The sequence below is a fragment of the Streptomyces sp. NPDC050422 genome (genome assembly GCF_044458665.1).
Classification (GTDB): domain Bacteria; phylum Actinomycetota; class Actinomycetes; order Streptomycetales; family Streptomycetaceae; genus Streptomyces.
On sequence record NZ_JBITIE010000005.1, the window covers coordinates 230,160 to 275,115 of the forward strand.

The window sequence follows — 44,956 nt, forward strand, 5'->3', positions numbered from 1 at the left end:
CAAGCACGACGTCGACCCGAACGAGGTCGTCAAGGTCGGCGACGAGATCGAGGCCCTGGTTCTCCAGAAGGAGGACAAGGAAGGCCGCCTGATCCTCTCGAAGAAGCGCGCTCAGTACGAGCGTGCCTGGGGCACCATCGAGAAGATCAAGGAAGAAGACGGCATCGTCACCGGTACCGTCATCGAGGTCGTCAAGGGTGGTCTCATCCTCGACATCGGCCTCCGTGGCTTCCTGCCGGCGTCGCTCGTCGAGATGCGCCGCGTCCGCGACCTCCAGCCGTACGTGGGCAAGGAGCTCGAGGCCAAGATCATCGAGCTGGACAAGAACCGCAACAACGTGGTCCTGTCCCGCCGTGCCTGGCTCGAGCAGACCCAGTCCGAGGTTCGCCAGACGTTCCTCACGACCCTCCAGAAGGGTCAGGTCCGCTCCGGCGTCGTCTCCTCGATCGTCAACTTCGGTGCCTTCGTGGACCTGGGTGGCGTCGACGGTCTCGTGCACGTCTCCGAGCTGTCCTGGAAGCACATCGACCACCCCTCCGAGGTTGTCGAGGTCGGCCAGGAAGTCACCGTCGAGGTTCTCGACGTGGACATGGACCGCGAGCGCGTGTCCCTGTCGCTCAAGGCGACGCAGGAAGACCCGTGGCAGCAGTTCGCCCGTACGCACCAGATCGGGCAGGTTGTTCCCGGTAAGGTCACCAAGCTCGTTCCGTTCGGTGCGTTCGTGCGCGTCGACGAGGGCATCGAGGGTCTGGTCCACATCTCCGAGCTGGCCGAGCGCCACGTGGAGATCCCGGAGCAGGTCGTCCAGGTCAACGACGAGATCTTCGTCAAGGTCATCGACATCGACCTCGAGCGTCGTCGCATCAGCCTCTCGCTGAAGCAGGCCAACGAGTCCTTCGGTGGCGACCCGGCCTCGGTCGAGTTCGACCCGACGCTGTACGGCATGGCCGCGTCGTACGACGACCAGGGCAACTACATCTACCCCGAGGGCTTCGACCCCGAGACCAACGACTGGCTCGAGGGATTCGAGGCTCAGCGCGAGGTCTGGGAGACCCAGTACGCCGAGGCGCAGACGCGCTTCGAGCAGCACCAGGCCCAGGTCATCAAGTCCCGCGAGGCCGACGAGGCCGCTGCTGCCGAGGGCGCTGCTGCCCCGGCCGGCAGCGCTCCGGCTGCCTCGGGCGGCAGCGGTGGTGGCGGCGGCGGCTCGTACTCCTCGGAGTCCGCGGACAACTCCGGCGCCCTGGCGTCGGACGAGGCCCTGGCTGCCCTGCGCGAGAAGCTGGCGGGCGGCCAGAGCTGACGCTCTGACCCTCCGGCCGGTCATCGGCTGCAGTAGATGAAAGTGAGGCCCGCTCCCTTCGGGGAGCGGGCCTCACTCGTTTCCGAGGCGAGCCGTTACGGGGTGACGGTGATGTTGGTCAGCCCGTTGCCGCCGGTCACCGTGTTGCTCGCGTAGACCGTGGTGGGGCAGCCCGCGCTGTAGTTCGTGACGTTGACCGCGATCCGCTTGTCGCCCGTCGAGCCGGACAGGTCGGAGGCGTTGTCCTTGAAGACGGTTCCGCATCCCCAGCCGCTCTGCTGGGTGTGTGTTTCGTAGCCGTTGTTGGTCGTACGGGAACCACGGTTGCCCTGGACCAGGATGCCGTTGCCCTTCACGTCGACCCAGGAGTCGTCGTAGTTGGCGCCCGTCAGCCCGCTGCCGTCGAACGTGTTGCCGATGATCCGCGCGCCGGTGGTGCCTTCCTTGATGTCGACGTTCTCGCCGCCGACGTCCGGCCCGATGGTGTTGTCCAGGATCTGTACCCGGTCGCTCCGGTCGGACAGATCGCCCGCCGTGCCGACGTAGACGCCCTCGCCCATCCCGCGTCCGTCGTGCCCGGTGTCGTAGATCCGCGAGTTACGGATGACACCGTCGCTGCTGGACTTGCGGAAGTGGACGCCCTCCATGTCCAGGTCGTGCACGGTCACCGAGTCGATGATCACGCCGTCGGCGCTGTCGGCCATGATGCCCTTCTGGCCGCCGGTGACCGTGAGGCCCTTCACCGTCCAGTACGAGGCGCCGTTGAGGTGCAGTCCGTAGCCGCCGCCTGCCGTGAGCACCGCCGCCGCCGAGCCGGTCAGGGTGATGCGCGCGGCGGCGGTTGCGGGGACGAGCGCCTTGAAGTTGCCGGTGTACGTGCCGTCCGCGAGGTGGATCGTGTCGCCCGGGGAGGCGGCGGTGAGCGCCGACTTGAGCTGCGCGGCGGTGCTCACCTCGACGACTGTCGCGGCGCCGGCCGTGGCGGCGGTGGCGAGGGACAGGCCGCCGGAGGCGAGGGCGGTGGCCAGCAGGGCGGGGAACAGCGTGCGGGTGCGCATGGGGTGCCTTCCCGTGAAGGGTTCAGGACGTTCTCGTACATGAATGTGGGGCGAGTGTCTGAACTTGATGCCCAGTGACCGTAGGGACGGGGCCGGGACATGTCAAGGTCTGGACCATTGTTCGTGGGTGTGGTGAGAGGGGTGAACACAGGGAAACGTGTGGGATACACGAGTAGTTGATGGCCTGTAACACACCCTTGCCAGGATCCCGGCAACCTCAAGAACCGAAGGGGAGCCGGGACGTGACTCACGCTTCGCACCACTCGCCCGCGACGCCGGGCGCGAGCCGCCGCACCTTTCTCCGTGACGTCGGGCTCTCCGGCGGGGCGGGCGCGATGTTCGCCACCATGGGGGCGCTCGGCCTCGCCCCCACCGCCCGGGCCGCAAGCCGCGAACCAGCCTTCCGCGCCCCCAGCGAGGGTGATTTCAACCTGAAGGGCAAGGCCGCCGCCAAGGTGGTCGTCGTGGGCGGCGGCATCGCCGGTCTCGCCACCGCCTACGAGCTCGGCAAGGCGGGCTACGACTGCACGGTCCTGGAGGCACGCAGTCGCACGGGCGGCCGCAACTTCACCGTGCGCGGCGGGGATTCCACCACCGACATCCACGGCGTCAAGCAGACGGCTCGGTTCTCCGACGGGCAGTACATGAACGCCGGACCTGGCCGGATTCCGCAGTGGATGGTCACCCTCGACTACTGTCGCGAACTCGGCGTACCCATAGAGGTGTTCACCAATGTGAATGCCAACGCCTATATCTACAACGAGAAGTCGGGCATGAAGGCCCCGACGCGCTACCGCACCGCCAAGGCGGATGTGTACGGCTACGTGGCCGAGCTCCTCTCCAAGGCCACGGACAAGGGCGCCCTCGACCGGCAGATCACCGCCGACGACCAGGAACGGCTGCTCGACTTCCTCAAGGACTTCGGCGACATCGGTGACACCCTCGACTACACCGGCAGCCCACGGCGCGGCTACCGCGTCGACCCCGCGGCCGCCGGCACCCCGGGCGAGGAACTGGGCTCCGTCCCCTCCGCCTCCGAGGTCTTCGCCAGCGGCGTCGGGCGCTACTTCGCCTTCGAGTTCGAGTACGACCAGGCGATGTTGATGTTCCAGCCCGTCGGCGGCATGGACCGGATACCCGCCGCGCTCACCCGGGCGATAGGTGAGCGCAGGATCCGTACCGGCGCAGCCGTCACGGAGATCACCGACACCGCCCACGGCGTCACCGTCACCTACACGCAGTCCGGGCACACCCGCAGCATCGAGGCGGACTACTGCGTCGCCGCCCTGCCGCCCAACATCCTCGCCAAAACCGCCCACAACCTCGGCCCGGCCGTCCAGACCGCACTGGAGGCCTGCAAGCCGTCCTCGGCCGGAAAGATCGGGCTGGAGTACAGGAGTCGCTGGTGGGAGAGCGACCACCGGATCTACGGCGGCATCACGGAGACGGACATGGATCTGGCCCACATCTGGTATCCGTCGTACGGCCACCAAAGCCGGCGCGGCACTCTCATCGGGTACTACAACACCGGCTCCAACGCCGACGCGTACGCCGCCCTCACCCCGCGCGAGCGGGAGACGCGGGCCGTCGCGCAGGGCGTGAAGATCCACGGGGAGAAGTACCGTACGGAACTCGCCACGTCGTTCTCCCACCACTGGCGGCAGACCCCGTACCTGGAGGCCTCCTGGCACTCCCTGTCGGGCGGCCCCGACGCCCCGGTCTTCGCACCGCTCAACCAGGCAGCGGGGCGGGTCTACTTCGCCGGTGACCACCTGAGCTACGCGGACGCCTGGCAGCACGGAGCGTTCACCTCCGCACGGAAGGCGGTCACGGCACTGCATACGCGGGTACTTGGGTAAACACCATGTGAAGGGGCACGGGGCGGGAATGCCCGTGCCCTTCGGGACGTTCTTCTTCAGGAACACAAGGAGGAGCGGTAACCGTGCCTGATCCGCAGAGTTTGTACGAATGGGACCCGAAGGGCCTGGCTGTCGTCGACATGGCGCTTGCCCAGGAGTCGGCCGGCCTGGTCATGCTCTACCACTTCGAGGGATACATCGACGCGGGTGAGACCGGTGAGCAGATCGTCGACGGGCTGCTCGAATCGCTGCCCCATCAGGTCGTGGCCCGATTCGACCACGACCGCCTCGTCGACTACCGCGCACGGCGCCCGCTGCTGACGTTCAAGCGTGACCGCTGGGCGGCGTACGAGACCCCGACGCTGGACGTCCGCGTGGTCCAGGACGCCACCGGCGCCCCCTTCCTGCTGCTGTCCGGCCCCGAGCCCGACGTGGAGTGGGAGCGGTTCGCCGCCGCCGTCGAGCAGATCGTCGAGCGGCTCGGTGTCCGCCTGGCCGTCACCTTCCACGGCATCCCGATGGGTGTTCCGCACACCCGCCCGGTCGGCGTCACCCCGCACGGCAACCGCACCGACCTCATGCCCGGCCACCGCAGCCCGTTCGACGAGGCGCAGGTGCCCGGCTCCGCCGCGGCCCTCGTCGAGTACCGGCTGATGGAGGCCGGACACGACGTCCTCGGTGTCGCCGCACACGTGCCGCACTACGTCGCACGCTCCGCCTACCCCGACGCCGCGCTCACCGCGCTCGAGTCGATCACGGCCGCGACCGGACTCGTCCTGCCGACGGTCGCCCACGCCCTGCGAACCGAGGCGCACCGCACGCAGACGGAGATCGACCGCCAGATCGACCAGGGCGACGAGGAGCTCGTCTCGCTGGTCGAGGGCCTCGAGCACCAGTACGACGCGATCGCGGGCTCCGAGACCCGCGGCAATCTGGTCGCCGAGCCGGTGGACCTCCCGTCCGCCGACGAGATCGGCCTCGAATTCGAGAAGTTCCTGGCGGAGCGCGAGGGCGACAGCTGAGTCGGGTCAGGGGTCTCTCAGCAGCACCGGGCGGTGGGCACTAGGCTGCCGCCCATGCTGAAAGTGGGCCTGACCGGTGGAATCGGCGCCGGCAAGAGCGAAGTGTCCCGGACGCTCGCGGGCTACGGCGCCGTCCTCATCGACGCCGACCTGATCGCCCGCGAGGTCGTCGAGCCCGGCACCCCCGGGCTCGCCGCCGTCGTCGAGGAGTTCGGCACCGGCATCCTCACCGCCGAGGGGACACTGGACCGGCCCGCGCTCGGCTCGATCGTCTTCGCCGACAGTGAGCGCCTCGCTGCCCTCAACGCGATCGTCCACCCACTGGTCGGTGCCCGCTCCGCCGAGCTGGAACGCGCCGCGGGCCCCGGTTCCGTCGTCGTCCACGACGTGCCCCTCCTCACCGAGAACGGCCTCGCCCCGCTCTACGACCTGGTCGTCGTGGTCGACGCGGCGCCGGAGACCCAGCTCGACCGCCTCGTACACCTGCGCGGGATGACGGAGCAGGAGGCGCGCGCCAGGATGGCCGCGCAGGCCACCCGGGAGCAGCGGCGTGCGGTGGCCGATCTGGTCATCGACAACGACGGGCCGATCGCGGCCCTGGAACCGCAGGTCCGCTCGGTCTGGGCGGAGCTGGAACGGCGGGCCGCGGCCGGCTGACCCCGGGCCGGAACACCGGCGGCCGGGCCGACGTTCACCGGGCGGTGGACGAGGGAAGGATGGGACCGTGCCCGAGAGGAACCCCGAAACACACGTCATCGACTTCCGCGCGGCCGAGCAACTGCTGGCGGCGCGCGACCCGCGTGGCGCGGTCCAGCTGCTCGACTCGGTGATCGCCTCCCACCCGGAGAACACCGCGGCCCGGCTGCTGCGCGCCCGCGCCTTCTTCGCCGCGGCCCAACTGCGCCCTGCCGAGCTCGAGTTCGAACTGGTACTGGAGCGGGAGCCGGACAACGCCTTCGCGCACTTCGCCCTCGCGCGAACCTTCGAGCGCTCCGGGCATCCTGAGCGGGCCACACGCCACTTCCGGCTGGCGGCGGCGCTCGACCCGAACCCGGAGTACCTGAAGGCGGCCCGTTTCGACGGGGAGGACTGAGCGACTCCCGCGCTCAGTGCCCGTAGCGTCTGCGTCCCCTGTGATCGGGTTCGTAGGGCGGGACGGTGCGGCCCGGCTGGTAGTGCGGCCCCTGATGCATGCGGTGGACGATCACGGTCAGGTCGATCAGGACCAGCACGAGGAGCACCCCGCAGGCCGCCGCCCACCCGGCTCTGTCGGTGAGGGTGAATGCCGTCAGGCCGAAGACGGCCCAGGCCAGGCCCCATAGACTCAGCCAGAGCCGCATCCGCAGGGGACTGCGGGCAGTCGTCGGTTCATTACCGGTACGCATGGCGATCGCCTCTCCTACCAGCATGGACCCGCGACGGCGTGCGTGCGGTGATCCGACGGAAGAGGTGGGGGCGGGCCATGAACGACGCACCTCGCCGGTCGGGGTGCGGGGGAGCGGCCGCCGCCGTCGGCACGTACCCCTCGACCCACTTGTCCGACGGGGCCCGGCAGGAGTCGTGGCCCTTGCTCGGGGTGGCGAGGTCGATGTACTCGGCGCCGCGTGCGGCGCTCTGCTCGGCGATCACGTGTTCATCCGGTCGACGCTGCCCTGGAGGAAGTCGGCGTCCACCGGGAGTACGGGCTGCAGCGGCCAGCAGCCGCCCGGCTTGATGGAGAGGCCGTAGCCCGTGACGATCACCCGGGCCTGCGGCGAACGCTGGTGGATGCCGTCCAGCACGGCTGCCGGCCGGGGAGAGAACTCCGCGATGCGCTGTGCCACCTGGTCCACCCCGCCCTCGGTCAGCTTGTCCTTGCACGGGGTCGCGGTCGGGTCGAGCGTCATGCAGTCCTGCGCGATGCCGACGGGACCGGCGTCGTTCCCGCCTATCGTCAGGGTCACCAGGTCGGTGTCCGGACGCAGCGCGTCGAACTGCGGCGCCGCCGAGCCCCGGTCGTCGCGGCCGCGGAGACCACGGAACCGGCGGCGGTTTTGGCGGCCGTGGCCCGTAACGCCGAGATCGTCGCCCTCGTGGTCCGTACCGGACGGCCCGCCGGTCTGTACCGGCTCGCAGACGTCCTGTTGGAGTACCAGCTGAGCAGACCGAGCGAGGCCCTGAACGGGCTCGCACGTCTCCTGAACCCGCTGGAGGCGAAACCGGAGCCGCTGCACACGCTGGAGACGTACCTCGCACACGGACTGGACCGCAGGGCCGCGGCGGCCGCGCTGCACGTCCGCCCGAACACCGTCGACTACCGCATCCGTCGCATCGGCCGGCTGACCGGCCGCTCCCCGGCCCGGCCCACGGACCTCCAGCACCTCAGCGCGGCACTGGTGGCCCGCCGTTCGGTGTGAGACGAGGGAACGGCGGGAGCCGACCGCTCGTTCGGCCGGGTATGAGCGAACGAGTGGTACGTGAGGGATATTCAGGGACGGGGCCCGGCGCGATCACCCCGGACGGCTGCGCGGTCGAGCTGTACACCCGCCTGGCCGTCGCTGACGAGCCGGACGTGATCGCCGCCGCAGTGCCCGCCGGATCGAGCATTCTGGAACTGGGGAGCGGGGCGGGCAGGGTGACGCATCCCCTGGTCGAGCGTGGCTTCGACGTCACGGCGGTGGACGAGTCGGCGCAGATGCTGGAGCGGGTGCGCGGCGCGCGCACGGTGTGCAGCCCCATTGAGTCCCTGGACCTCGGTGACGAGACCTTCGACGTGGTCATGCTGGCGTCTTTCCTGGTGCACACGGGCGACCACCGGGTGCGGGACGGGCTGCTGCGGACCTGTCGGAGACACGTGCGCGACGGCGGAGCGGTGCTCATCCAGCGCCAGGGCGAGGACTATCACACGGACCTGCCTCGCGAGCGTGTCCACCCGGCCGGGTACACGGTCCGGATCGTCTCCTCGGAGCCGGTCGGGGACGGCGTGCATTCTGTGCGCGCCGAGTACGACTTCGAGGACGCGCAGTGGTCGCAGACGTTTCGTGCGCGTCCGCTTTCGAAGGACCAGTTCGAGGGCTGCCTGGAGGCGGCAGGGCTGAGAGTGGACCGCTATCTCACGGACGACGGTGTCTGGGTGCGGGCCGTTCCCAAGTAGCGGGGATACCCGGCGAATTGGTGGGCGGTGGGGCGATGAGTCCGGGGCGGGGAACCGGTCTGACCTTGTGTGAGCGCCACCGCCCACCGCTTCCCCGAGGAGACCGCCATGTCCGAGACCACGACCGCCGCGTCCACATCCGCCGCGTCCACGTCCGCCGCCCCCGCATCCCGCTCCGCTGCCGTCGGCCGCCGTGGCCGGGGCACCGTCGCGCTGAACGTGGCGCGGTACGCCCTCGCCCTCTTCCTCGGCTTCAGCGGGATCGCCAAGCTGATCGCCCATGAGTCAGCCGTCGAGTCCTTCGGCCGGATGGGCTGGAGCCACGGTGCGATGTACGCCATCGGCGCACTGGAGACGGCCGGGGCGATCGCGCTGCTGGTCCCGGTCCTCGCCGGGGTGGCGGCCATCGCCTTCTGCGGGCTGCTGGCAGGGGCGTCGATCGTCCAGCTGACGCTGCTCGACCCGCCGAACGCGGTGATGCCCGCGGTGCTCATCGTGGTGATGGTGCTGATCGCCCGGGACCGCCGGGACGGGACGGCGGCACTGATCGCGCTGGTCCGCCGCCGTGCGTGAGAGCGGAACGCGGGTGCGGACATGCGCCGGGTGGGCGACCCGCGGGGGCCGCGACCCGGCGCATTTCCGCACCCGCGAATCAGCGGCTCAGTGGATCAGCGGCTCAGTGGGTCAGTGGATCAGCGGCTCAGCGGATCAGTGGACGGTGGTGAAGCTGCGCCACGGCAGCGCGCTCGGCGCGTTGACGTCGGAGAGCGTCGTCGCCACGTACGTCGTGCCCGGTCCGGTGCAGTCCCGCGTGGTGTACAGGATGATGTCGATCAGCGTCTTGTTGGACACTTCCTTGGCTCCCGCGGGGGCGAGCCGGTGGCACCCCTTCACGGAGGGGCTGTTCACCATGATCACGGCGTCCCGCTCGGTCGTGTAGACGACCGGGCCGACAGCGGTCCGCCCGAGGCCCGAACAGCCTGCGACGGTGAGGGTCAGGAGCGCGGCCTGGGCGGCGATGCCGAGACGGCGGCGTCGGTGGTCGATCACGGGCATGGGCGGGTCCTCGTCTGTCTCGTCCGGCTCATCCGTACGCACTCCGTCACGCCACCCCGTGCGCCACGGAGGGACGTGCTGACGCTGGTCACCCTGCCCGGTCCCGGTGCCCCCGGCATCCGGGAGGCGGCCGGGCGGGGGACAGGTGGACGGGCGGAGGTTCGCCCACTGTCCGAAGGGGGCATAACGTGGTAATAGCGCATGATTCGGCGTGAAACAGATGTTCCGGTATTTCCGTCCGGATGGCAGGGGGCCGTCATGGTCCAGGAGCTCTTGATCGCAGTGGTGGCCGTGATAGCGGCGGCAGCCCTGTACACGGCGGCCGCAGCACGGGTCGTCAAGCAGTACGAGCGGGGCGTGGTGCTCCGGCTCGGCCGGCTCCGCAACGATGTGCGCGGGCCGGGATTCACGATGGTGCTGCCCGGCGTCGAGCGGCTGCGCAAGGTCAACATGCAGATCGTGACCATGCCTGTGCCGGCGCAGGACGGGATCACGCGGGACAACGTCACGGTGCGCGTGGACGCGGTCATCTACTTCAAGGTGGTCGACGCGGCGAGCGCGGTCGTCGAGGTGGAGGACTACCGGTTCGCCGTCTCGCAGATGGCGCAGACGTCGTTGCGTTCGATCATCGGCAAGAGCGATCTGGATGATCTGCTCTCCAACCGGGAGAAGCTCAACCAGGGCCTGGAGCTGATGATCGACAGCCCTGCGGTCGGGTGGGGCGTGCAGATCGACCGGGTCGAGATCAAGGACGTCTCGCTGCCGGAGACGATGAAACGCTCCATGGCCCGCCAGGCGGAGGCCGACCGTGAGCGGCGTGCCCGGGTCATCAACGCGGACGCGGAACTCCAGGCGTCCAAGAAGCTGGCCGAGGCGGCATCGCAGATGTCCGCCCAGCCCGCCGCGTTGCAGCTGAGGCTGTTGCAGACCGTGGTGGCGGTGGCGGCGGAGAAGAACTCCACCCTGGTGCTGCCGTTCCCGGTGGAGCTCCTCCGCTTCCTCGAGCGGGCCCAGCAGCCGGCCCAGCAGCAGCCGGCCCAGCAGCCGGCCCAGCAGCAGCCGGCGCCGCCGCAGCCCGTGGAGCGGGCGCCGGAGGCCTCCGCGCCGCCTCCGCCTCCGCCGGCGGAGCAGCCCGCACCCACCCCCTCCGCACCCGCCCCCTCTGATCCGGCGGCGTCGGGTTCCGGACGGCTGCGTCCTGCCACACCGAGGACCGCAGCCCCGGCTTCCGGGCGGCCCCGCCCCACCGGATCGAAGCCGCTGGCCAGGCACTGACCCGGCAGCCCGCCAGGCACACCCCCGGTCACGCTCCGGCCGCTGCCGGACCCCGTACGAGTTGCGGGAACGGCGGCGGCCGGTCCGTTGTCAGACCGCCCGCCTAGACTCGCGAGTCGAAGGGTTCCCGTGCCGGCCAGGCTGACCAGGCACGGAGAGCCGAGGACACAGAGGCCCGCGAGCGGGCCCTGACGTGACGGGAAGGGGGAGAGGCCGGTGGGTATCGCACCGTCACCGCAGGACGCGGCCGTCGGCCGCCTGCTGCGCTGCGCCGCGGTCTTCCTGCCCGCCGCCCTCCCCCGCGAGGGACGGATCGCGTTCTGGCACCCGGAAGGGCACCCGCTGCCCGACCCGGTCGACCTGTGGGGGCCCGGCACCGGGGCCCTGGAGGGCCCCGGTGGACCCGCCGAGGCGGACGGCTCGGGCGCGCGGGCCTCCGAGATCACGGTCGTCCGCCGCGACGACGAGCAGGGGGACGTCCGCCGGAGCACCGTGCCCGCCCTGCTGGTCCCGGTCGCCGAAGCCGTGCCCCTGCTGGCCCGTGCCCGACACCTGCGGTCCGCCCACCCCGCCACCCGCTGCTGGGGCGCCGCCACCCTGCACGCGCTCCACCTCGTCTCCCGCGGCCGGATGCTCCCCGGACTGACTGCCGACGACCACGACGCCTGGCGGGCCGGACCGCGCGACGCCGAGGACATCGCCCACCTGCGTGCGGTCGCCGCGGCCATGCCCGCCGAGGGGTATGCGATCCCTGTCCCGGACCGCACGCCCCTGCGGGTCCCCGACCCCGAGCCGCTCATCGGCTCCTTCCTCGACGCGGTGGCCGACACCCTGCCCCGGACCCCCGCGGCCGCCTTCGCCATGGGCGCGCCCTTCGCGGCCCGGGAGGGCCGGCACCTGCCCGGCGTCCGGGAGTGGGCGGTCGAGGTCGCGGCAGGACTGGACGCGGGCGTACGGGTGTCGCTGCGCCTGGACCTCTCGGCGTACGAGCTCTTCGACGCGACCGGCACCACCGGCGCCACGGCGGGCGAGGAGACGGCCGACGGCTACGCACCGGCCGCTGCACGGCATGCCGGCGCCGCCATCACCCAGGTGCACAGCCTCGCCGACCCCACCTACGTCGTCGACGCGGCCGCCCTGTGGAACGGCACGGCGGGCGAACCCTTCGGCCCGCGCTCCCGGATCGACGCCGTGCTCGCCCTGCGCCGCGCCGCCCGCGTCTGGGCCCCGCTGGAACGACTGCTGGACCAGCCCGTCCCCGACGTGCTGGCCCTCACCGAGGACGAGTTGCAGGAGCTGCTGGGCGCCGGCGGGGCACGGCTGTCGGCCGCCGGGGTGAGCGTGCACTGGCCCAGGGAGCTCGCCCGCTCCCTCACCGCGGCGGCCGTCGTGCGACCCGCGCCCGGCTCGGCCACCGACGGCACCTCCTTCTTCGACGCCGAACAGCTCTTCAGTTTCAACTGGCAGCTCTCACTGGGGGACCAGAAGCTGACCGAGGCCGAGATGGACGTGCTCGCCGAGGCACACCGGCCCGTCGTGCGGCTGCGCGACCAGTGGGTCGTCGTCGACCCCGCTCTCGTACGCAAGGCACGCAAGCGGGAGCTGGGCCTGCTCGACCCGGTGGACGCCCTGGCCGTCGCCCTGACCGGCAGCGCGGAAGTGGACGGCGAGCAGGTCGAGGCCGTGCCGGTCGGCGCGCTGGCCGCGCTGCGCGCCCGCATCGTCGAGGACGACACCCTCATCGCACCGCCGCCCGGTCTCGACGCCACCCTCCGCGACTACCAGCTGCGCGGTCTGGCCTGGCTGGACCGGATGACGTCGCTGGGCCTCGGGGGCTGCCTGGCCGACGACATGGGTCTCGGCAAGACCATCACCCTCATCGCCCTCCATCTGCACCGCGCCCACCCCGCTCCCACACTGGTGATCTGCCCCGCCTCGCTGCTGGGCAACTGGCACCGGGAGATCAACCGCTTCGCGCCCGGCGTCCCCGTGCGGCGGTTCCACGGCCCCGACCGCACCCTGGCCGAGCCCGACGGCGGCTTCGTCCTCACCACGTACGGCACGATGCGCTCCAGCGCGGTCGAACTGGCCGCCCACAGCTGGGGACTGGTCGTCGCCGACGAGGCCCAGCACGTGAAGAACCCGCACTCCTCCACGGCGAAGGCGCTGCGCACCATCCCGTCCCCGGCCCGGGTCGCCCTGACCGGCACCCCCGTCGAGAACAACCTCTCCGAGCTCTGGGCGCTGCTCGACTGGACCACTCCCGGACTGCTCGGCCCCCTCAAGGCGTTCCGGGCCCGCCACGCCCGCATCGTGGAGAACACCGGAACTGCCGCGGGCATCGCCAACGACGAAGCGGTGGAGCGGCTCTCCCGGCTGGTCAGGCCCTTCCTGCTGCGCCGCAAGAAGTCCGACCCGGGCATCGCCCCCGAGCTGCCGCCCAAGACGGAGACCGACCACGCCGTCTTCCTCACGCGCGAACAGGCCACGCTCTACGAGGCCACGGTGCGCGAGACCATGGCGTTCATCGAGGCCTCCGAGGGCATCGCCCGGCGCGGCCTGATCATGAAGCTGCTGGCCTCGCTCAAGCAGATCTGCAACCACCCCGCGCAGTATCTGAAGGAGGAACCGACCCGGCTCACAGGCCGGTCGGGGAAGCTCGCGCTGCTCGACGAACTCCTCGACACGATCCTCGCCGAGGACGGCTCGGTGCTCGTCTTCACCCAGTACGTGACGATGGCCCGGCTGCTCTCCGCGCACCTCACCTCGCGCGCGATCCCCTCCCAGCTCCTGCACGGCGGTACGCCGGTGCCCGAGCGGGAGCGGATGGTGGACCGCTTCCAGTCCGGCGAGGTACCGGTCTTCCTGCTCTCCCTCAAGGCCGCCGGCACCGGACTGAACCTCACCCGGGCCGCCCATGTCATCCACTACGACCGCTGGTGGAACCCGGCGGTCGAGGAGCAGGCCACGGACCGTGCGTACCGCATCGGGCAGACCCAGCCGGTCCAGGTGCACCGGCTGATCGCCGAAGGCACCGTCGAGGACCGGATCGGCGAGATGCTGCTGGCCAAGCGGGCCCTGGCCGACGCCGTGCTCGGCAGCGGAGAGACCGCGCTGACCGAGCTCAGCGACCGCGACCTGGCCGATCTCGTCTCGCTCCGGAGGCCGTCGTGAGCCCCCGTCCCGCCTCCGGTGCCCGCCCCCACGCCTCCACCGGCCCCCGGCCCGCCACCCGGTCCCGGCCCGGCCCCGACGACCTGCGGCGGACCTTCGAGGCCGTGCCCGCACGCACCTCCGGCGACGACGAGCCGTTCGCGGACAGCTGGTGGGGCAGGGCCTGGGTGGCGGCGCTGGAGGACCTCTCGATGGACGGGCCCAGGCTCGCCCGCGGACGCGCGTACGCGGACAGCGGGAACGTCGCCGCGATCACCGTCACCCCGGGGCGTGTCGTCGCCTACGTGCACGGCAGCCGCCCCCGCCCCTACCGCGCCGAGCTCCGGCTGCGCGCCCTCACCGACCCCGACTGGGACACCTTCCTCGACGCGGTCGCCGCCCGCCCCGGTCATCTCGCCGCACTGCTCGCCAAGGAGATGCCGCACTCCCTCGCCGACACGGCGGCGGCCGCCGGAGTCGCCCTGCTCCCCGCGGCCGACGACCTCGACCCCGGCTGCTCCTGCCCCGACCACGGCTGGCCGTGCAAGCACGTGGCGGCGCTCTGCTACCAGATGGCCCGCCTCCTGGACGCCGACCCGTTCGTCCTCCTGCTGCTGCGCGGCCGGGGCGAGCGCGAACTCCTGGAGGACCTGGGCCGGCGCAACGCCGCACACTCCGCGCGCGAGCGGCCCGCGGCGCCCGCCGCCCCGTCCGTACCGGCACAGGAGGCGTTCGCCGACCGCTTCCTGCCGCCGCTGCCCGCCCCCTTCCCGGTGGAGCCGCATCCGGGCCGGCCGCCCTCGTACCCGGAGTTCCCCGGCGCCCGGGACCCCCTCGCCCTCGACCAGCTCGCCACCGACGCCGCCGCCCGCGCCCACGCACTGCTGGCCACCGGTGCCGACCCGCTGGCCGGGCTCACCGCCTGGCAGGACGCGGTCCGGCTGGCAGCCGCCCGCCCCACGGCCGGACTCACCGCCACCACCCGCGCCCTCTACCGTGAACTGGCATCCGCCACCGGCCGCAACACCACCGACCTGGCCCGGGCCGTAGCAGCCTGGCGCCAGGGCGGCGCCGAGGGGCTCGCCGTCCTGGAGACGCCGTGGGATCCCCCGGCCGGCCCGTTCGACCGAGCCCGGCCGGCGCTCGCGGCGGCCGGCTTCCCACGCTTCCAGCCGTGGCGCAACCACCTCACCCACCCCGGCGGCACACTCCAGCTCCGCTTCGGCCACGACGGCCGGTGGTACGGCTACGAGTCGGACGCCGGCGAGGACGAGTGGTGGCCCAGGGCCGCACCGGACTCCGACCCGGTGGGCGCGCTGCTGGAACTCAGCGGCGGCTGACGGCCGGCTCGGGAACCGCTCCGGGCGGGCAGCACGGCGTCTACGGCGGCAGCGGCGAAACCGGGCGGAACCGGCTCGTTCCGCAGCAGCGCCCGCATCCATACGGCCCCGGCGATCAGGTCGAGCAGCAGCATCGGGTCGACGCCCGGGGGAAGTTCGCCGCGTGCGGCGGCCCGTGCGAACACCGGCTGCTCGCGGGAGAACCGGTCGGCGAAGAAGTCGCGGGTCAGTGCGGCGAGTTCGTCGTCCGGCAGCCCCGACCCCGAGGTCACGGCCCGCACGACCGGCTGGGTGCGTACGCCGGTGACCAGGCCGATGACCTGCTCCGTCAGCGCGACCAGGTCCACCGCGCAGTGTGCCGGTGTCGGGAACATCGATACTCAGGAAGCGAATGCCGTGGGTGCCGGAACGGGTGTGGCAGCGGACGGCTCTCTCGCAGCGCGAAGTGAACACGGCCATCGGCCTCATGGGAGGGATCGTCGCGGCCGCCGCTGCGGACGGCGCGCGCACCGGAGGCCGCAGCCCGTTCTTCGGCACCGTCCTGGTCGGCTTCGGGCTGCACGGCGTGGTGCACCTGGCGCAGTCGGCGGCGTACGGCGGCTACACCCCGGGGGTGGCCACGTCGCCGACCGTCGTCATTCCGTACTCGCTCTGGGCGCTGCGTCGGCTGCGGGAGGCGGGCGTCCCGCTGGGCGGGGGCCGCACGGCGGCCACCGGGCTCGCGTTCCTGCCGGTGGCCGTGGTGGGGGTGCACGCGGCGGCACGCCTTCTGTCCCGGCGGCGTACGGCCGGCGCGTGACCGGGCGCCGCCGGCGCCCGGCATCAGAAGTCAGCCGTCGTCCGCTCCTCCAGCCGCGCCACCGAGTCCTGGGCATACGCCTTCTCGTACGCGTTGCGGATCCGCTCGATCTGCGGATCGCGCACCCTGGCCTCGGACGCCGGGTAGAGCAGAGTCAGTTCGTAGCTGCGCTCCCGCTCGATGACTCCGTGGGAGTCCCGCCACTGCCCCCGGCCGTCCTGGATGGTCAGCCCGTTCGGGAAGCGCGGGGTGACTTCGTCATCGATGAAGTCCAGGAACTGCCGATCGCTCACATCCGGTCCACCGTCCGGGCGTTCGGTGCCGAAGAACAGCCGCGTCTCGACGTAGTCCTTGCCCCGCGCGGCCAACGTCGCCGGCCCTGAGTCCGTGGGGGAGCCCGTTCCCAGCGTGGCGTACGCGACGGGTGTGCCCACGGCCAGGACCGCGAGGCCCGTCGCGGCGATGGCGAGTGCGGCGCGACGGCGCGGGCGGAGGCGGGGGTCCGCACATCCGGGGGTGGCCGGGTTCTGTGCGCCGGCGAAGCGAGGGAGACGAGGCATGGGGAGGCCCTTCGTACCAGGTGCGGGGCAGGTGCGCGGGGCTCACTGTGGCAAGCTGCCCCCGCCGGACAGCGGTGGCACAGGGGCGCCGCACGGAATCCACTCGAACGGGCGGGCGCGCACGGGCGCATCGGATGTTCCGGGCGCTTCCCGTGCGACAAAAACCTCTGGTGCGGCGTGTGTTGCTGTTGCTGGTTTCCTGGACGTGGCGAAACTCAATCAGATCATCGCAGTGGAGAAGGGCGTCAAGTCCAAGGCTCACCAGGACCTGACGGCGGCGCATCACGGCCTCCAGAAGGCCGGGCTGCTGGCCGGGATCTCCCGGACGTACCAGCCGAAGGACGAGGAGGGCGAGCAGTTGCCGCCCGAGTCCACCCTGGTGCAGATCAAGGCCGAGGACGTGCTGCGGGAGACCGCGGCGACCCTCACCCGCCTCTTCGACGTGACCGCCACGAAGGACTGGGCGAACTGCGCGGCCCGCGCCGACGTCTCGGTCGACGGACGCGTGCTCGTGAGCGACGTGCCGGTGTCGTACCTGCTCTTCCTGGAGAAGCAGCTCACGGACATCAACACCTTCGTTCGCAAGCTACCGGTGCTCGACGCCTCCGAGGCCTGGAGCCAGGACCCGTCGACGGACTCGTGGAAGACCGAGCCGGTGCGGACCCTGCGCACGAAGAAGGTGCCCCGTAACCACGTGAAGGCGGAGGCCACCGAGAAGCACCCGGCGCAGGTCGAGGTGTACTACGAGGACGTCCCGATCGGCTACTGGAGGACCGTGAAGTTCTCCGGGGCGCTGCCCGCGCGGCGGATCAACGAACTGCTCGACCGGGTGGAGAAGCTCCAGCAGGCCGTCAAGTTCGCCCGCGAGGAGGCCAACGGCGTGGACGTCACGGACCAGCGGGTGGGTGATGCGGTCTTCGGTTACCTCTTCGGATGAGGTGACCGACCATGGAATCCCCGGCGGCGGTCGACGCGGCCGGGGTGCGCGAGGAGCGCAAAGCTGACACTGAAGTTTGTCGTGACGACGCGGTTCAAGTGGAGGTTCGAGTCCTCCCCCGGCACTTCCGTACCTCCCGTACGGATGTCCGTACCTCCCGTACGGATGCGGGCCGGGGTAGCCCAACTGGCAGAGGCAGGCCGCGATCAATCTCAGACTCTTGCTCCAGATTCAGCATGCGCCGCCTATCGCCGAATCGACCGGGCCCGTGCCCGTGCGCGTCGAGATGCCGGTTCGACTCCGGCCCGCGGAGCTTCGATCCGCGGTCGTCTAAAGGCAGGACGCGGCGACATCAGACTGACACGGGACCTTTAAAAGTGTCGGCGTGCCGTACAGGCGGCAATCACAGGGCCCGGGGGCCGGCTACGCCCTCGGGCCCGCTCCCTTTCCCGGGGCTCCGCGTCACACCGCCGCGCGCAGTGACACCCCGCGCCCGGCGAAGAAGCGCTCGAACTCGGTCAGGGGAAGCTCCGCCGCCCGGGTCGCGGCCGACGTGCCGGACGGGTTGTGGAAGTGGACGCCCGTCCCGTCGGAGGTGCGGGACGTCAGGAGCACCAGGTGGCCACCGCGTCCCGGTGCGGGCCGCCGCGGATGGCGGATCGCGTAGTGCACCGACGCCATGACGGACCGGCCCCCGTCCAGCAGGTCCAGCATCTCCGCCGGTGCGAGATGCCGGTGGACCGTCGCCTCCAGGCCGTGCTTCTCACGTACGTACGTGGCGAACGGGGCGTAGACCAGTCCCCGGATCGCGCCGTCGGTGTCCTCCGTGTACGCGCCGTACTCCAGCGCTCCGTCCCGCAGTACGAAGAGTGACGGGGCATCGGCGCCGAGCGCCATGCGCAGGCAGGTCATACCGCACAGATGGCCCGCCCACCGTGCGTACTCCGCCGGTGAGCTCGCGCCCGACTCCGCCCAGGCGGGGTCGGACGCCGGGTCGAGCCCGCCCTCGACGATCGGCCCGACGAGCTCGAACGAGGCGAACTGGGTGTGCACCGGGACCTGGCAGGTGGGGCAGCTCACGATCGGTATCCGTTCATCGCCGGCGGGTACTCACTGCCGGTACCCCGCCAGGAAGCGGCCGATGCGGCTGATCGCCGCGTCAAGATCGTCAGCGTACGGGAGGGTCAGGATCCGGAAGTGGTCGGGCCGCGGCCAGTTGAAACCCGTGCCCTGGACGACCTGGATCTTCTCGCGCAGCAGCAGGTCCAGGACGAACTTCTCGTCGTCGACGATCGGGTGCACCTTCGGGTCGATGCGCGGGAAGGCGTACAGCGCGCCCTTCGGCTTCACGCACGACACCCCGGGGATCTCGTTCAGCTTCTCCCAGGCGCGGTTGCGCTGCTCGTACAGCCTGCCCCCGGGAACGACCAGTTCCCGGATGGACTGGCAGCCCCCGAGCGCGGCCTGGATCGCGTACTGCGCAGGGGCGTTGGGGCACAGCCGCATGGAGGCGAGCATGATGAGCCCCTCCAGGTAGCTGCGGGCGTGCTGCTTCGGACCCGACACCACCATCCAGCCCGAACGGAAGCCGGCCACGCGGTACGTCTTGGAGAGCCCGCTGAAGGTGAGGCAGACCAGGTCGGGAGCGAGGACCGCCACGCTGTGGTGCTCGGCGTCGTCGTACAGGATCTGGTCGTAGATCTCGTCGGCGAACACCATCAGGCCGTGCCGGCGCGCCAGGTCGAGGATGCCTTCGAGGATCTCGCGCGGGTAGACGGCGCCGGTCGGGTTGTTGGGGTTGATGATCACGACGGCCCTGGTGCGGTCGGTGATCTTCGAGGCCATGTCGGCGAGGTCGGGGTTCCAGTCCGATGCCTCGTCGCACACGTAGTGCACGGCCTTGCCGCCGGCCAGCGTCGTCACCGCGGTCCACAGCGGATAGTCCGGGGACGGGATGAGCACCTCGTCGCCGTCCTCCAGCAGCCCCTGCACCGCCATCGAGATCAGCTCGGAGACGCCGTTGCCGAGGAAGATGTCATCGACGCCGACCTCCGCAAGCCCCATCGCCTGGTAGCGCTGCGCCACGGCCCGGCGGGCGGACAGGATGCCGCGCGAGTCGGTGTAGCCATGGGCCTGCGGGAGCATCCGGATCATGTCCTGGACGATCTCCTCCGGCGCCTCGAAACCGAACAGCGCCGGATTGCCCGTGTTGAGCCGCAGCACGCTGTGGCCCGCCTCCTCCAGGGCGTTGGCGTGCTCGATGACCGGGCCCCGGATCTCGTAACAGACCTCGTTGAGCTTGCTGGACTGGCGAAATTCCATGCGGTGCTGCCTCCCCGACCCGATTGCGATACTTGGTTTTACCAAGCTTGGGCTTGGAAAGTCCAACAACATGTCTAGACTGCGTCGCATGCCACGTCAGCAACAGCCCGCAACCCGCCCGGTCCGCCGCCGGAGTTACGACCAGTTCTGTGCCGGCGCCCGGGCGCTGGACGCGGTCGGCGACCGGTGGACCCTGCTGATCGTCCGTGAACTGCTGGCCGGGCCGCGCCGCTACACCGATCTGCACGCCGACCTCCCCGGTGTCAGCACGGACGTCCTGGCCTCCCGGCTCAAGGACATGGAGCAGGGCGGGCTGGTCACCCGCCGCAGACTGCCGCCCCCCGCGGCGGCCGCGGTCTACGAACTCACCGAACGGGGACACGGACTGCTCCCCGTCCTCGCGGCGCTCGCCGAGTGGGGGGCGCCCGCGCTGGTGGAGCGAAGGCCCACGGACGCGGTCCGGGCGCACTGGTTCGCCCTTCCGCTGCTGCGCGCGCTGGACGGGTTCGGGGCAGCGGCTGCCGGCGGGGTGGTCGATGTGCACCTGGACGAGGGCGAGTTCCATGTGCGTACGGGGGAGCCGGCGTCGGGGGAACCGGTCTACGGGGACGGGCCCGCCACTCGCGCCGATGCGCGCATCACCCTCGACGCCGAGCTCTGTCTCGCGCTGGGGCGGGGCGAGCTGACGTTCGCCGAGGCCGTGAAGGACGGGCGGATCGAGGTGGCCGGTGACGGGCCGCTGGCGGCGGAGCTGCGCGGCGCCTGACGGGACGGTGGTGGTGGCGTGACATGACGCGTGCGACGGCGTGATTCGCGCGGTCAACCTCTGGGTAGTGTCGGGGCATTTGGGATGTCCGGGACAACGATATGGAGGAGTCACGCGTGAGAACGAGCAGACAGCAGGGGCGGCAGGGATCCCAGGGGCGACCGGGTTTCCAGGGGCGACCGGGTAGAGCGCTCGTCATCGGGGGCTGTGTGGCCGCGCTCGGCTTCGTACCGGCGGCGGCCGTCGCCACCCCCGGCAGCGGGGTGAGCGGCACCGTGGTCGCGGAGGGCACGTCAGCGGGCAAGCTGAAGGTGAAGGCACCGAAGGGGCGCACCGACGTCACCTTCCGGACGATCACGGTCGAGCCGGGCGGTTCCACCGGCTGGCACACCCACCGCGGCCAGCTGATCGCCGTCGTCAAGTCCGGGACGCTGACCCGCACCCTGGACGACTGCACGGTCGAGGCGACGCCTGCGGGCACGTCGTTCATCGAGCCGTCCGGCACGAAGCACCGCCACATCGGACGCAATCTGGGCACCGAACCCGTCGTCCTCTGGGTGACCTATCTGCTGCCCGAGGGCAGCCCGCTCTCCGACGACGCCGATGCGGTGGACTGCGGCAAGAAGTAGCGCGAGGCACCCGCCCTCTGGCGCCCCGGCCGGCCGCCGGGCGCCGACCGTCAGCGGGCGAGTGTCTCCCCGTACGCGCCGAGACCGGCGCTCACCAGGCCGTCCGAGAAGGTCAGCACCTCGTACACCCGGCCCCCGATCTGATTGCGGTAGTCGATCACCACCGTGTCGACGCCCACCCGCACGTCCATCACCTCGAACGCGAGGTCGGGGATCAGCTCCAGCCCGCGTGCCCAGTACGCGCGCAGCTCACTCTTCCCGCGGACCGTGCCGGAGATGTCCCCGGTGAACCGCGCGATCATGGGGGAGCTGAACGTCACGTCCTCGTGGTAGTGCGCCAGGATGCGGTCCAGGTCGTGGGAGTTCCAGTCGTCCTGCCACGTCGAGGCGAACCTGCGGGCGAATTCGAGATCCATGGGCAGGACCGTAGCGCGCTCGAACGGGTGGGCGCCGAAGCTTTTCGGCGAGGGGTGCACGATGGACACGTGCGATTCGAAGCGATCACCTGGGAACGGCTGGCGGACGCGCTGGCCGCGCACGCCGACGCGCTGAAGCCTGCCGACGGAGGGCCCTGGCTCAAGATCGCCGTCGACGGCGCCCCGGCCGCCCGCACGGGCGAACCGGCCGAGGCGGTGGCCCAGGCGCTGCGGCTGCGTGGCCGGGCCGTGCTCCCGGTGTCCACCGCGGGGTTCCTGCGGCCGGCCAGTCTGCGGTACGAGTACGGCAGGCGGGACCCCGACTCGTACTACGGCAGCTGGTTCGACACCGGAGCGCTGTGGCGCGAGGTGTTCGGCCCGCTGGAGCCGGGTGGCAGCGGGCGGGTGCTGCCCGATCTGTGGGATCCGGTGACGGACCGGGCCACGCGGAGCCCGTACCGGACCCTGCCGGAGGGCGGAGTGCTGGTCCTGCACGGGCCGTTGCTGCTGGGGCACTGGTTCCCGTTCGACCTGAGCGTCCATCTGCGGCTGTCGGCGGGCGCGCTGCGGCGGCGCACGGGGGAGGGCGAGCAGTGGACCCTGCCCGCCTTCGCCCGGTACGAGGACGAGGTGGCGCCCACCGTCGGCGCGGACGTGGTCGTCAGGGCCGATGACCCGCACCATCCGGCCTGGACCGGGCTGCGGCAGGACGGGTAGCGCGTAAGGCGCCCGGCTCCGGCCGGGTGGACAGGGCCGGGCGGTCCTACCCCGCGGGCAACGGGGGCCGGCCGCCCACGGTCGTGACGGCCTCCGCCCCCGCCCGGCACCCCGCCGCCACCGCCGCCGCATCGTCGGCACCCGCCAGCCGGGCCGCCAGAAAGCCCCCGGTGAACGCGTCACCGGCCCCCGTGGAGTCCACGGCCGCGGGCACAGGTGCGGCCGGCACGCGGACGGTGACCGTTCCCGCGGTGGCCAGCAGGGCGCCACCCTCGCCCAGGGTGACCACGACCTGACGGACCAACAGGCTCAACTTGGCGGCGGCGTCCGCCGGTTCGGGGAGCCCGGTGAGCAGCCGGGCCTCGTCCGCGTTGGGCAGCAGGAGATCCGCACCCTCGACCAGCGCCAGGAACCGGTCGACGCCGAGTTCAGCCAGGAATCCGGCCGACGCCGGGTCGATGCTCACCGGGATGTGCCGCCGTCCCGCCTCCCGCAGGGCGAGCAGGGCGGTTGCGCGGCTGGTCGCGGCGAAGAGGAGGTAACCGGACAGATGGAGGTGGGCGATGCCGTCGAGCATCGACGGCGAGAAGTCGTCGGGGGAGAGCCGCAGCACTGCCCCGCTGTCGGTGAGGAAGGTGCGCTCGGCGGAGGGGTCGACCAGCGCGACGACGGTGCCGGTGGGCGCCCCGTCGTCCACGGCCAGCAGCCCGCGCACCCCCGCGCGCCGCAGCAGGTCCCCGTGCCAGTCCGCGGAGTCGGCGCCGACACGGGCCACCAGTCGGGCGTCGCCGCAGCCCGAACGCACCGCCCAGCAGGCCACGTTGGCTCCCGCGCCACCGGCCCGCGTCCGGATCCTGGCCATCGTGTCCGTGCCGTGGACCAGCGCCGAACCGTGCCGTGCCACCACATCCGTGACCACGTCCCCGACGACGAGAAGGCCGCCGGTCACCGGGCGGCCCAGGCGGTGGCGATCCGCGCGGCGAGCGCCACGTTGCCGCGGACGGCCGCCAGGTTGGCCTCCAGCGAGGCGCCCTCGGTGCCCCGCATCAGATGATCGAGCAGAAACGGTGTGACGGCCTGTCCGGCGATGCCGCGCTCCCGGCACGCGTCCAGCGCCTCGGCCAGCACCCGGTCGTGCAGGACGGGATCCAGCTGTTCGTCCTCCGGCACGGGGTTGGCCACGATCAGCGCGGCCTCCGGACCGCCGAGCGCGTCCTGGGCGCCCATCACCTCGGCCACCTCCTCCGGCGACCGCACGGTCCAGTCGACCGGCTCGCCCGAACTGCTCAGGTAGAAGCCGGGGAACCGGTCGGTGCCGTATCCGAGAACCCCGACCCCGAGCGTTTCCAGACGCTGCAGCGTGGCGGGCACGTCCAGGATCGACTTCACCCCCGCGCAGACCACGGTGATGCCCGTCCGCGCCAGCAGCCGCAGATCCGCGGACTCGTCCTGCGTCTCGGTCCAGCCCCGGTGCACGCCCCCGAGCCCGCCGGTCGCGAAGACGCGCAGGCCCGCCCGTGCGGCGAGGAAAGCGGTCGCCGAGACCGTCGTGGCCCCGCTCGCACCCGTCGCCAGTGCCGGTGCGAGGTCCCGGTGCCCCAGCTTGCGCATGGCCGGGTCCTCGGCGACCCGCTCCAACTGGGCCTTGTCCAGGCCGACCCGGGCGCTGCCGTCCAGCACGGCGACCGTGGCGGGCACGGCCCCGGCCGACCGCACGATCCCCTCCAGCTCCTCGGCTACCCGCAGGTTGCGGGGGCGGGGCAGGCCGTGGGCGATGATCGTCGACTCCAGGGCGACGACGGGCTGTTGGGCGGCGAGGGCGGCCCGCACCTCCGCGGAGAGAACGGGCGCACCGGGGGCGGCGTCGAACGGCTCAGTCAGTGACATGTCCACATCTTTGTCGCGCCTGGGCCGCACTCAAACGTAGACCGCCCGGGCAGCGGGAGATCGCTGCGGGCCGAGCCGCCACAGGGCAGGGGCGGAGGAGACGGCAGGCTGGCCGCCGTTCGGTTGCCGTTCGGTCGCGGCACCGGAGCCTGACGAGCCGGACTTCTTTCGGTCCGTCCCTGGTGGCGAGGCGTCCCGTGGTGGTCGCTAAGGTGACCGGCCATGACCACACTTGATCAAGCTCCTGCCTCTTTCGCCGTGCACATTCCCGATGCCGTGCTCGAACCGGAACCGCTTGAACCCGGGCAGATCGTCTCGGGTGCACCCGAGGTCACCGGCAAGGTGCTGTGGGAGTCGGCCGACGGCAGGCAGGTGCGCGGGATCTGGCAGATCACGCCGGGCGTGGTCACGGACACCGAGGCCAACGAGCTGTTCGTCGTCGTCAGCGGACGTGCGACCGTGGCGGTCGAGGGCGGTGCCACGCTGGAGATCGGCCCCGGCGACGCCTGCGTACTGCGCGAGGGCGACCGTACGACGTGGACCGTGCACGAGACGCTGCGCAAGGCGTACCACATCAGCCTCTGACCTCTGAGCGTCCGCCGGGCAGCCCGTGAGCCAGGTCCCGCCCCCGGCGGGACGGGCTCAGGCCGTCGCGCGGCGGGCGAGGGTCCGGCGCAGGGCCAGCGCCGCCATCGGCAGCAGCAGGCATGCGCCTGCCGCGTTGAGCCAGCCGTAGCCGGCCTGGGAGACGATCACTCCGGCCACCGCCCCGCCGATGCCGGCCGACGCGTTCATGGTGAGGTCCGACAGCCCTTGCACGGCGGCGCGTGCGGCCTGGGGCACGGAGTCGGTGAGCAGCGCCGAACCCGCGACCAGGCCCGCGGACCAGCCGAGCCCGAGCACGAACAGTCCGGCCGCGGTCCTGCCGTGCGCGGCGCCCGAGGTGCCTGCCAGGAGTGCGGCGAGGGCGAGCAGCCCGGCCGCGAGCCCGATGACGGTGAGGCGGCCGAAGCGGTCCGACAGCCAGCCCATCACCGGCGAGAACGCGTACATCCCGGCGATGTGGCCACTGATCACCAGGCCGATCAACTGGAGGTCCGCGCCGTGGTGGCCGAGGTCGACCGGCGTCATCACCATGATCGAGACCATCGCGGTGTGCGAGACGGTCACGGTCACCAGGGCGAGCCGGGCCATGGGCGACGCCCGCACGGCCGCGACGCCCGCGCGCAGTGAACGGCCCCCGGCCGACCGGTTCTCCCGCGGGGCCAGGGCACGCGCGGTGAGGAGGGGGTCGGGCCGCAGCAGTACCGCGACCACGGCGGCGGCGAGCAGGAAGATGCCGGCCGCCCAGACGAACGGGCCGGCCGTCTCCGAGACGCCGGTGCCGCGGAAGACCCGGCCTGCCGGGGCCGCGATGTTGGGCCCGAGTACCGAACCGATGGTGGTGGCCCAGATGACGGTCGAGATCGCCCGGCCCCGCCGGTCGGGTTCGGCCAGATCGGCGGCGGCGAACCGGGCCTGGAGGTTGGCCGAGGAACCCGCGCCGAACCCGGCCATGCCGAGCAGCAGCAGCGGGAAACTCCCCACTACGGTCGCCAGCACCACGAGACCCGCGCCGAGCGCCCCGATCAGATACGCCAGCACGAGCCCGGGACGACGGCCCCGCGAGGTCATCAGCGCGGCCAGCGGCAGGGACAGCAGGGCCGTGCCGGTGACCGAGGCGGTGGGGGCGAGGCCCGACAGCGCCTCGGAGCCGCTGACGCGTGTCGCGAGCACGGGGGCCAGGGCGATGCCGATGGGCACGCCGAGGCCGCCGAGTATCTGACTGACGATGAGCACCGCGGACGTCCTGCGCCGGAGCCGGGGTAGATCGGCCGCGGTGACCTGCCCGGCAGGACTCGGCCCCGCGGGGGCGTCGGGAGCGTCGAGGGTGTCGGTCACCGACGCAGTGTGCCAGGCGGTGCGCCGGTTCCGAACCCCGCGGACCGTGCCGGCTCAGAACAACGGCTGGGGAAGCACACCCTCCAGGGCCAGCAGCTGCCGCTTGGTCTCCAGGCCGCCGCCGAAGCCGCCGAGCCCGCCGTCGCTCTCCACCACCCGGTGACAGGGCACCACCACGGGCAGCGGGTTGGAGCCCATGGCGGCACCGACCGCCTGGGCCGCCCCGGGCTGCCCCACCCGGCCGGCGAGATCCCCGTACCCGGCGACCGCGCCGTACGGTACGCCCGCCGCCAGCTCGCGCAGCACCTGGCGGTTGAAGCCGCTCGTCAGCGACCAGTCCAGGTCGAGCGAGAACTCCCGCAGGGTGCCCGCGAAGTACGCCGCGAGCTGGCGTATGGGCTCGGCGAGCCGGGCGGAGCCGGGTGCCTCCACGGGTTCGGCGCCCAGCCGGGTACGCAGCCGGTCCAGCACCTTGTCGCGGACCGCCGGCCCGGCGTGGAAGACCACGGTCACCAGCCCGGCGTCGGTCGCGGCCAGCAGGAGCGGGCCGATGTCACTGTCGACCACGGCCCACTCGACAACCCCGTCGCTGTTCATGTGCACCACGCTACGGCCGCCCACTGACAATCGGCGGTGGGCGGCCTCCTGGCCGTGGGCGAGCGGTCAGCCGGTGGCCTCACGCACCACGTCGGGGGTGTTGGTGATGATGCCGTCCACGCCGTAGCCGGCCACCTGGAGCGCGTGCTCCGCGTCGTTGACCGTCCAGGCGTTGACCCGGAGCCGCTTGTCGTGAGGTCCCTTCAGCGCGTGCACCGCCGCCACGTACTCGCCCGACAGCGAGGTGTGCGCCGGATTGATCTGGTCGGTGAACTTCGCGTACGAGGGCAGGTCGGCGACGGCCGGGGTACCGAGGAAGCCCGTGATGACGTCCGGACGCTGCTCGTGCACCTTGCGCACACTGTCGGCTCCGAAGCTCTGGATCACCAGACGGCTGCTGACGTGCCCGCGGTCGAGCCACCCTTCCTGACGCAGGACCCGCAGGGTCGCCTGCTCGATCCCGGGGTAGGTCTCGGGACTCTTGATCTCCAGCAGCAGGTTCTGCCGGTTGCGCCCGATCCGTTGCAGATACTGCCGGAGCGTGGGCACCCGGGCCCCGGCGTACTGCGGACCGAACCAGCTGCCCGCGTCCAGCCGGGCGATCTCGGCGGCCGTGAAGTCCTTGACCGCCCACGGCGCACGGTCGGGGAAGACCTCCTCGGCATCCGTGGTCCGCTTCAGGCTGGTGTCGTGGATGACGACCAGCACGCCGTCCCGGGTGAGCTGGACGTCGTTCTCGACCCAGTCGAAGCCCAGGACGTCGGCCTTGTCCACGGCCACCAGGGTGTTCTCCGGCGCGTACGCCGACGCACCCCGGTGGGCGATGACGAGCGGGTCGCCCGTCCGGCCCCGGGCCGCGTCGCCCGCCGTCCGGACTCCGGGGCCCACGACCGTCGCGGAGCGGGCGGCGACGGTGTGGGCCACCGCCGCGGGCCGGCCGGTCGGGGCGGCGTCCGTGCCCGGTGCGGCGGCGGTCGTACTCGACATCAGCAGTGCGCCGGCACCCAGCAGGGCGGCGGCAGCGACGGAGGCGGTTGCGGTGCCTGCGTACACGTGGACTCCTTGCGTCAGAGTTGCGGACGGCCCGAGGTTCCCAGCCGTCCCCGAACGGGGAACAGGCGAAGGGTGACGGTGACGTGAACGTGTCCCGGGGACCGGGTCACGGGCCGCTGCCCCTGTCGGTAAAATGCAGCTCTTCTGTTTGTTTGCCGGGCCTTGCGCCTTAGGGTCATCCGAACCCGGGCTTCTGCGAAGGGCGTACGAGCATGCAGGGAACGATCGACGGTTTCGGCTATGGGGCGGTCACTCCCGCGGCCGCTTTTCTCATGGCCTGTCTCGGCGCGGCCCTGGGCCTGCGCTGCACCACCCGGTCATTGCGTACCGAGCGCTCCTTCAAGGCCGGCTGGCTGGCTCTGGGTGCGACCTCCATAGGCTCCGGCATCTGGACGATGCACTTCATCGCGATGGTGGGATTCACCGTCGAAGAGGTGCCGATCGGCTACGACAAGCCGATCACCTTCGCCAGCCTCGCCGTCGCGATCGTCATGGTCGGCATCGGGATCTTCCTGGTCGGGTACCGCGGCGCCACCCGCATGGCGCTGGTGACGGGAGGGACGATCACCGGACTCGGCGTGGCCTCCATGCACTACCTCGGCATGGCCGGTATGCGACTTGATGGGCAGTTCGAGTACGACACGATCACCGTGTCGCTCTCGGTCGTCATCGCCGTGGTGGCCTCCACCGCCGCCCTCTGGGCCGCGGTCTCCATCCACGGCTTCCTGCCCAGCCTCGGTGCCAGCGTCGTGATGGGTGTCGCGGTGAGCGGCATGCACTACACCGGCATGGCCGCCCTCAGGGTTCATCTCCATCCCGCCGCCCTCACCGGCACCCCCTCCGGCCCGGGCGACAGCGCGACCGCTCTGCTCGTCCCCATGCTGATCGGCCCGGCCTGTTTCCTGGTGCTGGCCGCCGTCGTCGTGATGTTCGACCCCCTGGTGGTCATGGGCACCCCCGACTGGAACGACCCCGCGGCCGTCCGCGGAGCCCGGATGCCCGGGATCCCGGCCCAGCGTCAGGTACCCCGGTTCGGTACGCACGCCGACCCGGCGTCGTTCCACTCGCAGCACCGGGAGTCCGCGCAGCCCCAGGACTGGTGACCGGGGGCCGCCGCGGGCGCTGATCCGGCCCCGTTGTCAGTGGGGGGTCGTACGGTGGTTGCATGCGGCCCGTTTCGAAGATCGAACGTTCGGTGGCGCCTTTCGAGGTCGTCAGTCCCTACCAGCCCAGCGGCGACCAGCCGGCGGCCATCGCCGAGCTGGAGCGGCGCGTCCGGGCAGGTGAGAAGGACGTCGTGCTCCTCGGCGCGACCGGCACCGGCAAGTCGGCGACCACCGCCTGGATGATCGAGAAGCTTCAGCGCCCCACCCTGGTGATGGCACCGAACAAGACCCTCGCAGCCCAGCTGGCCAACGAGTTCCGCGAACTCCTGCCGAACAACGCCGTCGAGTACTTCGTCTCGTACTACGACTACTACCAGCCCGAGGCGTACGTCCCGCAGTCGGACACCTACATCGAGAAGGACTCCTCGATCAACGAGGAGGTCGAGCGGCTGCGCCACTCCGCCACGAATTCGCTGCTCACCCGGCGGGACGTCGTCGTGGTCGCCTCGGTGTCCTGCATCTACGGCCTCGGTACCCCGCAGGAGTACGTGGACCGGATGGTCCAGCTCAAGGTGGGCGACGAGATGGACCGCGACCAGCTGCTGCGCCGCTTCGTCGAGATGCAGTACACGCGCAACGACCTGGCGTTCACCCGGGGCACCTTCAGGGTGCGCGGCGACACCATCGAGATCTTCCCGGTCTACGAGGAGCTCGCCGTCCGCATCGAGATGTTCGGTGACGAGATCGAGGCCCTCTCCACGCTCCACCCGCTCACCGGCGAGATCATCAGCGAGGACCGGTCGCTCCACGTCTTCCCCGCCAGCCACTACGTCGCGGGCCCCGAGCGCATGGAGAAGGCGGTCGGCCGCATCGAGCGGGAGCTGGAGCAGCGCCTCGCCGAGCTGGAGAAGCAGGGCAAGATGCTGGAGGCCCAGCGGCTCCGCATGCGCACGACGTACGACATCGAGATGCTCCGCCAGATCGGCACCTGCTCCGGCGTCGAGAACTACTCGATGCACTTCGACGACCGCGACCCCGGCACCGCCCCCCACACCCTCCTCGACTACTTCCCCGAGGACTTCCTCCTCGTCCTGGACGAGTCGCACGTCACCGTGCCGCAGATCGGCGCGATGTACGAGGGCGACGCCTCCCGCAAGCGGACCCTCGTCGACCACGGTTTCCGGCTGCCCTCCGCCCTGGACAACCGCCCGCTGAAGTGGGAGGAGTTCCTCGGACGGATCAACCAGACGGTCTACCTCTCCGCCACCCCGGGAAAGTACGAGCTCTCCCGGGGCGACGGCTTCGTGGAGCAGATCATCCGGCCCACCGGCCTCGTCGACCCGGAGATCGTCGTCAAGCCCACCGAGGGCCAGATCGACGACCTGGTCCACGAGATCCGCAAGCGCACCGAGAAGGACGAGCGGGTCCTGGTCACCACCCTCACCAAGAAGATGTCGGAGGACCTCACCGACTACTTCCTGGAGCTGGGCATCCAGGTCCGCTATCTGCACAGCGACGTCGACACCCTGCGCCGCATCGAGCTGCTGCGCGAGCTGCGCTCCGGCGAGTACGACGTCCTGGTCGGGATCAACCTGCTGCGAGAGGGCCTCGACCTGCCCGAGGTGTCGCTCGTGGCCATCCTCGACGCCGACAAGCAGGGCTTCCTGCGCTCGGCCACCTCACTGATCCAGACCGTCGGACGCGCGGCTCGTAACGTGTCGGGGCAGGTCCATATGTACGCGGACAAGATCACCCCGGCGATGGCGCAGGCCATCGACGAGACCAACCGCCGCCGCGAGAAGCAGATCGCGTACAACACCGAGCGCGGACTCGACCCGCAGCCGCTGCGCAAGAAGATCAACGACATCGTCGCGACGATCGCCCGCGAGGAGGTCGACACCGAGCAGCTGCTCGGCACCGGCTACCGACAGACCAAGGGGGCCAAGGCACCCGTGCCCACGCTGGGCGTCAAGGCCGGTGCGGCGAAGGGAAAGGCCGGTGGCGGCAAGGCGGCGGTCACGGACCGACCGGCCACCGAGCTCGCCGGGATCATCGAGGAGATGACCGACCGGATGCGTGCGGCCGCCGCGGACCTGCAGTTCGAGGTGGCCGCCCGACTGCGTGACGAGGTGGGGGAGTTGAAGAAGGAGTTGCGCCAGATGCGGGAGGCGGGTCTGGCCTGACCACGTGGCACGTGGTGTGTTGCAAGACCGACACAAAACGGCCCTCGGTAGCTGTGCCCGTGGTGGGACTGCGTAGGGTGCTGGAAAACCGCGCAAGGACGGTTGCGGGGACAGCGGAGAGGGGACAGCGCGTGACGGTCAATATGACCAAGGGTCAGGCCATCAGCCTGCAGAAGAGCGACGGGGGGACCCTGACCGCGGTACGGATGGGGCTCGGCTGGCAGGCGGCTCCGCGCCGCGGTCTGTTCGGCTCCCGCACCCGGGAGATCGACCTGGATGCCTCGGCGGTCCTGTTCGCCGACAAGCAGCCGGTCGACGTCGTGTTCTTCCGGCACCTCGTCAGTGACGACGGCTCGGTCAAGCACACCGGGGACAACCTCGTCGGCGGCGCCGGTTCGGGCGGCGACGACGAGGCGATCCTGGTCGACCTCCAGCGGGTGCCGGTCCACATCGACCAGATCGTCTTCACGGTGAACTCCTTCACCGGCCAGACGTTCCAGGAGGTGCAGAACGCCTTCTGCCGCATCGTGGACGAGACCAACGGCCAGGAGCTCGCCCGCTACACGCTGGACGGCGGCGGGCAGTACACCGCCCAGATCATGGCGAAGGTGCACCGTGCGGGGAGCGGGTGGCAGATGACCGCCATCGGTACCCCGGCCAACGGCCGCACCTTCCAGGACCTCATGCCGGCGATCCTGCCGCACCTGTAAGCAGGGCCGGACCCACGGGTCCGCATCACGACGCGCAGCTCCCGGCGGCATCGGCCACCGGGAGCTGCACCGCATCGCGGCACACGCCACCGCCCGGCGCCGCGACGGCACCGCACCACGCACGACTCCGCATCGCGCAGCAGCAACTCGTCGAGGGGACAGGGCAATGACGGCCGAGCTGGTCCGGGGGCAGAACCACACGTTGCCCCAGACCCGTCTGGAGATCCGGGTTTCGGCCGGCGCGCCCGTCGTGGCCGGCGCCACGCTCGGGGACGATCGCGGCACGGTGCGCGGCGTCGAGTGGATAGCCCATCCCGGGTCGCCGCAGCTGCCGGGACTGGAAGTGTCCAGGCAGGCCGCGGCCGAGCACCGGCTCGCCGTCGACCTCGACGCCCTGCCCGAGGCGGTGCACCGGGTCACGGTGCTGCTGGCGCTGCCGCTGGAGGCGGGCGGCCCGAACCGGTTCGGGGCCGTCGCCTCGCCGTTCGTCGCGGTCACCGGGCTCGACGGCACGGAGATCGCCACCTTCACCCTGACCGGTCTGGACACCGAGTCCGCGGTCGCCGCCCTGGAGCTCTACCGCCGGCAGGGGGCCTGGAAGGTCCGCGCGGTCGGCCAGGGCTATGCCGGCGGGCTCGCCGCGATGCTCGCCGACCAGGGGGTGACCGGGGCGGCCGACCTGGCACGGTCGATCCAGGAAGCGGTCGCCCGCGGTCTGGACCGCTCGGTGGCCCCGCCCCCGCCCCGCACCCCGGAGGGCGAGCGGGTCAGGCACGCGGGGAGCCCCGCGTCTGCCCAGGGTGCAGGCAGGCCCCAGGCGGGCCCGCTCCCCGGCCCCGACGAGCCCGCCGCCCCGGCTGCCACCCCGGTCGCCCCCGCCTCGGCCCCCGCGGGCGGCCCCATCGACTACGCGCACCCGCGCCGCCAGGCCGCGGCACCCCCGCCGCCGCCGCCCGCGGCGCCCCCCGCCCAGCCCGGCCGGCCCGCGACCCCCGTGGCGGGGGACGCCACCGGCTGGTCCATGGACGAGCGCCTCTACAACCAGGTCTGGGGCATGTTCGAGGACCTGGCCCGGACCGCCGCCGCGTACCGCAGCGCCGTCGACTTCGCCGAGTCCCGGATGGACCAGGAGCTGGAGCGGACCCTGTCCGATCCGCGCAGCCGGATCGGCGGGGCGGGCGACCTGGCCCGTGAACAGGCCCGTGCCAAGCGCGACGAGCTGACCGGCCGCGCCCGCGAGGCGCTGGACCGGGACCTCGCGCAGCTCGCCGCCGAGGCCGCTGTGGTGGAACCCGCGCTGCCCGCCGCGTACGCGGGCTGGGACAACCCGGTGTGGCACGGGTACCGCGTCCCGATGGAGATTCCCATGGCTCTGCGGATCGGTGACCTCCACCTGCCGGAGAGCACCGGGATGAGCATCCCGCTGCTCGTCCGGCTGCCGCTGGAGCGCGGCATGTGGATCGACAGCGGGCGCACGGCGTCCGAGGCCGCCGCCCTGACCGATTCGGACCAGCTGCGCCGGCTGGCGATGGAGAGCGCCGTCCTGCACGCGGCGCGGATGCTCGCCGTCTACCCGCCGAACGAGTTCTCGGTCCATGTCATCGACCCGGCGGGCTCCGCCGCCGCGGCACTGGCCCCGCTGGTCGGCGCCGGGGTGCTCGCGGGCCCGCCCGCGTCCGGGCCCGGGGGAGTGTCCTCGGTCCTCGCCCAGCTGACCCGGCGGGTCGACCTGGTGCAGATGGCGATCAGGGCCGGAGCCGCCGATTCGCTGCCGTCCGATCTGGACCCGGCCGAGCAGTTGCTGATCGTCAACGACTTCCCGCACGGTTTCGACGACCGTGCCGTCACCCAGCTGCGCTATCTCGCCGACGAGGGGCCGTCCGTCGGTGTGCATCTGATGATGGTCGCGGACCGGGAGGACGCCTCCGCGTACGGTCCGGTGCTCGACCCGCTGTGGCGGTCCCTGCTCCGCGTCACCCCGGTCGCCGACGACCACCTGGCCGACCCCTGGGTCGGTCACGCCTGGACGTACGAGCCGCTCAGGACCCCGGCCGGCAGTCGCGTGCTGGAGCAGGTGCTGGAGCGGGTCGCCGCCGCGCGTCGCACCGGGCATCGCTGAGCCAGCGGCCGGGCCGGTCCACCCACACCTGTTCCGACCTGGTGTTTTGGATCTTCTTTACCCTGTTCTTTACCTTTCCTTGGTGTTCCCTGTACTGTTCTTTGGGCGGAGGGGAGTACTCCCGATCGCGGCGTGCCCGTCAGTACGGACTGTGACCGGTCCCGGGGCGCCGGCCAGGCGCGCATCCCGTGCGCCCAGGTGGAAGAGACCTCCGGCAGCGACGACGCTGATCAGTAGCCGTAGCGAACTGCCGGAGGCGCAGTGGACGTTTCATGGACCCTCTGGGCGCTGACCATTCTTGGTCTGGGCGCCCTCATCGCCGTCGACTTCTTCATCGGGCGCAAGCCCCATGACGTATCGACCAAGGAAGCCGGAATCTGGACGGTCGTCTGGATCGCGCTGGCCGCCCTCTTCGGGCTCGGCCTGCTCGTGTTCGGCGAAAGTCAGGCCTCGGGCGAGTTCTTCGCCGGATTCATCACCGAGAAGTCACTGAGCGTCGACAATCTCTTCGTCTTCGTGCTGATCATGGCGAAGTTCTCGGTGCCCTCCCACCTCCAACAGCGGGTGCTGCTCGTCGGCGTGCTGATCGCGCTGGTGCTGAGGGCGATCTTCATCGCCGCCGGTGCCGCGGTCATCGCCAACTTCTCGTGGGTCTTCTACATCTTCGGCGCGTTCCTGATCTACACCGCCTGGAAGCTGGTCCAGGAGGCCCGGGCCGATGAGGAGGAAGAGGAGTTCGAGGAGAACCGCCTCCTCAAGAACATCGAGCGCCGCTTCGGTGTCGCCGACCGGTACCACGGCACCAAGCTCTTCATCCGCAACAACGGCAAGCGCGTCCTGACACCCCTGATGGTCGTCATGCTCGCCATCGGCACCACCGATGTGCTGTTCGCGCTGGACTCCATCCCCGCGATCTTCGGCCTGACCCAGGACCCGTACATCGTGTTCACGGCCAACGCCTTCGCGCTGATGGGGCTGCGACAGCTGTACTTCCTGATCGGCGGCCTGCTCAAGAAGCTGGTCCACCTCAGCTACGGGCTCTCGGTCATCCTCGGCTTCATCGGCATCAAGCTCGTGCTGCACGCGCTGCACGAGTCCGGGGTGCACGTCCCCGAGATCTCCATCCCGGTCTCGCTCGGCGTCATCTGCGGGGTGCTCGTGATCACCACGATCACCAGCCTGATCGCCAACAAGAAGACGGCCGAGGCCGAGGCCGCCGCGGAGGCGGGGAAGGCCGCGGATCCCGCAGACAAGGGTGCCGGCGTAGACGCCTCGTAGTCGCCCGGGCGGAAACGGGGGGTGTGGGCGCGCGGATCACGCGCCCGCACCCCCCGTCGTCGTCACCGGCCCCGGGCGCGCCACTCCGGCAGCCGCGGGCGCTCGTCGCCCAGCGTGGTGTCGTGCCCGTGGCCCGGGTAGACCCAGGTCTCGTCGGGCAGTGGTTCGAAGAGCTTGGCCTCCACCTCGCGCAGCAGGCTCTCGAACGCCCCGGGGACCTCGAACGTGTTGCCGACCCCGCCCGGGAAGAGGCAGTCCCCGGTGAACAGGTGCGGAGCGCCGTGCGGGTCGTCGTAGAGGAGCACGATCGAGCCCGGGGTGTGACCGGTCAGATGGCGGGCGGTCAGCGCGACCTGCCCGACCCGGATCGTGTCGCCGTCCTCGACGAGCACATCCGTCGGGACCGGGATCCCCTCGGCGTCGAACCGCCCGGCGTACGTGCGCGCGCCGGTGGCCGCGACCACCTCGCCCAGCGCCTGCCAGTGGTCACCGTGCCGGTGCGTGGTGACGACCGAGGCGATCGAGTCGTCACCGATCAGCTGCAGCAGGGTGGCGGCGTCGTTGGCCGCGTCGATCAGGAGCTGCTCGCCGGTGGCCCGGCAGCGCAGCAGATAGGCGTTGTTGTTCATCGGGCCGACGGCGGCCTTGGAGATCATCAGGTCCGTCAACTCGTGTACGTCCGCACGCCCGCCGACCTTGACCGTTCCGCTGTACGTCATGCCTCTCAGCCTATAGCGGGGGCAGTGCGGGAAGGGTTCCGCCTTCAACCGTCAGGGTGGACCCGTCGCGCCGCCCGCTGAGCCAGCCGAGCAGGTCGGACGCCGTGCCACGGACCTCGACGGACCCGCCATCCGCACCGCCGCCGGTCGTCCAGGTGCGGCCTGTGTCGTCGGCCACGCCCGTCGGGACGACCGCCGGGTGTCCGGCGAAGCGCTCGGCCAGGAAGTCGATCTCCCGGGCGGTGAACTCGTCCGGCAAGTCCTCCAGCTCGTAGCCGACCCCCAGGTCGACGTGGTGCAGCTCGACCTCGATGCGGCGGCGGAAGGGAATCCGGGATGCCGAGTCCGTCACACCGTTACGCATCGCGACGGTCCGCGACCAGTCGGCCGGGGCCGCGGCGGCGTCCACGAAGCCGGCCGCGCTCGCGGCCAGGTCGGCCAGCTGCTCGGCCCGCGGCCGGGGCGCGTCGCGCTCGATGTCACGGTCGCGGGTTTCGCTGTCTGCGTACATGGGCCGGCCCTGGAGAACATTTACGAGCGCGTCGGCGTTACGTGAGAGGTGCGCGACGACATGACCCCGGCTCCAGCCCGGCAGACGCGACGGTTCGGCGAGTGCCGCGTCGTCCAGTTTCTCCGTGGCGCTGAGCAGTCGGACGGTCGCTTCTCGCAGTGCCGCGAGGTCGTGCACATGATCAGTCATGGGCCGAGCCTAGCGCCGGCCACTCATTCGGGTGAAGGAGTCATCAGCCGTCCGTAAATCGAATGCGCGTGCTATACGCTCGGAGTCGAAAGCTTCGTACATCGCTGTGGCACCCCCCATACCCTGGGGCAGGGGCTCAGTTCCCCCGCTTCTCTCTAGAAAGGTGCGGACCGGCGTGGCCGACCGTCTCATCGTCCGTGGCGCTCGCGAGCACAACCTCAAGAACGTCTCGCTCGACCTCCCCCGCGACTCCCTCATCGTCTTCACCGGGCTCTCCGGGTCGGGCAAGTCGTCGCTCGCGTTCGACACGATCTTCGCGGAGGGCCAGCGGCGTTACGTGGAGTCCCTCTCCTCTTACGCCCGGCAGTTCCTCGGCCAGATGGACAAGCCGGACGTCGACTTCATCGAGGGCCTGTCGCCCGCCGTCTCCATCGACCAGAAGTCGACCTCGCGCAACCCGCGCTCGACGGTCGGCACGATCACCGAGGTCTACGACTACCTCCGGCTGCTCTTCGCCAGGATCGGCAAGCCGCACTGTCCCGAGTGCCGCCGTCCGATCTCGCGCCAGTCGCCGCAGGCCATCGTGGACAAGGTCCTCGGCCTGCCCGAGGGCAGCCGCTTCCAGGTGCTCTCTCCGCTGGTGCGCGAGCGCAAGGGCGAGTTCGTCGACCTCTTCTCCGACCTGCAGACCAAGGGGTACAGCAGGGCCAGGGTCGACGGCGAGACCATCCAGCTCTCCGAGCCGCCCACGCTCAAGAAGCAGGAGAAGCACACCATCGAGGTGGTCATCGACCGCCTCACGGTGAAGGACAGCGCCAAGCGCCGGCTGACCGACTCGGTCGAGACCGCGCTGGGCCTCTCCGGCGGCATGGTCGTGCTCGACTTCGTCGACCTGTCCGAGGACGACCCCGAGCGTGAGCGGATGTTCTCCGAGCACCTCTACTGCCCGTACGACGACCTCTCCTTCGAGGAGCTGGAGCCGCGCTCCTTCTCCTTCAACTCCCCCTTCGGTGCCTGCCCCGACTGCACGGGCATCGGTACGCGCATGGAGGTCGACCCGGAGCTGATCGTCCCGGACGAGGACAAGTCCCTCGACGAGGGCGCGATCCACCCCTGGTCGCACGGCCACACCAAGGAGTACTTCGGCCGTCAGATCAACGCGCTGGCCGAAGCCCTCGGATTCCGTACGGACATCCCCTGGGCCGGGCTGCCGCAGCGGGCCAAGAAGGCCCTGCTCTTCGGGCACAAGATCCAGACCGAGGTCCGCTACCGCAACCGGTACGGGCGCGAGCGCGCCTACACCACGCCGTCCTTCGAAGGCGCGGTGCAGTTCGTCAAGCGGCGGCACACGGAGGCCGAGAGCGACTCCAGCAGGGAGCGCTTCGAGGGCTACATGCGCGAGGTGCCGTGCCCGACCTGTGAGGGCACCCGGCTCAAGCCGATCGTCCTCGCGGTCACGGTGATGGAGAAGTCCATCGCCGAGGTCGCCGCGATGTCGATCAGCGAGTGCGCCGAGTTCCTCGGCCGGCTGAAGCTGAACGCCCGCGACAAGAAGATCGCCGAGCGGGTGCTCAAGGAGGTCAACGAGCGACTGAAGTTCCTGGTCGACGTCGGCCTGGACTACCTTTCGCTGAACCGCGCGGCGGGCACCCTGTCCGGCGGCGAGGCACAGCGCATCAGGCTCGCCACCCAGATCGGCTCCGGCCTGGTCGGCGTGCTGTACGTGCTGGACGAGCCGTCGATCGGCCTGCACCAGCGCGACAACCACCGGCTGATCGAGACCCTGGTCCGGCTCCGCGACATGGGCAACACGCTCATCGTCGTCGAGCACGACGAGGACACCATCAAGGTCGCCGACTGGGTCGTCGACATCGGCCCCGGTGCCGGCGAGCACGGCGGCAAGGTGGTCCACTCCGGATCGCTCAAGGAGCTGCTGGCCAACGAGAAGTCGATCACCGGTCAGTACCTGACCGGCAAGAGGTCGATCGCGATGCCCGAGATCCGGCGTCCCGTCGACCCCTCGCGGCTGCTCACGGTGCACGGCGCCCGGGAGAACAACCTCCAGGACATCGACGTCTCCTTCCCGCTCGGCGTGCTGACGGCCGTCACCGGCGTCTCCGGCTCCGGGAAGTCGACGCTGGTCAACGACATCCTCTACACACACCTGGCCCGCGAGCTGAACGGCGCGAAGTCGGTGCCCGGCCGGCACACCCGGGTCGACGGGGACGACCTCGTCGACAAGGTGGTGCACGTCGACCAGTCGCCCATCGGACGCACGCCCCGGTCCAACCCGGCCACGTACACGGGCGTCTTCGATCACGTCCGCAGGCTGTTCGCGGAGACGATGGAGGCGAAGGTCCGCGGCTACCTCCCGGGCAGGTTCTCCTTCAACGTCAAGGGCGGCCGCTGCGAGAACTGCTCCGGCGACGGCACGATCAAGATCGAGATGAACTTCCTGCCGGACGTGTACGTCCCGTGCGAGGTCTGCCACGGAGCGCGCTACAACCGGGAGACCCTGGAGGTCCACTACAAGGGCAAGTCCATCGCCGAGGTGCTGGACATGCCGATCGAGGAGGGCCTGGAGTTCTTCGAGGCCGTCCCGACCATCGCGCGTCACCTGCGGACGCTCAACGAGGTCGGTCTCGGATACGTCAGGCTCGGCCAGTCCGCGCCGACGCTCTCCGGCGGTGAGGCCCAGCGGGTGAAGCTCGCCAGCGAGCTTCAGAAGCGTTCCACCGGACGCACGGTCTACGTCCTGGACGAGCCGACCACCGGTCTGCACTTCGAGGACATCTCCAAGCTGATCAAGGTGCTCTCCGGCCTGGTCGACAAGGGCAACTCGGTGATCGTCATCGAGCACAACCTCGATGTCGTCAAGACCGCCGACTGGGTCATCGACATGGGCCCCGAGGGTGGCAACGGCGGGGGCCTGGTCATCGCCGAAGGCACCCCGGAGTACGTGGCCGGCGTGCCCGCCAGCCATACCGGGAAGTTCCTCCAGGGCATCCTGGACGCGGACCGGGTGAGCGAGGCGGCCGTGCCCGCGACGCGCAAGCCGGCGCGGAAGACGGCCGCGAAGAAGGCCGTAGCCGCGAAGTCCGCCCCCGCGCGGAAGACGGCAACGGCCACCACGGCCAAGGCGGGCACGGCGAAGGCCACCACGGCCAAGGCGGGCACGGCGAAGGCCACCACGGCCAAGGCGGGCACGGCGAAGACCGCCCGGACCACGACGGCGAAGGCCGCCGGGACGGCGACGGCGAAGAAGCCCGCCGCCAAGAAGGCGACCCGCGCGCGCAAGGCCTGACGCCAGGATCACGCGGTGCGAGGTGGCGGCCCCTCCCGAGGGGCCGCCACCTCGCCGCGTCCCGGCCATGTCCCGTCCCGGACCTGCCCTGACCAGGCACGACGGCGCGCGACCGGCCCGCGCGCGGAGGCGTCCGGCTCCGCCGGTATCGTCGGATACGTCACCGCAGCCCCCACCGCTCAGGCACCCCGGGCAGCCCTGGCACCTCTACCCCTCTGACCCGTGGAGACCGCATGTCCGGCCAGCCCACCGCCCGCCGCACCGTGCTGAAGGGCGCCGCTCTCGCAGGCGTCGCCGGGCTGGGAGTGGCCGCCTGCTCGACCGACTCGAAGCTCGGGCACGCCGAGACGCCGACCCCCACCGCGCCCGTCGAGCTCGGCACCCCCGACGAGATCCCGGTCGGTGAGTCCAAGCTCTACAGCGAGCAGCGTGTCATCGTCAGCTGCCCGGCCAAGGGGCAGTACAAGGCGTTCAGTGCCCAGTGCACCCACGCGGGCTGCCTGCTGAACAAGGTCGAAAAGAACGAGGGGCACTGCCCCTGCCACGGCAGCCTCTTCGACACCACGACCGGCAAGGCACTGCACGGCCCCGCGACCGTGCCGCTGCCCTCGGTCCCGGTCAAGGTCGAAGGCGGAAAACTGATCGCGGGCCCCGACGCCTGACCCGCCCCCGCCGCCGTGCACAAGCGGTGGGCGGCTCACTCCCAGTCCCAGTCGATGCCGACCAGACCGGGCCGCACCCCCTGCTCCACGAGATGAACGGTCCGGTGCCGGCCGGTGAGCGTGAGGTCGGTCCGGGCACCCCGAGGCGCCCCCGCCGAGGCCTGCGCGAAGCGGCGGCACCGTACCGGCAGCGCCTCCTCGTCGAACCGGACCTGGAGCACGTACTGCCCGCCGCCGAAGCTGAAGCCGCGGACGTACTCGCCGCACGGCCCTCCCGTACCGTCCTCGAAGCCGTAGCCGAAGAGGTACGTCTCACCCGCCCGCAGCCTGGTGTCGAAGAGCAGCTCCGCGACCAGCACCCCCGTCTCCGCGTCCCAGCGGACCCGCCCCGTCCGGCAGTTCTCCAGGGCGCTCACCCCGACCCGCGCCGGATCGCAGCCCGGGTCGCCGCGGTACACGGCGAGATAGCGGTCGACACCGTCGCGGTGGGCGCGCACGACGTGCTGCGAGCTCCGGTACTGCATCCGACGGCCGGGCCCGATCCGTACCCGCTCCTGATGGCCCACGGTGTGCAGCCCGCCGTCCGCGGGTGACTCCATCGCCGTGAGCAGCCGCTCCACCGCGCCGGACGCCTCCATCAGGGAACGGTACGAGCGGGCCGGCGGGCGGTCGGCGTCCGTGCGGGACTCCCCGGCCCCGAGCAGCCCGAGCAGCGAGTTCCCCGGCAGTTCCAGCACCTCCTCCAGCGCCTTCACGGCCCGCAGGGACTCCGGGCGTTGCGGGCGGCGGGCACCCTGCTGCCAGTAACTGAGACTGGTCACACCGACCTTGACACCGCGGTGCGCCAGATGGTGCTGCACCCGCTGGAGCGGCAGCCCGCGCACCGAGAGTGCGGTGCGCAGCGCCAGGTGGAACGGGCCGGTGTGCAGCACCTGCGCCAGTTCGGCCTCGGTGTGCTGCATGGGTCCTCCAGGTGAACGTTCACGACGGGCGGCAGCCGGGTCGCGCCGCCGGGTGAGGGGCCGCAGGTGGCCAGGGGGGAGCGTTCACGCACCCGCCACCGGCGTTCACACCGCGATGTTCCCCCGCATTGAAGCGTGTTGACCCGCTCCCGACAACGGTTGATGCTCCTCGGCAGCGTCCGGACGCGCCCCTTGGACCCCCCACCCCCCGCCCGGGAGGAACGCCATGCGCAACCGAAGAGTCAGGTCGGTGCGGCTGTCGGTGACAGCCGCACTCGCCGCAGTACTGCTCGCCGCACCCACGGCGACCGCCACCGCCGCCGATCAGCACCGCACCGCCACCGCGACGACGGGCACCCTCGCCGCCGCCCAGCGACTGAACATCAGCATGCAGGCACAGCAGAAGACGAACTGGTGCTGGGCCGCATCCGGCAACACCATCGCCACCTGGTTCGGCCGGAACTACAGCCAGAACCAGTTCTGCAACGCCGCGTTCGGGCGCGCCCAGGGCTACGAGTGCCCCAACTCGCAGGCCTCGCTCGGCAACGTCCAGGACGGTCTGGACTGGGCCGGCATCAACCCCGGCTCGTACGTCACCGGCTGGCTGCGCTACCCGACCGTGCAGGCCGAGATAGCCGCAGGACGTCCCGTGGAGACCCGTATCCAGTGGTCCTCGGGCGGTGGCCACATGCATGTCCTGTACGGGTACGACGACGCGGACAGCTGGGTGTACTGGGGCGATCCCTGGCCCTCCAGCAACCGCTACAACTGGGCATCGCACGCCTGGTACGTGAACAACAGCGAGTTCTCCTGGACCCACTCGCTCTACCGGATAGGGGCGTGACCGCATGACCTCCACCGGTTCCCCGGCCCGCCCCGCTGCGCGCACCGCACGTTCCCTGGCCGCCGCCCTGGCCGCGAGCGGTGTGCTGGCCGGTGCCGCCCTGCTCACCGTCGCCCCGCAGGCGGCCGCCGCCACCGGGCCCTCGGCCACCCCCGCCGCCCTGGCAGCGGCCCACGAGGCGGCCACCGACGCCACGACCCTGAACACGCTGTCCCGGTTCTTCGCCCGTGAGGGCGCCGTCACCGGGGCGAACGCCGCACCCCGGATCGAGGGCGCGGCGGTGCCCGTGCGCACCCTGTCCGCGGACTTCGTCGCGGGCGAACCGGGGGCGCCCGTCGCCGCACTGGACTACCTGGCCAGCACGGCTGTCTCCTCGGACGGCCGGAAGGCCTCCCTCTGGACGCTTCCCGAGCCGGGGAGGGACGGCAGCTGGCAGGTGGTGAACATCGCCACCGGCGACGACGAGACCCGGTACGCGGCCGCCGGCGCCCGCAAGCTGCCCGGCGGCATCGTCTTCCGGGAACCGCAGATCGACGCCTGGTACGTCGTCAAGGGCGGCCGGGTCCTCCCGCTGGACGGCGACGCCGTCCGTGCGGTCGGCGCGGGCGGCACCACCCTGGCCGCCTACCGCACCCGGGTGCGGGCCGCGTACGCGGACAAGCTCCCCGGTTCCGGCTACGCCCGCGCGGGCCGGGCGGGCGGCTACGGGCCCTCCGGCGAGGCACCCGCCATCGCGGCGGACGCCCCTGCGGCGGCCCCTGCGGACACCGCCCTGACCGCGACCTCCGGGGCGGCGGCCGCAGGCGCCGTCGCCGTGCTCACCCTCTGCGGCGTCACGGTCCTGCGCACCCGCGACCGCCGCCGCAGGACACGGTGACCGCGGGGCCCGCCCGGGCCCTGTGACCCCCTGTGACCCCGCGCTCCGGGACACGTGCCCCCACCCCGTGTCCCGGAGCGCGGCACCACCCATGAGCACGCCGTGCTGTCACTGCCCGCAAGTAGGGTGGGAGACATGGCAGACCCCTCCAGCTACCGCCCCAAGCCGGGACAGATCCCCGACTCCCCGGGGGTCTACAAATTCCGCGACGAACACCGCCGGGTGATCTACGTCGGGAAGGCGAAGAGCCTGCGCCAGCGCCTGGCCAACTACTTCCAGGACCTCTCCGGCCTCCACCCGCGCACGCGCACGATGGTGACCACCGCCGCGTCCGTCGAGTGGACCGTCGTCTCCACGGAGGTCGAGGCACTCCAGCTCGAATACTCCTGGATCAAGGAGTTCGACCCCCGGTTCAACGTCAAGTACCGCGACGACAAGAGCTATCCGTACCTCGCGGTCACGCTCAACGAGGAGTTCCCGCGCGTCCAGGTCATGCGCGGCGCGAAGAAGAAGGGCGTGCGCTACTTCGGTCCGTACGGGCACGCCTGGGCGATCCGCGAGACGGTCGACCTGATGCTCCGGGTCTTCCCGGTGCGCACCTGTTCCGCGGGCGTCTTCAAGAACGCCGCCAGGTCCGGCCGCCCCTGCCTCCTCGGCTACATCGGCAAGTGCTCGGCGCCCTGCGTCGGCCGGGTCACCCCCGAGGAACACCGCGAACTGGCGGACGACTTCTGCGACTTCATGGCCGGCCGCACCGGCACGTACATCCGCCGTCTGGAGAAGGACATGACGGCGGCGGCCGAGGAGATGGAGTACGAGCGCGCGGCACGCCTGCGCGACGACGTGGAGGCGCTCAGGCGCGCCATGGAGAAGAGCGCGGTCGTGCTCGCCGACGCCACCGACGCCGACCTGATCGCGGTCGCGGAGGACGAACTGGAGGCCGCCGTCCAGATCTTCCACGTCCGCGGCGGCCGGGTGCGCGGCCAGCGTGGCTGGGTCACCGACAAGGTGGAGAACGTCGACACCTCCGGCCTCGTCGAGCACGCCCTCCAGCAGCTGTACGGCGAGGAGACCGGCGACTCCGTCCCCAAGGAGGTCCTCGTCCCCGCCCTTCCCGAGGACCCCGAGGCGGTCTCCCAGTGGCTGGCGGACCGCCGGGGCTCCCAGGTCAGCCTGCGCATCCCGCAGCGCGGCGACAAGAAGGACCTGATGGCCACGGTCCAGCGCAACGCCCAGCAGGCCCTCGGGCTGCACAAGACCAAGCGCGCCTCCGACCTGACCACCCGCTCCCGGGCCCTGGAGGAGATCGCCGAGGCCCTCGGCCTCGACACGGCCCCGCTGCGCATCGAGTGCTTCGACATCTCCCACCTCCAGGGCGACGACGTGGTGGCGTCCATGGTGGTCTTCGAGGACGGTCTGGCCCGCAAGGGGGAGTACCGCCGCTTCCAGATCAAGGGCTTCGAGGGACAGGACGACGTCCGCTCGATGCACGAGGTGATCAGCCGGCGCTTCCGGCGCTACCTCCAGGAGAAGGAGCGGACGGGGGAGTGGGAGGAAGGCTCCGCCACCGACGGCTCCGCCACCGACGGCTCCGCCACCGACGGCTCCGCCACCGACGGCTCCGCCACCGACGGCTCCGCCACCGACGGCTCCGCCACCGACGGCTCCG

The 44,956-nt window shown here is 71.3% G+C and carries 41 protein-coding genes and 3 pseudogenes (1 of these 44 running past the window's edge); 27 read left to right on the forward strand and 17 right to left on the reverse strand.

Annotated features, from left to right (window positions below; translation table 11 throughout):
- Positions 1 to 1,303: the 3' portion of a 30S ribosomal protein S1 gene (rpsA, locus tag ACIBJG_RS09125; protein ID WP_399063789.1), read on the forward strand. It extends 218 nt beyond the left edge of the window; only the last 1,303 of its 1,521 coding nucleotides appear in the window; the start codon falls outside the window, past its left edge; the stop codon is at positions 1,301 to 1,303.
- Between the two features lie 95 nt (positions 1,304 to 1,398).
- Here rpsA and ACIBJG_RS09130 read toward each other — a convergent pair whose 3' ends face one another.
- Complete coding sequence (locus ACIBJG_RS09130) at positions 1,399 to 2,361, reverse strand: right-handed parallel beta-helix repeat-containing protein (protein WP_399305885.1); 963 nt, start codon at positions 2,359 to 2,361, stop codon at positions 1,399 to 1,401.
- Between the two features lie 335 nt (positions 2,362 to 2,696).
- On the opposite strand from ACIBJG_RS09130, the gene ACIBJG_RS09135 reads away from it, so the two are divergent.
- The 4 genes from ACIBJG_RS09135 to ACIBJG_RS09150 all read left to right on the forward strand — a co-directional run bounded on the left by ACIBJG_RS09135 (position 2,697) and on the right by ACIBJG_RS09150 (position 6,335).
- The gene (locus ACIBJG_RS09135) at positions 2,697 to 4,220 is read left to right on the forward strand and encodes a flavin monoamine oxidase family protein (RefSeq protein ID WP_399306296.1); all 1,524 of its coding nucleotides are present in this window, start codon (positions 2,697 to 2,699) and stop codon (positions 4,218 to 4,220) included.
- An 83-nt stretch (positions 4,221 to 4,303) separates the two neighbouring features.
- Entirely contained in the window at positions 4,304 to 5,242 is a 939-nt protein-coding gene (locus ACIBJG_RS09140; protein ID WP_399305888.1) for a PAC2 family protein, read from the forward strand.
- A 54-nt stretch (positions 5,243 to 5,296) separates the two neighbouring features.
- Positions 5,297 to 5,899, forward strand: a complete 603-nt coding sequence (gene coaE / locus ACIBJG_RS09145; protein ID WP_399305891.1) for a dephospho-CoA kinase — start codon at positions 5,297 to 5,299, stop codon at positions 5,897 to 5,899.
- A 67-nt stretch (positions 5,900 to 5,966) separates the two neighbouring features.
- On the forward strand, positions 5,967 to 6,335 hold the full coding sequence (locus ACIBJG_RS09150) for a tetratricopeptide repeat protein (RefSeq protein WP_399305893.1): 369 nt from the start codon (positions 5,967 to 5,969) through the stop codon (positions 6,333 to 6,335).
- Between the two features lie 13 nt (positions 6,336 to 6,348).
- Here ACIBJG_RS09150 and ACIBJG_RS09155 read toward each other — a convergent pair whose 3' ends face one another.
- Both ACIBJG_RS09155 and ACIBJG_RS09160 read right to left on the reverse strand, forming a co-directional pair.
- Positions 6,349 to 6,627 carry a DUF6343 family protein gene (locus ACIBJG_RS09155; RefSeq protein WP_399305896.1) on the reverse strand — a complete coding sequence of 93 codons (279 nt, stop codon included), beginning with the start codon at positions 6,625 to 6,627 and terminating at the stop codon, positions 6,349 to 6,351.
- Positions 6,614 to 7,233: pseudogene (locus tag ACIBJG_RS09160) on the reverse strand (GDSL-type esterase/lipase family protein); the annotation flags it as partial. The pseudogene ACIBJG_RS09160 and the gene ACIBJG_RS09155, both read right to left, overlap by 14 nt.
- On the opposite strand from ACIBJG_RS09160, the pseudogene ACIBJG_RS09165 reads away from it, so the two are divergent.
- The 3 genes and pseudogenes from ACIBJG_RS09165 to ACIBJG_RS09175 all read left to right on the forward strand — a co-directional run.
- Positions 7,234 to 7,638, forward strand: a pseudogene (locus ACIBJG_RS09165) (helix-turn-helix domain-containing protein); the annotation flags it as partial.
- 41 nt (positions 7,639 to 7,679) lie between these two features.
- A complete protein-coding gene (locus ACIBJG_RS09170; protein ID WP_399305899.1) occupies positions 7,680 to 8,375 on the forward strand; it encodes a class I SAM-dependent methyltransferase in 696 nt (231 codons plus the stop codon).
- A gap of 108 nt (positions 8,376 to 8,483) precedes the next feature.
- Positions 8,484 to 8,948 (forward strand): DoxX family protein, encoded by a 465-nt coding sequence (locus ACIBJG_RS09175; protein ID WP_399305902.1) that lies wholly within the window; start codon positions 8,484 to 8,486, stop codon positions 8,946 to 8,948.
- Positions 8,949 to 9,083: 135 nt separating this feature from the next.
- Here the strand turns inward: ACIBJG_RS09175 and ACIBJG_RS09180 are convergent, their stop codons facing one another.
- Complete coding sequence (locus ACIBJG_RS09180) at positions 9,084 to 9,431, reverse strand: hypothetical protein (protein ID WP_399305905.1); 348 nt, start codon at positions 9,429 to 9,431, stop codon at positions 9,084 to 9,086.
- Between the two features lie 258 nt (positions 9,432 to 9,689).
- Here ACIBJG_RS09180 and ACIBJG_RS09185 point away from each other — a divergent pair, with 258 nt between their 5' ends.
- From ACIBJG_RS09185 to ACIBJG_RS09195, 3 genes are all read left to right on the forward strand, one after another.
- Positions 9,690 to 10,706 (forward strand): slipin family protein, encoded by a 1,017-nt coding sequence (locus ACIBJG_RS09185; protein WP_399305908.1) that lies wholly within the window; start codon positions 9,690 to 9,692, stop codon positions 10,704 to 10,706.
- Between the two features lie 216 nt (positions 10,707 to 10,922).
- Positions 10,923 to 13,880 (forward strand): DEAD/DEAH box helicase, encoded by a 2,958-nt coding sequence (locus tag ACIBJG_RS09190; RefSeq protein ID WP_399305911.1) that lies wholly within the window; start codon positions 10,923 to 10,925, stop codon positions 13,878 to 13,880.
- Positions 13,877 to 15,199: an SWIM zinc finger family protein gene (locus tag ACIBJG_RS09195; RefSeq protein ID WP_399305914.1), complete on the forward strand. Its 1,323-nt coding sequence runs from the start codon at positions 13,877 to 13,879 to the stop codon at positions 15,197 to 15,199. The genes ACIBJG_RS09190 and ACIBJG_RS09195 overlap by 4 nt, the downstream gene beginning before the upstream one ends.
- On the opposite strand, the gene ACIBJG_RS09200 is transcribed toward ACIBJG_RS09195, so the two are convergent.
- Entirely contained in the window at positions 15,106 to 15,573 is a 468-nt protein-coding gene (locus ACIBJG_RS09200) for a TetR-like C-terminal domain-containing protein (protein WP_399305917.1), read from the reverse strand. The two genes, ACIBJG_RS09195 and ACIBJG_RS09200, sit on opposite strands and share 94 nt — an antisense overlap.
- Before the next feature lie 17 nt (positions 15,574 to 15,590).
- On the opposite strand from ACIBJG_RS09200, the gene ACIBJG_RS09205 reads away from it, so the two are divergent.
- Positions 15,591 to 15,998 carry an HXXEE domain-containing protein gene (locus ACIBJG_RS09205; protein WP_399305920.1) on the forward strand — a complete coding sequence of 136 codons (408 nt, stop codon included), beginning with the start codon at positions 15,591 to 15,593 and terminating at the stop codon, positions 15,996 to 15,998.
- Positions 15,999 to 16,021: 23 nt separating this feature from the next.
- Here ACIBJG_RS09205 and ACIBJG_RS09210 read toward each other — a convergent pair whose 3' ends face one another.
- Positions 16,022 to 16,558 carry a DUF3574 domain-containing protein gene (locus ACIBJG_RS09210; RefSeq protein ID WP_399305923.1) on the reverse strand — a complete coding sequence of 179 codons (537 nt, stop codon included), beginning with the start codon at positions 16,556 to 16,558 and terminating at the stop codon, positions 16,022 to 16,024.
- 205 nt (positions 16,559 to 16,763) lie between these two features.
- Between ACIBJG_RS09210 and ACIBJG_RS09215 the strand changes: the two genes are divergently transcribed.
- Positions 16,764 to 17,495 (forward strand): hypothetical protein, encoded by a 732-nt coding sequence (locus tag ACIBJG_RS09215; protein ID WP_399305926.1) that lies wholly within the window; start codon positions 16,764 to 16,766, stop codon positions 17,493 to 17,495.
- Positions 17,496 to 17,957: 462 nt separating this feature from the next.
- Here the strand turns inward: ACIBJG_RS09215 and ACIBJG_RS09220 are convergent, their stop codons facing one another.
- Both ACIBJG_RS09220 and ACIBJG_RS09225 read right to left on the reverse strand, forming a co-directional pair.
- On the reverse strand, positions 17,958 to 18,578 hold the full coding sequence (locus ACIBJG_RS09220) for a peptidase (protein ID WP_399306299.1): 621 nt from the start codon (positions 18,576 to 18,578) through the stop codon (positions 17,958 to 17,960).
- A 27-nt stretch (positions 18,579 to 18,605) separates the two neighbouring features.
- Positions 18,606 to 19,817 carry a pyridoxal phosphate-dependent aminotransferase gene (locus tag ACIBJG_RS09225; protein ID WP_399305928.1) on the reverse strand — a complete coding sequence of 404 codons (1,212 nt, stop codon included), beginning with the start codon at positions 19,815 to 19,817 and terminating at the stop codon, positions 18,606 to 18,608.
- An 88-nt stretch (positions 19,818 to 19,905) separates the two neighbouring features.
- Here ACIBJG_RS09225 and ACIBJG_RS09230 point away from each other — a divergent pair, with 88 nt between their 5' ends.
- Together ACIBJG_RS09230 and ACIBJG_RS09235 are read left to right on the forward strand one after the other, a co-directional pair.
- Entirely contained in the window at positions 19,906 to 20,583 is a 678-nt protein-coding gene (locus tag ACIBJG_RS09230) for a winged helix-turn-helix transcriptional regulator (RefSeq protein ID WP_399305931.1), read from the forward strand.
- 116 nt (positions 20,584 to 20,699) lie between these two features.
- Positions 20,700 to 21,212 (forward strand): cupin domain-containing protein, encoded by a 513-nt coding sequence (locus ACIBJG_RS09235; RefSeq protein WP_399305934.1) that lies wholly within the window; start codon positions 20,700 to 20,702, stop codon positions 21,210 to 21,212.
- Positions 21,213 to 21,262: 50 nt separating this feature from the next.
- On the opposite strand, the gene ACIBJG_RS09240 is transcribed toward ACIBJG_RS09235, so the two are convergent.
- A complete protein-coding gene (locus tag ACIBJG_RS09240; protein WP_399305937.1) occupies positions 21,263 to 21,628 on the reverse strand; it encodes a nuclear transport factor 2 family protein in 366 nt (121 codons plus the stop codon).
- Positions 21,629 to 21,697: 69 nt separating this feature from the next.
- On the opposite strand from ACIBJG_RS09240, the gene ACIBJG_RS09245 reads away from it, so the two are divergent.
- Positions 21,698 to 22,345 carry a uridine kinase gene (locus ACIBJG_RS09245; RefSeq protein ID WP_399305940.1) on the forward strand — a complete coding sequence of 216 codons (648 nt, stop codon included), beginning with the start codon at positions 21,698 to 21,700 and terminating at the stop codon, positions 22,343 to 22,345.
- A gap of 46 nt (positions 22,346 to 22,391) precedes the next feature.
- On the opposite strand, the gene ACIBJG_RS09250 is transcribed toward ACIBJG_RS09245, so the two are convergent.
- Complete coding sequence (locus ACIBJG_RS09250) at positions 22,392 to 23,294, reverse strand: carbohydrate kinase family protein (RefSeq protein ID WP_399305943.1); 903 nt, start codon at positions 23,292 to 23,294, stop codon at positions 22,392 to 22,394.
- Positions 23,291 to 24,232 (reverse strand): pseudouridine-5'-phosphate glycosidase, encoded by a 942-nt coding sequence (locus ACIBJG_RS09255; protein WP_399305946.1) that lies wholly within the window; start codon positions 24,230 to 24,232, stop codon positions 23,291 to 23,293. The genes ACIBJG_RS09250 and ACIBJG_RS09255 overlap by 4 nt, the downstream gene beginning before the upstream one ends.
- A gap of 222 nt (positions 24,233 to 24,454) precedes the next feature.
- Here ACIBJG_RS09255 and ACIBJG_RS09260 point away from each other — a divergent pair, with 222 nt between their 5' ends.
- The gene (locus ACIBJG_RS09260) at positions 24,455 to 24,817 is read left to right on the forward strand and encodes a cupin domain-containing protein (protein WP_399305948.1); all 363 of its coding nucleotides are present in this window, start codon (positions 24,455 to 24,457) and stop codon (positions 24,815 to 24,817) included.
- A 57-nt stretch (positions 24,818 to 24,874) separates the two neighbouring features.
- On the opposite strand, the gene ACIBJG_RS09265 is transcribed toward ACIBJG_RS09260, so the two are convergent.
- From ACIBJG_RS09265 to ACIBJG_RS09275, 3 genes are all read right to left on the reverse strand, one after another.
- Positions 24,875 to 26,173 carry an MFS transporter gene (locus tag ACIBJG_RS09265; protein ID WP_399305950.1) on the reverse strand — a complete coding sequence of 433 codons (1,299 nt, stop codon included), beginning with the start codon at positions 26,171 to 26,173 and terminating at the stop codon, positions 24,875 to 24,877.
- Positions 26,174 to 26,227: 54 nt separating this feature from the next.
- Complete coding sequence (locus ACIBJG_RS09270) at positions 26,228 to 26,770, reverse strand: methylated-DNA--[protein]-cysteine S-methyltransferase (protein ID WP_399305953.1); 543 nt, start codon at positions 26,768 to 26,770, stop codon at positions 26,228 to 26,230.
- A 66-nt stretch (positions 26,771 to 26,836) separates the two neighbouring features.
- Positions 26,837 to 27,823: a glycerophosphodiester phosphodiesterase gene (locus tag ACIBJG_RS09275; protein WP_399305956.1), complete on the reverse strand. Its 987-nt coding sequence runs from the start codon at positions 27,821 to 27,823 to the stop codon at positions 26,837 to 26,839.
- A 212-nt stretch (positions 27,824 to 28,035) separates the two neighbouring features.
- Between ACIBJG_RS09275 and ACIBJG_RS09280 the strand changes: the two genes are divergently transcribed.
- The 5 genes from ACIBJG_RS09280 to ACIBJG_RS09300 all read left to right on the forward strand — a co-directional run bounded on the left by ACIBJG_RS09280 (position 28,036) and on the right by ACIBJG_RS09300 (position 35,219).
- On the forward strand, positions 28,036 to 28,926 hold the full coding sequence (locus ACIBJG_RS09280) for an MHYT domain-containing protein (RefSeq protein WP_399305958.1): 891 nt from the start codon (positions 28,036 to 28,038) through the stop codon (positions 28,924 to 28,926).
- A gap of 62 nt (positions 28,927 to 28,988) precedes the next feature.
- Positions 28,989 to 31,112 (forward strand): excinuclease ABC subunit UvrB, encoded by a 2,124-nt coding sequence (gene uvrB, locus ACIBJG_RS09285; protein WP_399305961.1) that lies wholly within the window; start codon positions 28,989 to 28,991, stop codon positions 31,110 to 31,112.
- Positions 31,113 to 31,243: 131 nt separating this feature from the next.
- Positions 31,244 to 31,822, forward strand: coding sequence for a TerD family protein (locus ACIBJG_RS09290; protein WP_352125029.1), 579 nt, complete (start codon positions 31,244 to 31,246; stop codon positions 31,820 to 31,822).
- A 166-nt stretch (positions 31,823 to 31,988) separates the two neighbouring features.
- Positions 31,989 to 33,941, forward strand: a complete 1,953-nt coding sequence (locus ACIBJG_RS09295) for a TerD family protein (RefSeq protein WP_399305965.1) — start codon at positions 31,989 to 31,991, stop codon at positions 33,939 to 33,941.
- A 261-nt stretch (positions 33,942 to 34,202) separates the two neighbouring features.
- Complete coding sequence (locus ACIBJG_RS09300) at positions 34,203 to 35,219, forward strand: TerC family protein (protein ID WP_399305968.1); 1,017 nt, start codon at positions 34,203 to 34,205, stop codon at positions 35,217 to 35,219.
- 62 nt (positions 35,220 to 35,281) lie between these two features.
- Here ACIBJG_RS09300 and ACIBJG_RS09305 read toward each other — a convergent pair whose 3' ends face one another.
- Both ACIBJG_RS09305 and ACIBJG_RS09310 read right to left on the reverse strand, forming a co-directional pair.
- The gene (locus tag ACIBJG_RS09305; RefSeq protein ID WP_399305971.1) at positions 35,282 to 35,938 is read right to left on the reverse strand and encodes an MBL fold metallo-hydrolase; all 657 of its coding nucleotides are present in this window, start codon (positions 35,936 to 35,938) and stop codon (positions 35,282 to 35,284) included.
- A gap of 10 nt (positions 35,939 to 35,948) precedes the next feature.
- Positions 35,949 to 36,638, reverse strand: a complete 690-nt coding sequence (locus ACIBJG_RS09310; protein WP_399305974.1) for a maleylpyruvate isomerase family mycothiol-dependent enzyme — start codon at positions 36,636 to 36,638, stop codon at positions 35,949 to 35,951.
- A gap of 175 nt (positions 36,639 to 36,813) precedes the next feature.
- Between ACIBJG_RS09310 and uvrA the strand changes: the two genes are divergently transcribed.
- Both uvrA and ACIBJG_RS09320 read left to right on the forward strand, forming a co-directional pair.
- Positions 36,814 to 39,942 carry an excinuclease ABC subunit UvrA gene (gene uvrA / locus ACIBJG_RS09315; RefSeq protein WP_399305977.1) on the forward strand — a complete coding sequence of 1,043 codons (3,129 nt, stop codon included), beginning with the start codon at positions 36,814 to 36,816 and terminating at the stop codon, positions 39,940 to 39,942.
- A 233-nt stretch (positions 39,943 to 40,175) separates the two neighbouring features.
- Complete coding sequence (locus ACIBJG_RS09320; RefSeq protein ID WP_399305980.1) at positions 40,176 to 40,604, forward strand: Rieske (2Fe-2S) protein; 429 nt, start codon at positions 40,176 to 40,178, stop codon at positions 40,602 to 40,604.
- 35 nt (positions 40,605 to 40,639) lie between these two features.
- Here the strand turns inward: ACIBJG_RS09320 and ACIBJG_RS09325 are convergent, their stop codons facing one another.
- Entirely contained in the window at positions 40,640 to 41,566 is a 927-nt protein-coding gene (locus ACIBJG_RS09325; protein WP_399305983.1) for a hypothetical protein, read from the reverse strand.
- A 226-nt stretch (positions 41,567 to 41,792) separates the two neighbouring features.
- Between ACIBJG_RS09325 and ACIBJG_RS09330 the strand changes: the two genes are divergently transcribed.
- From ACIBJG_RS09330 to uvrC, 3 genes and pseudogenes are all read left to right on the forward strand, one after another.
- Positions 41,793 to 42,410: a papain-like cysteine protease family protein gene (locus ACIBJG_RS09330; RefSeq protein WP_399305986.1), complete on the forward strand. Its 618-nt coding sequence runs from the start codon at positions 41,793 to 41,795 to the stop codon at positions 42,408 to 42,410.
- 4 nt (positions 42,411 to 42,414) lie between these two features.
- A complete protein-coding gene (locus tag ACIBJG_RS09335; protein ID WP_399305989.1) occupies positions 42,415 to 43,287 on the forward strand; it encodes a hypothetical protein in 873 nt (290 codons plus the stop codon).
- A gap of 135 nt (positions 43,288 to 43,422) precedes the next feature.
- A pseudogene (gene uvrC / locus ACIBJG_RS09340) lies at positions 43,423 to 44,956 on the forward strand (excinuclease ABC subunit UvrC); the annotation flags it as partial.

Excerpts from the sequence above, each read along its gene's own strand:
- ACIBJG_RS09310 (WP_399305974.1), bottom strand. The coding sequence starts at position 36,638 with ATGACTGATCATGTGCACGACCTCGCGGCACTGCGAGAAGCGACCGTC.
- ACIBJG_RS09185 (WP_399305908.1), top strand. The coding sequence starts at position 9,690 with ATGGTCCAGGAGCTCTTGATCGCAGTGGTGGCCGTGATAGCGGCGGCA.
- ACIBJG_RS09280 (WP_399305958.1), top strand. The coding sequence starts at position 28,036 with ATGCAGGGAACGATCGACGGTTTCGGCTATGGGGCGGTCACTCCCGCG.
- ACIBJG_RS09155 (WP_399305896.1), bottom strand. The coding sequence starts at position 6,627 with ATGCGTACCGGTAATGAACCGACGACTGCCCGCAGTCCCCTGCGGATG.
- ACIBJG_RS09260 (WP_399305948.1), top strand. The coding sequence starts at position 24,455 with ATGACCACACTTGATCAAGCTCCTGCCTCTTTCGCCGTGCACATTCCC.
- ACIBJG_RS09325 (WP_399305983.1), bottom strand. The coding sequence starts at position 41,566 with ATGCAGCACACCGAGGCCGAACTGGCGCAGGTGCTGCACACCGGCCCG.
- ACIBJG_RS09305 (WP_399305971.1), bottom strand. The coding sequence starts at position 35,938 with ATGACGTACAGCGGAACGGTCAAGGTCGGCGGGCGTGCGGACGTACAC.
- ACIBJG_RS09205 (WP_399305920.1), top strand. The coding sequence starts at position 15,591 with ATGCCGTGGGTGCCGGAACGGGTGTGGCAGCGGACGGCTCTCTCGCAG.
- uvrB (WP_399305961.1), top strand. The coding sequence starts at position 28,989 with ATGCGGCCCGTTTCGAAGATCGAACGTTCGGTGGCGCCTTTCGAGGTC.
- ACIBJG_RS09330 (WP_399305986.1), top strand. The coding sequence starts at position 41,793 with ATGCGCAACCGAAGAGTCAGGTCGGTGCGGCTGTCGGTGACAGCCGCA.
- coaE (WP_399305891.1), top strand. The coding sequence starts at position 5,297 with ATGCTGAAAGTGGGCCTGACCGGTGGAATCGGCGCCGGCAAGAGCGAA.
- ACIBJG_RS09130 (WP_399305885.1), bottom strand. The coding sequence starts at position 2,361 with ATGCGCACCCGCACGCTGTTCCCCGCCCTGCTGGCCACCGCCCTCGCC.
- ACIBJG_RS09135 (WP_399306296.1), top strand. The coding sequence starts at position 2,697 with ATGTTCGCCACCATGGGGGCGCTCGGCCTCGCCCCCACCGCCCGGGCC.
- ACIBJG_RS09255 (WP_399305946.1), bottom strand. The coding sequence starts at position 24,232 with ATGTCACTGACTGAGCCGTTCGACGCCGCCCCCGGTGCGCCCGTTCTC.
- ACIBJG_RS09180 (WP_399305905.1), bottom strand. The coding sequence starts at position 9,431 with ATGCCCGTGATCGACCACCGACGCCGCCGTCTCGGCATCGCCGCCCAG.
- ACIBJG_RS09230 (WP_399305931.1), top strand. The coding sequence starts at position 19,906 with ATGCCACGTCAGCAACAGCCCGCAACCCGCCCGGTCCGCCGCCGGAGT.
- ACIBJG_RS09240 (WP_399305937.1), bottom strand. The coding sequence starts at position 21,628 with ATGGATCTCGAATTCGCCCGCAGGTTCGCCTCGACGTGGCAGGACGAC.
- ACIBJG_RS09210 (WP_399305923.1), bottom strand. The coding sequence starts at position 16,558 with ATGCCTCGTCTCCCTCGCTTCGCCGGCGCACAGAACCCGGCCACCCCC.
- ACIBJG_RS09170 (WP_399305899.1), top strand. The coding sequence starts at position 7,680 with ATGAGCGAACGAGTGGTACGTGAGGGATATTCAGGGACGGGGCCCGGC.
- ACIBJG_RS09225 (WP_399305928.1), bottom strand. The coding sequence starts at position 19,817 with ATGGAATTTCGCCAGTCCAGCAAGCTCAACGAGGTCTGTTACGAGATC.
- ACIBJG_RS09175 (WP_399305902.1), top strand. The coding sequence starts at position 8,484 with ATGTCCGAGACCACGACCGCCGCGTCCACATCCGCCGCGTCCACGTCC.
- ACIBJG_RS09320 (WP_399305980.1), top strand. The coding sequence starts at position 40,176 with ATGTCCGGCCAGCCCACCGCCCGCCGCACCGTGCTGAAGGGCGCCGCT.
- ACIBJG_RS09200 (WP_399305917.1), bottom strand. The coding sequence starts at position 15,573 with ATGTTCCCGACACCGGCACACTGCGCGGTGGACCTGGTCGCGCTGACG.
- ACIBJG_RS09270 (WP_399305953.1), bottom strand. The coding sequence starts at position 26,770 with ATGAACAGCGACGGGGTTGTCGAGTGGGCCGTGGTCGACAGTGACATC.
- ACIBJG_RS09295 (WP_399305965.1), top strand. The coding sequence starts at position 31,989 with ATGACGGCCGAGCTGGTCCGGGGGCAGAACCACACGTTGCCCCAGACC.
- ACIBJG_RS09335 (WP_399305989.1), top strand. The coding sequence starts at position 42,415 with ATGACCTCCACCGGTTCCCCGGCCCGCCCCGCTGCGCGCACCGCACGT.